Source organism: Rhodococcus sp. UNC23MFCrub1.1 (assembly GCF_000686025.1).
Lineage (GTDB): Bacteria > Actinomycetota > Actinomycetes > Mycobacteriales > Mycobacteriaceae > Rhodococcoides.
Window position 1 is genome coordinate 340,528 of record NZ_JMLQ01000004.1, and the last position, 57,671, is coordinate 398,198.

Annotated in this window: 48 protein-coding genes, 2 tRNA genes, 1 other RNA gene and 1 pseudogene (2 of these 52 only partly in view); 22 read left to right on the plus strand and 30 right to left on the minus strand. The window is 66.8% G+C overall.

Translation table 11 applies throughout. From position 1 onward, the window contains the following. A protein-coding gene (locus BR07_RS24415; RefSeq protein WP_051613356.1) for a sensor domain-containing protein crosses the window boundary here: on the minus strand, window positions 1-975 show its start. It extends 1,344 nt beyond the left edge of the window; 975 of the gene's 2,319 nt are visible here — the first part of the coding sequence; it begins with the start codon at window positions 973-975; its stop codon lies off the left edge, out of view. A 223-nt stretch (window positions 976-1,198) separates the two neighbouring features. Beyond that, window positions 1,199-1,272 (minus strand) — tRNA-Ile (locus tag BR07_RS0112580). 67 nt (window positions 1,273-1,339) lie between these two features. Here BR07_RS0112580 and BR07_RS27370 point away from each other — a divergent pair. Further along, complete coding sequence (locus BR07_RS27370) at window positions 1,340-1,486, plus strand: hypothetical protein (RefSeq protein ID WP_197027787.1); 147 nt, start codon at window positions 1,340-1,342, stop codon at window positions 1,484-1,486. A 3-nt stretch (window positions 1,487-1,489) separates the two neighbouring features. On the opposite strand, the gene BR07_RS0112590 is transcribed toward BR07_RS27370, so the two are convergent. The 4 genes from BR07_RS0112590 to BR07_RS0112605 all read right to left on the minus strand — a co-directional run bounded on the left by BR07_RS0112590 (window position 1,490) and on the right by BR07_RS0112605 (window position 6,719). Then, window positions 1,490-3,319, minus strand: a complete 1,830-nt coding sequence (locus tag BR07_RS0112590) for a putative bifunctional diguanylate cyclase/phosphodiesterase (RefSeq protein WP_027505748.1) — start codon at window positions 3,317-3,319, stop codon at window positions 1,490-1,492. 73 nt (window positions 3,320-3,392) lie between these two features. After that, window positions 3,393-5,498: an Rv1355c family protein gene (locus tag BR07_RS0112595; RefSeq protein ID WP_027505749.1), complete on the minus strand. Its 2,106-nt coding sequence runs from the start codon at window positions 5,496-5,498 to the stop codon at window positions 3,393-3,395. Between the two features lie 22 nt (window positions 5,499-5,520). Then, window positions 5,521-6,243, minus strand: a complete 723-nt coding sequence (locus BR07_RS24420) for a hypothetical protein (protein ID WP_051613357.1) — start codon at window positions 6,241-6,243, stop codon at window positions 5,521-5,523. Between the two features lie 68 nt (window positions 6,244-6,311). Next, entirely contained in the window at window positions 6,312-6,719 is a 408-nt protein-coding gene (locus tag BR07_RS0112605) for a PAS domain-containing protein (RefSeq protein WP_197027788.1), read from the minus strand. A 241-nt stretch (window positions 6,720-6,960) separates the two neighbouring features. Here BR07_RS0112605 and BR07_RS0112610 point away from each other — a divergent pair, with 241 nt between their 5' ends. Continuing rightward, a complete protein-coding gene (locus tag BR07_RS0112610) occupies window positions 6,961-8,805 on the plus strand; it encodes a putative bifunctional diguanylate cyclase/phosphodiesterase (protein WP_081821254.1) in 1,845 nt (614 codons plus the stop codon). On the opposite strand, the gene BR07_RS24425 is transcribed toward BR07_RS0112610, so the two are convergent. Then, a complete protein-coding gene (locus BR07_RS24425) occupies window positions 8,724-10,964 on the minus strand; it encodes a molybdopterin-dependent oxidoreductase (protein WP_081821255.1) in 2,241 nt (746 codons plus the stop codon). The two genes, BR07_RS0112610 and BR07_RS24425, sit on opposite strands and share 82 nt — an antisense overlap. A 71-nt stretch (window positions 10,965-11,035) precedes the next feature. Here BR07_RS24425 and BR07_RS0112620 point away from each other — a divergent pair, with 71 nt between their 5' ends. Then, a complete protein-coding gene (locus BR07_RS0112620) occupies window positions 11,036-11,863 on the plus strand; it encodes a serine hydrolase domain-containing protein (RefSeq protein ID WP_231476315.1) in 828 nt (275 codons plus the stop codon). 147 nt (window positions 11,864-12,010) lie between these two features. Then, window positions 12,011-12,514: a DUF3145 domain-containing protein gene (locus tag BR07_RS0112625; protein ID WP_027505753.1), complete on the plus strand. Its 504-nt coding sequence runs from the start codon at window positions 12,011-12,013 to the stop codon at window positions 12,512-12,514. A gap of 69 nt (window positions 12,515-12,583) precedes the next feature. Here the strand turns inward: BR07_RS0112625 and BR07_RS0112630 are convergent, their stop codons facing one another. From BR07_RS0112630 to aceE, 6 genes are all read right to left on the minus strand, one after another. Then, window positions 12,584-14,017, minus strand: a complete 1,434-nt coding sequence (locus BR07_RS0112630; protein ID WP_027505754.1) for an acyl-CoA carboxylase subunit beta — start codon at window positions 14,015-14,017, stop codon at window positions 12,584-12,586. Window positions 14,018-14,147: 130 nt separating this feature from the next. Next, window positions 14,148-15,398: a KasA/KasB family beta-ketoacyl-ACP synthase gene (locus tag BR07_RS0112635; protein ID WP_027505755.1), complete on the minus strand. Its 1,251-nt coding sequence runs from the start codon at window positions 15,396-15,398 to the stop codon at window positions 14,148-14,150. A gap of 8 nt (window positions 15,399-15,406) precedes the next feature. Next, window positions 15,407-15,718 (minus strand): meromycolate extension acyl carrier protein AcpM, encoded by a 312-nt coding sequence (gene acpM / locus BR07_RS0112640; protein WP_027505756.1) that lies wholly within the window; start codon window positions 15,716-15,718, stop codon window positions 15,407-15,409. A 191-nt stretch (window positions 15,719-15,909) separates the two neighbouring features. Then, window positions 15,910-16,827, minus strand: coding sequence for an ACP S-malonyltransferase (locus BR07_RS0112645; protein ID WP_027505757.1), 918 nt, complete (start codon window positions 16,825-16,827; stop codon window positions 15,910-15,912). Between the two features lie 128 nt (window positions 16,828-16,955). Next, the gene (locus tag BR07_RS0112650; protein WP_081821256.1) at window positions 16,956-18,320 is read right to left on the minus strand and encodes a PucR family transcriptional regulator; all 1,365 of its coding nucleotides are present in this window, start codon (window positions 18,318-18,320) and stop codon (window positions 16,956-16,958) included. A 35-nt stretch (window positions 18,321-18,355) separates the two neighbouring features. Beyond that, on the minus strand, window positions 18,356-21,142 hold the full coding sequence (gene aceE, locus BR07_RS0112655) for a pyruvate dehydrogenase (acetyl-transferring), homodimeric type (protein WP_027505759.1): 2,787 nt from the start codon (window positions 21,140-21,142) through the stop codon (window positions 18,356-18,358). A gap of 370 nt (window positions 21,143-21,512) precedes the next feature. On the opposite strand from aceE, the gene BR07_RS0112660 reads away from it, so the two are divergent. The 4 genes from BR07_RS0112660 to BR07_RS24430 all read left to right on the plus strand — a co-directional run bounded on the left by BR07_RS0112660 (window position 21,513) and on the right by BR07_RS24430 (window position 24,458). After that, window positions 21,513-21,935, plus strand: a complete 423-nt coding sequence (locus BR07_RS0112660) for a DUF3052 domain-containing protein (protein ID WP_027505760.1) — start codon at window positions 21,513-21,515, stop codon at window positions 21,933-21,935. Beyond that, entirely contained in the window at window positions 21,935-22,399 is a 465-nt protein-coding gene (locus BR07_RS0112665) for a peroxiredoxin (protein ID WP_027505761.1), read from the plus strand. Before BR07_RS0112660 ends, BR07_RS0112665 begins: the two co-directional genes overlap by 1 nt. A gap of 31 nt (window positions 22,400-22,430) precedes the next feature. Then, a tRNA-Val gene (locus BR07_RS0112670) sits at window positions 22,431-22,502 on the plus strand. Between the two features lie 1,080 nt (window positions 22,503-23,582). Then, complete coding sequence (locus tag BR07_RS24430) at window positions 23,583-24,458, plus strand: hypothetical protein (RefSeq protein WP_051613358.1); 876 nt, start codon at window positions 23,583-23,585, stop codon at window positions 24,456-24,458. A 1,282-nt stretch (window positions 24,459-25,740) separates the two neighbouring features. Here BR07_RS24430 and BR07_RS0112685 read toward each other — a convergent pair. From BR07_RS0112685 to BR07_RS0112690, 3 genes are all read right to left on the minus strand, one after another. Beyond that, window positions 25,741-25,962, minus strand: coding sequence for a hypothetical protein (locus BR07_RS0112685; protein ID WP_027505763.1), 222 nt, complete (start codon window positions 25,960-25,962; stop codon window positions 25,741-25,743). A 1,040-nt stretch (window positions 25,963-27,002) separates the two neighbouring features. After that, window positions 27,003-27,938, minus strand: coding sequence for a hypothetical protein (locus BR07_RS27000; RefSeq protein WP_155957022.1), 936 nt, complete (start codon window positions 27,936-27,938; stop codon window positions 27,003-27,005). Window positions 27,939-27,994: 56 nt separating this feature from the next. Beyond that, the gene (locus tag BR07_RS0112690) at window positions 27,995-28,723 is read right to left on the minus strand and encodes a hypothetical protein (protein ID WP_155957023.1); all 729 of its coding nucleotides are present in this window, start codon (window positions 28,721-28,723) and stop codon (window positions 27,995-27,997) included. Window positions 28,724-28,877: 154 nt separating this feature from the next. Here BR07_RS0112690 and BR07_RS27615 point away from each other — a divergent pair. From BR07_RS27615 to BR07_RS26275, 3 genes and pseudogenes are all read left to right on the plus strand, one after another. After that, window positions 28,878-29,138 (plus strand): annotated as a pseudogene (locus BR07_RS27615) (transposase); the annotation flags it as partial. Window positions 29,139-29,923: 785 nt separating this feature from the next. After that, complete coding sequence (locus BR07_RS0112695) at window positions 29,924-31,111, plus strand: hypothetical protein (protein ID WP_027505765.1); 1,188 nt, start codon at window positions 29,924-29,926, stop codon at window positions 31,109-31,111. Between the two features lie 39 nt (window positions 31,112-31,150). Then, window positions 31,151-31,666: a restriction endonuclease gene (locus BR07_RS26275; protein WP_051613359.1), complete on the plus strand. Its 516-nt coding sequence runs from the start codon at window positions 31,151-31,153 to the stop codon at window positions 31,664-31,666. A gap of 819 nt (window positions 31,667-32,485) precedes the next feature. Here BR07_RS26275 and BR07_RS0112710 read toward each other — a convergent pair. Both BR07_RS0112710 and BR07_RS0112715 read right to left on the minus strand, forming a co-directional pair. Next, entirely contained in the window at window positions 32,486-33,643 is a 1,158-nt protein-coding gene (locus BR07_RS0112710; protein ID WP_027505766.1) for an iron-containing alcohol dehydrogenase, read from the minus strand. 106 nt (window positions 33,644-33,749) lie between these two features. Beyond that, the gene (locus BR07_RS0112715) at window positions 33,750-35,240 is read right to left on the minus strand and encodes a CoA-acylating methylmalonate-semialdehyde dehydrogenase (protein WP_197027789.1); all 1,491 of its coding nucleotides are present in this window, start codon (window positions 35,238-35,240) and stop codon (window positions 33,750-33,752) included. 120 nt (window positions 35,241-35,360) lie between these two features. Between BR07_RS0112715 and BR07_RS0112720 the strand changes: the two genes are divergently transcribed. Continuing rightward, window positions 35,361-36,266, plus strand: a complete 906-nt coding sequence (locus BR07_RS0112720; RefSeq protein ID WP_027505768.1) for a LysR family transcriptional regulator — start codon at window positions 35,361-35,363, stop codon at window positions 36,264-36,266. On the opposite strand, the gene BR07_RS0112725 is transcribed toward BR07_RS0112720, so the two are convergent. Further along, window positions 36,260-37,729, minus strand: coding sequence for an MFS transporter (locus BR07_RS0112725; RefSeq protein ID WP_027505769.1), 1,470 nt, complete (start codon window positions 37,727-37,729; stop codon window positions 36,260-36,262). The two genes, BR07_RS0112720 and BR07_RS0112725, sit on opposite strands and share 7 nt — an antisense overlap. Before the next feature lie 189 nt (window positions 37,730-37,918). On the opposite strand from BR07_RS0112725, the gene BR07_RS0112730 reads away from it, so the two are divergent. After that, complete coding sequence (locus tag BR07_RS0112730) at window positions 37,919-39,298, plus strand: amidase (protein WP_027505770.1); 1,380 nt, start codon at window positions 37,919-37,921, stop codon at window positions 39,296-39,298. A 182-nt stretch (window positions 39,299-39,480) separates the two neighbouring features. Here the strand turns inward: BR07_RS0112730 and BR07_RS0112735 are convergent, their stop codons facing one another. Beyond that, complete coding sequence (locus BR07_RS0112735) at window positions 39,481-39,888, minus strand: PaaI family thioesterase (protein ID WP_027505771.1); 408 nt, start codon at window positions 39,886-39,888, stop codon at window positions 39,481-39,483. A 43-nt stretch (window positions 39,889-39,931) separates the two neighbouring features. Beyond that, window positions 39,932-40,627 (minus strand): acetoacetate decarboxylase family protein, encoded by a 696-nt coding sequence (locus BR07_RS0112740; protein WP_037185852.1) that lies wholly within the window; start codon window positions 40,625-40,627, stop codon window positions 39,932-39,934. A gap of 70 nt (window positions 40,628-40,697) precedes the next feature. Here BR07_RS0112740 and BR07_RS0112745 point away from each other — a divergent pair, with 70 nt between their 5' ends. Next, window positions 40,698-41,672 carry a cobalamin biosynthesis protein gene (locus BR07_RS0112745; protein ID WP_027505773.1) on the plus strand — a complete coding sequence of 325 codons (975 nt, stop codon included), beginning with the start codon at window positions 40,698-40,700 and terminating at the stop codon, window positions 41,670-41,672. Here the strand turns inward: BR07_RS0112745 and BR07_RS0112750 are convergent. The 3 genes from BR07_RS0112750 to BR07_RS0112760 are packed head-to-tail and all read right to left on the minus strand — an operon-like array spanning window position 41,601 to window position 43,697. Further along, window positions 41,601-42,515: an SURF1 family cytochrome oxidase biogenesis protein gene (locus BR07_RS0112750; protein WP_027505774.1), complete on the minus strand. Its 915-nt coding sequence runs from the start codon at window positions 42,513-42,515 to the stop codon at window positions 41,601-41,603. The two genes, BR07_RS0112745 and BR07_RS0112750, sit on opposite strands and share 72 nt — an antisense overlap. 37 nt (window positions 42,516-42,552) lie before the next feature. Next, a complete protein-coding gene (locus tag BR07_RS0112755; RefSeq protein WP_027505775.1) occupies window positions 42,553-43,011 on the minus strand; it encodes a low molecular weight protein-tyrosine-phosphatase in 459 nt (152 codons plus the stop codon). Further along, on the minus strand, window positions 43,008-43,697 hold the full coding sequence (locus BR07_RS0112760) for an HAD-IA family hydrolase (RefSeq protein WP_027505776.1): 690 nt from the start codon (window positions 43,695-43,697) through the stop codon (window positions 43,008-43,010). The genes BR07_RS0112755 and BR07_RS0112760 overlap by 4 nt, the downstream gene beginning before the upstream one ends. Window positions 43,698-43,732: 35 nt before the next feature. Between BR07_RS0112760 and cobC the strand changes: the two genes are divergently transcribed. From cobC to BR07_RS0112780, 4 genes are read left to right on the plus strand one after another with little or no spacing between them, the layout of a single operon-like run. Continuing rightward, complete coding sequence (cobC, locus tag BR07_RS0112765) at window positions 43,733-44,794, plus strand: Rv2231c family pyridoxal phosphate-dependent protein CobC (RefSeq protein WP_027505777.1); 1,062 nt, start codon at window positions 43,733-43,735, stop codon at window positions 44,792-44,794. Next, window positions 44,794-45,954, plus strand: a complete 1,161-nt coding sequence (locus BR07_RS0112770; RefSeq protein WP_027505778.1) for a Nif3-like dinuclear metal center hexameric protein — start codon at window positions 44,794-44,796, stop codon at window positions 45,952-45,954. The genes cobC and BR07_RS0112770 overlap by 1 nt, the downstream gene beginning before the upstream one ends. 13 nt (window positions 45,955-45,967) lie before the next feature. After that, the gene (locus BR07_RS0112775) at window positions 45,968-46,705 is read left to right on the plus strand and encodes a zinc ribbon domain-containing protein (RefSeq protein ID WP_027505779.1); all 738 of its coding nucleotides are present in this window, start codon (window positions 45,968-45,970) and stop codon (window positions 46,703-46,705) included. Next, window positions 46,702-47,814 (plus strand): bifunctional RNase H/acid phosphatase, encoded by a 1,113-nt coding sequence (locus tag BR07_RS0112780; RefSeq protein ID WP_027505780.1) that lies wholly within the window; start codon window positions 46,702-46,704, stop codon window positions 47,812-47,814. Before BR07_RS0112775 ends, BR07_RS0112780 begins: the two co-directional genes overlap by 4 nt. A 3-nt stretch (window positions 47,815-47,817) precedes the next feature. On the opposite strand, the gene BR07_RS0112785 is transcribed toward BR07_RS0112780, so the two are convergent. Then, a complete protein-coding gene (locus BR07_RS0112785) occupies window positions 47,818-49,083 on the minus strand; it encodes an SLC13 family permease (protein WP_037185856.1) in 1,266 nt (421 codons plus the stop codon). Then, the gene (locus BR07_RS0112790; RefSeq protein WP_027505782.1) at window positions 49,083-49,610 is read right to left on the minus strand and encodes a DUF1697 domain-containing protein; all 528 of its coding nucleotides are present in this window, start codon (window positions 49,608-49,610) and stop codon (window positions 49,083-49,085) included. Before BR07_RS0112790 ends, BR07_RS0112785 begins: the two co-directional genes overlap by 1 nt. 185 nt (window positions 49,611-49,795) lie before the next feature. On the opposite strand from BR07_RS0112790, the gene rnpB reads away from it, so the two are divergent. From rnpB to BR07_RS0112805, 3 genes are all read left to right on the plus strand, one after another. Beyond that, window positions 49,796-50,219, plus strand: an RNA gene (gene rnpB / locus BR07_RS26280) — RNase P RNA component class A. A gap of 470 nt (window positions 50,220-50,689) precedes the next feature. Beyond that, complete coding sequence (locus BR07_RS24440; RefSeq protein ID WP_037185713.1) at window positions 50,690-50,875, plus strand: hypothetical protein; 186 nt, start codon at window positions 50,690-50,692, stop codon at window positions 50,873-50,875. Window positions 50,876-50,891: 16 nt separating this feature from the next. Next, complete coding sequence (locus BR07_RS0112805; protein ID WP_037185714.1) at window positions 50,892-52,307, plus strand: RNB domain-containing ribonuclease; 1,416 nt, start codon at window positions 50,892-50,894, stop codon at window positions 52,305-52,307. Window positions 52,308-52,373: 66 nt separating this feature from the next. Here the strand turns inward: BR07_RS0112805 and BR07_RS0112810 are convergent, their stop codons facing one another. From BR07_RS0112810 to panB, 4 genes are all read right to left on the minus strand, one after another. Further along, a complete protein-coding gene (locus BR07_RS0112810; RefSeq protein ID WP_027505784.1) occupies window positions 52,374-53,909 on the minus strand; it encodes a CYTH and CHAD domain-containing protein in 1,536 nt (511 codons plus the stop codon). A gap of 39 nt (window positions 53,910-53,948) precedes the next feature. After that, window positions 53,949-54,914: a prolyl aminopeptidase gene (gene pip, locus BR07_RS0112815; RefSeq protein WP_027505785.1), complete on the minus strand. Its 966-nt coding sequence runs from the start codon at window positions 54,912-54,914 to the stop codon at window positions 53,949-53,951. A 2-nt stretch (window positions 54,915-54,916) separates the two neighbouring features. Then, entirely contained in the window at window positions 54,917-55,333 is a 417-nt protein-coding gene (locus BR07_RS0112820) for a hypothetical protein (RefSeq protein ID WP_027505786.1), read from the minus strand. A gap of 69 nt (window positions 55,334-55,402) precedes the next feature. Further along, complete coding sequence (gene panB / locus BR07_RS0112825) at window positions 55,403-56,239, minus strand: 3-methyl-2-oxobutanoate hydroxymethyltransferase (RefSeq protein ID WP_027505787.1); 837 nt, start codon at window positions 56,237-56,239, stop codon at window positions 55,403-55,405. Between the two features lie 134 nt (window positions 56,240-56,373). Between panB and BR07_RS0112830 the strand changes: the two genes are divergently transcribed. Continuing rightward, window positions 56,374-57,671, plus strand: the 5' portion of a protein-coding gene (locus BR07_RS0112830; RefSeq protein WP_027505788.1) for an alpha/beta hydrolase. It continues 292 nt past the right edge of the window; 1,298 of the gene's 1,590 nt are visible here — the first part of the coding sequence; it begins with the start codon at window positions 56,374-56,376; its stop codon lies off the right edge, out of view.

Consider the following 57,671-nt stretch of genomic DNA (forward strand, 5'->3'; position numbering starts at 1 on the left):
CGTGTCGAGGGCGCCGGTGTCGAGCATCGGATTGTCCGAGACCAGAATCGGCGGCCCCGCCGTCGTGATGTCGATGATCGGCACGGACGACCCGGTGGCGGACGAGAGATAGCGCGAGTCGACCCCGAGGACGGTCAACACACCCCACGGCTGGCCGGTGCCGTCGATCGGCACGGCGACCGCGTTGTCGACACCACCCGCGACGAGGGCGGCGACGTCGAACCTGGACTCGTGCGCGTCCCCGGACCACACGATCCGGGTGGCCGATCGGCTGGCGAACGCGGTGATCGAGGAGGGCCCGGTGGCGCACACATCGTGCGGTGCGTCGTCCCCCGTGGCGGCGACGATCTCGAGAGTGGCAGGCAGGTCGTGCGCGCGGGTGATGACGGCGCACCGCGCCCCGTACAGCGTCACGACGGCGTCGGTGGCCGCCGACAGAAGGTCGTCGAGCCGGCCGCGCAGAGCGAGCCTGCTCAGCTCGGCGACGACCCGCTGCTCGGACGCCCGGAAGGTCGACGCGTCCAGAGCCTTCTGCAGGAGATGGTCGTCGGCATTCTGTGCAGAGGCGTCGCGATGGATCGAGACGACCAGGGACGAGTCGTCGTCGTGGCCGCGTACGGCGAATGCTGAGGTGGACACCGCGAGCCTTTCTCCTGTGAGGTGATGCACCAGTTCTGTTCGGCCGAGCCAAGTTCCGTGGAGCTGGACAGCCGAGAGGATGTCCGTGAGCGTCGTGGGGGGAGTGGGGACGACGACGGCGTCCACGGTCGGTTCGTCCGGCGGCCCGTGCTCACCGCCGTCGAGTCCGAGAGTCCTCGACGCCTCGGGATTCGCGTGGACGATCCGGCCGTCGGACGTGGACACGAGCACCACGTCGGGGGAATGGTCGAACACCGTCGCGAGACCGAGTCGCGAGGACATGAAGGCCTCCGACAGCGTCGGGCGCGGGTCTGATCCATCCTCGTCGGGCATCATCGTCGTTCCTCACGGCTCTGCCGTCGGTCCTGCCTCTCTCGTCACCGTTCGGAGTCGACGAACAGACGGGTAGCCGGGTCGATCGCTTCGAAACAAACCTAGAGTTCAAAATATAGCAGACGAACAGCCGAAACGACGGTGTGTGCGTGTCGGGACAACGGTGTCCCGGCGAGGGGGACGTCCTGGCCTGACGACCGAGGTGCGGGAAGGCGAAGGGTCCGAGTGGGGCGGGCGGGGCTCGAACCCGCGACCAATGGATTATGAGTCCACGGCTCTAACCGACTGAGCTACCGCCCCCGGCGCTGACGCGCGCTCACGATACCTGGGCAGGATTAGCGACGGCGGCCGCGGGTACGCGTGCCGCATGACCGAACCGAACGGCGACTCGCCCGTGTCCGACGAACCCTCGACCTCCTCGGAGAGGCCCTACGACTCCTCGCGCGACCCCGACGCGGACCCTTCGGAACTGGACGACGCGGCCGGAACGCAGCCCGACCAGGCGGAGGGCTGACGTTCAGCTCGGTGTGAGCGTTCCGACTCGCAGCATCTCGAGGACGACGTCGGCGGGCTGGGGGCGGGCGTAGAGGTACCCCTGCGCGCGCGAGCACCCCAGTTCCAGCAACACGGCACGGGCGTCGACGTCCTCGAGCCCCTCCGCGATGAGGTCGAGGTCGTAGGCCCGAGCGAGGGCGGTGACGGCCTCGACGATCGCGCGGTCGTCCCTACTGGTCGCGAGGTGGGTGACGAACTCGCGATCGATCTTGACGGCGTCGACCGGCAGCGTCTTGAGATGCGAGAGCGAGCTGTACCCGGTGCCGAAGTCGTCGATGGCCACGCGTACCCCGAGTGCACGGATGTCGCGCAGAGCCCGTGCGGCCAGGACGATGTCGTGGACCACCGCCACCTCGGTGATCTCGATGCACAGGTACTGCGGCTCGAGGGAGTACCGGGACAACGCCTCTCGTACGGTGTGCACGAAGTCGAGCGAGACCAACTGTGCGGGTGACACATTGACCCGCAGTGCGATGTCCAGTGTTCCCAACGTCGAGCGCCACGACGCGTACGTTCTGCACGCGGTGTGGAGCACCCACCGTCCGAGGTCGGTGGCCAGGTTGACGGCCTCGGCGATGGCAATGAACTCGACGGGCGGCAGCATGCCCCGGGTGGGATGCTGCCACCGCACCAGGGCCTCGACCGCGGTGATGCGGTCGGTCGTGAGGTCGATCTCGGGTTGGAAGTACAGGAGCAGTGACTCGCCCTCGATCGCTGCGCGCAGATGCAGCTCGATGTCGTTCTGCAACTCGTTGCGTTCGCGGATCTCGGAACTGAACAGCGAGACCTGATTGCCCCCGGCCGTTTTGGCGGCCAGCGCAGCCTGGTCGGCGTCCGCGATCACCGAATCGACCGTACCGCTGCCGGGGATGCCCAGTGCGACACCGATACTGGCGGTACGTGAGACGTACTCGCCCGCCATGTCGACCCGTGCGGTCACCACGGTGAGAATGCGGCAGGCCTCGGCGTACGCGTCGTCCTCCGTCATCGGACCGGGAAGAACGACCACGAACTCGTCGCCGCCCCACCGTGCGAGAAGAGTGTCCGCGTCCGAATGCCGCTGCAGCCGTGCACCGACCGTGCGGAGGAACGTGTCACCGGCCGAGTGCCCCAGGAAATCGTTCAGGGCCTTGAGGCGATCGAGGTCGAAGTAGAGCACCGCGAATGCGTCACCGCCCCCGGCGAGTCGAGCGGACAGCAGCTCCGAGACACCCCGCCGGTTGAGCAACCCCGTCAACGCGTCGTGCGTGGCGGCCCACCGCAGGTGCTCCTCGGCGTCGATCCGAGCCTGCAGTTGGGAGAAGAGGGTGGCGATCGCTTTCAGCGCCTCGACCTCCTCGTCGGACCACTCGCGGTCGCCCGACGCGACCAACCCCAGGGTTCCGGTCGTCGTGTCGCGGGTGACGAGCGGGACCGATGCCATCGAGATGCTCTGGTAACCGGAGGCGCTCTCGACGCGTCGGCGGTAGTCCTCCATGGCGGGATCGGGGCGGAAGAGCAGCGGCTCCTTGAGGTGCTCCGTCGCGGCGAACACGGGGTCGGCGTCACGGAAGGTGACGGTCCCCAGTGGGTCGGGATCAGGGACGTCGGTACGAGCGGGCCACTCCGCCACCATCACGGTGGCACGGCGTTGCGCGTCGTGATGCCGGAGATAGGCGGCGTCCACGTCGAAGTAGTCGACGAGATTCGAGAGGACCTTCTCGTAGCCCGCACCGACCGTGGCGGCGTTGACGCCGATCAGATGGGTCGCCACCCGGGTCACCAGCACGTCGAAGCTCGGACGGCGCTCCAACGTCGGGTCTCCTCGCGTGGCTGCGGAGCGCTGGACTGCACTCGTTCAGCCGACTGTACCGCGAAGAGTGCCGTCAGCGAGGTCGACGCCGACTTCGAACGGCGGGAATTGCGCAGTGAGACAGTCGCAATACGAGGCCGACCGGTTTGTCTCGCGGCTGACCAGCGGTATCGAGGAAGCGGTGACGCAGTGCGCGTAGTCGCTCGGCGTAACGCGGGGACAGAGCGTCGAATTCGTACTCCTCCGAGGCGTAGAGGAACACGGGAGACACGGGATGGACTGCCAGACCGTGCAACTCGGCCGTGATCCACGCACGCTCCACTGCACCGCCGGCGACGACGTGATCGCGGCCGGTGGTTCCCGGCGCGAACACGACGAGTACCGCGGACGTGGTCGCCATCCGATCGCGCGTGTCGTCGCCCAACGCCGTGCCGGCGTCCCAGTCCGCGAGAAGACGCATCACGTCGGGTCGTCGGGCGACGTCGAGCTTGACCAGGTCGGTGGCGTCGAGGGCCAGAGTGGCGACATCGATACCGGTGTCCGGGTCGTCGTCTCCGGGCCACCGCAGTTCGGACATCATCTCGGCGTGCAGCGTGGTGGTGAGGTAGCGGAGTCGGTCCGATTCCGCCAGGATCTCGCCGATCTCGGACAGCGCCGCCCGATCCGTGATCACGACCGCTGAGCCGTCCTCCGCTGCAGCCGCCGCGCACAGGTCGCGCACGACCTCGTCGGCCAGTGCGGTCGGTGTGCCCGGGTGACGGTTCGTCGAACGCCGCATCATGGCGTCGTGGAGGGGAGCGAGGGCAGTGTCCGGCCTTCGCGCCAGTCTCAGTTCGACGCGTACGCGACCGTCCCCCTCGTCGACGACGGTCGGCACCGCCGTGAGTCCGGCTCGGGCCGCGGCGACCCGAGCGTTGAACACCGCGGCGCCCAGGGCGATTCGGCTCCCGCGGTGCGCGACATCGAGACCGGTGGTGCGCAGAGGATCGAGCGTGATCGTGACGACGTCGTCGGACGTGGTCACGATCCACGGCTGAACGTTGCCGCCGGACGGTGCGCGCCGAGCGGCCTCCACCATCGAGTCCACGACCGAGGTCGGTGTCGTGGGCGCCGTCGTCGGTGCCGGCTCGTCGATGGGGTCCCGGGCGCTCTCGGTCGTTCCGAGGGTGTCGAGAGCGCCGTCGACGTCGACACGGGTGCGACCGGACGGCATGGAAAGGCCCAACACGATGCGCCGCACCACCGCTGCGACCGTCGCCCCTCCCAGAGCGACGTCGCTCCCTAGCTGCGGCCACGTCGAGATCGTGCGGTCGACTTCGACCATGGACGCGGCGAACCGCGCGGACACGTCGGATGCACCGAGGATCGACATGACGTGGGGTGCCTTGTCGCGCGTGCTGAGACCGCTGAGGGCGCCCGACGAGAGAGTGCCGACGGCGCCGTGGAAGATCGGACGATCGGGCTCGAGATCGAACCGTTCCACGTCGAGAAGTCCGCGGTCGCTGGTCTCCATGATCACCGGGATGCGATGCCGCTTGGCGGCTTCACGCAGCAGGACCTTCACGTCGAGGGAATCGCATTCCTCGACGACGATGTCGAGGCCGTCCAGGAAGTCGTCGACCGTGTCGGCGGTGATGCCGCGTGCTTCGACGCGCACGGACAGGTAAGGGTCCAGCTCGGCGATGCGCCGGGAGACGATGTCGGTCTTGCTCTCGCCCAGGTCGAGAACGGTCGACGGGATCCGGTTGAGGTTGGAGAGCTCCAACTCGTCGAAGTCGGCGACCCGCAATTCCCCGCACAGTCCCTCGAGGGCCAGGGTGTGCGCGACCGCGTGCCCCACGCTCAGACCCACGACGCCGATCTTCGCCGCGCCGAACCGGTCCTGCTCCTCGGCGGTGATCTTGTTGCGGTTGCGGTCGAGCCGGAGCCGACGGAACCCGCGAGGCCCGAGAACGCGGACGAGCGTGCGGCGCCACGGATAGTGCACCCAGCGAGGGGATTCGTCCAGAACGTCGTCATCGGGCCGGGGGACCAGCGCGGACAGTCCCCGTGCCTGGGCGTCGAGTGTGTCGAGAACGACGGTCACACCGTCGCCGAGCAGAGACTCGACGACCGCTCGATCGTTCTCCGAGTGTGGATCGAGAACGAGTGCAGCAGAGCCTGTCAGCGCATCGGTCACGAGTCGCTCCTTCGTGTCGGGCCTATGTCGTTCCCGTGGACCAGGTGTGGACCAGTTGCGCTGCCGCGTCGTCGATCCGTCGAGCGTGATGCGCGTGAGCGGTCTCTCGGAACGTGTTCAGATCCCACCAGAGGGCCCTCGTGCTGTAGCGGTCGTCCGGATACGGCGTGGGGTCGATCGTATCGGCCACCACGGCCCCCGACTTCTGCCACATGGACACGGCATGGTCCGCAGCGGTGGAGAGTGCGAAACGCACCCCGAGCAACGAGCACGCCAGCGGTCCTGCGTGCGCGATCATGTCGACGAGACGTTTGTCGCGTGGAGCTGCACGATCCACCCAGCCCGATTTGAGCTCGATGACTCCCTCGCGGAGACGGTCGTTAACAGCGTCTCGCAAGACGTTCCGCGCCAACGGGTTCCGTTGCCACTCCAGGTCGGCGTGCGTCTGACGGGCGTGCTCGTACGGACCCTGGACGCGGATGCCGGCGAGCATGCGCCCGGACGCATCCAGGGCGCACAGAAAGATGGTCGTGTTCCGCCCGTCGCGGATGGTGTCGTACTCGAGGGCGACGGACACGTCGTGCCGCTCGTAACTGATGCGTGCACCTTCGAGGTAGCGACGCCACAGATCCGGGCGGGAGGTGGGGGAGGTGGCGACCACGGTGCACTCGAACACCGGATCGTCGTAGTACCCGAAGGCGTGTGTGGGGCGTGTGTGCGTGGTCGAGAGTGGCGGGGCCGTCATGGTCTGGCGCTCCTGTACTCGGGATGGTGTCCACCGGGGTTCAGCGGTCGTGCCTCCGGCCCGGCGAGTCAGGCCGCGGGGGCGACCGGCGTCGACTCGACGAGCAGGTATCGACGGTCCCCGACCTGTACCCGGGAGAGTTCGAGATCCACCTCGACGGCCCCACCGTCCTTGCGGACCAGCCGGAGCCGAGCGTCGGCCGAGCCGTCGAGGGCGGCAAACGCCCGCGCGGTCGCATCGGCGAGGGCCTCGGTGTCGGCAGGATGGAGCACTGCGGACGATCCGAGCAGCGCGAGCTCACCCGAGTCGTAGCCGAGCAGGTTGCTGCACGCGGAGTTGTAGAACGCGAGAGCGCCGGAGCCGTCGTGCACCGTCGTCGCCCGGTCGGACCGCACGACTCGGTAGTACAGGGACGAGAGGTCAGGGGCAGCCGTGACCGAGCTCGCTGACGTATTCATCGATACCAGGTCCGACATGGGACCGATAGTGGCACAGTGACTTACGGTTCTGCCACGGTGCAACTGAGGCAAAACCGGTAAAGAGTCGGTTTTTATGTGTGATGTCATGAGTTGCAGGTCACTGCATTTTCGGATCAGATGTTGATCAGAATGCGCGGAAGATGCCTCGAGCTGCGAGTACGACACGCTGCATCGACCGGGTGGGGTGGTGACGGCCGTGCGGGGGCATCGGGCCGATCAGGGGATTTCAGGAGAAGTCATGGATCGGATGGAAGGTCGGACGAGTGTCCGGCGGCCCCTCAACACGCTCGTGTCCGAGTTGGCGACGCGGTTGCTCGGTGCCGACTCCGCGAACGTCGTCGAGGCGTACCGGGCGCTGCTCCGAGACCTGTCCACCGATTTCGGGATGGACACGTGCTTTCTCCGGCACAACGACGAGCGCATCGACGCGTCGATTCTCGCCGCGGAGTGGCCCCCGCGGCCCGTCGTTCCCGACCCGGATCCGTTGGGCGTCGTGTACTTCGACAGAGCGGATCCCGTGTTCGCCCGGTCGCGCAGCCAGACCGAGGTCGAGATCTACAGGCCGAGCGATCAGCCCGAGAACTACCGCGACCGGGTGAAGGACGCATCAGGGGTTCCGGCGACCACGATGGTCGCGGTACCCCTGGTCGGCGACGGCCGCACCCTGGGCGTCCTGGGTTTCGTTCGATTCGCCGACCGCGAGTGGACCGCGGAGGAGCTCGAGGCCGTCACTGCGGTCGGAGCGATGCTCGCCCAGGTGCAGAGGCGCGTGGCCGCGGAGAACGAACTGCGCCACACCGCGATGATCGACGAACTGACCGGGCTGATGAACCGTCACGGGCTGACCGAGCTGCTCGACGGGCGCGCCGGCGACGGCACCGCGGTGGGCGTGCTGTTCGTGGACATCGACCGGCTGGCCGCTCTCAACGACTTCCTCGGCCATCGCATGGGTGACGAGTTCCTGCGCACCGTCGCGGACCGCATCCGCCGCCGACTGCCGGACGGGGACGTGGTGGCGAGGCTCGGCGGGGACGAGTTCGTCGTCGTCCTCGGTGGTGCGCCCACGGCCGAGGACGGTGCGGAGCGTGCGGAGATGGTCCGGTCGGTGGTCGCCGAGCCGATGGTGGTGGGGGACGACAGGGTGACCCGCACCGCGAGTATCGGCGTGGCCGTGGGAACCGCGGATCCGTCGGAGATGCTGCGCCGGGCGGATCAGGCGGCGCTGCACGTGAAGTCGTCGGGTGGCAACGGCGTCGTCCTCTACTCGGACGAGATCGCGGCGACCAACGACCTGCGGACCGACGTCGAGCTGACGCTGGGCCATGCCATCTCCCACGACCGGTTGGTGCTGCACTTCCAACCCGAGGTGGACCTGCGTTCCGGTGAGATCACCGCAGTGGAAGCTCTCGTCCGCTGGCCGCATCCGACCCGCGGCATGCTCGGGCCCGACGTCTTCGTGCCCATCGCCGACGCGGCGAACCTCGCCCCGGAACTCGGGCGCTGGGTCATCGATGCGGCGTGCCGGGCGTATGTGAGCTGGCGGGACGCCACGGGTCGCACCGACCTGGTTCTGCGCGTGAACATCTCACCGGTCCACCTCGCCGTGCGCGACTTCGCGCAGGAGGTGGCGGACGTCCTGCGGACCCACGGGATCGACCCGGCCTGCTTCTGCCTGGAGCTGTCCGAGGTCGCGGTGGTGGATTCGGTGGCGCGATCGGGCGCAGCCCTCACCTCCCTGCGCGACAGGGGAATCAGGACGGCCATCGACCACTTCGGTGTCGGCTACTCGTCACTGCTGCATCTCAAGAGGTTGCCGCTCGACGTGCTCAAGATCGACAGGCACTTCACCGACGGGCTCGGCGTGGACGGCGACGATCGTGCGCTCGTCTCGGTCATGATCGGACTTGCTCGGTCACTCCGGCTCGACGTCGTCGCCAACGGAGTCGAGACGTCCGCGGCGGCGCGCACTCTGGTCGAGCTGGGCTGCCACCGCGCGCAGGGTCACGCCATCTGTCCGCCCGTCGACGAACCCACCCTCCGCTCGCTGCTCGTCGACGGGACCCGGCTGCTCGACGTGTCCTGATCGTCGGTCCCGACGAGCCGGAGCGTCACCGGGACACCGTTGAGGACGGCATTTCCCGCGACGCCCTCGACGCGGTCCGGATCGGTGAGGTCGTTGACGCTCGGTCCGCGGACGTCGCGGGCCACCGTCAGTCGCACACCGTCGCGGTCATGCCCGAAACCGTGCGGGATGCTCACGACGCCGGGCATCACCGAGTCGCTCGCCGTCACCTCGATGCGCACGGAGCCGGCGGCGGACACGACCTCGACGGTGTCCCCGTCGGCGATGCCGAGACGGTCGAGATCGGCGGGATGTGCCAGCAGACCGTGGCGCGGCTTGCCCTTCACGAGACGCGGCGCGTTGTGCATCCACGAGTTGTTGCTGCGAACGTGGCGGCGCCCGATCAGGAGCAGTTCGCCGTCCGCGGACGGCGTCGCGGCGAGTAGAGCGCTCCGCAGTCTGTCGATGTCCGGGGTGATCACGTCGTGCATCAGACCGATACGCCGATCGCGGGTGAGCAGCTTGCCCGGCAGACCGGGACGCAGCGGACCGAGGTCGGTGCCGTGCGGGTTCTTGCGAAGTGTCCGCAGAGTGACCCCGCGAGCGCGCAGCAGCAGGAGTTCGACCGTTCGGGCGGGGGACAGCCGAGTGCGCACCTCACGGACCACGGCCGCGGCGTTCACCCGACCCAGGGTCCGCGCACGCGTTCCGCGGCGGCGGACGGCGGCGTAGCGCAGACTCAGATCGCGGAAGATCTCCCAGTCGTGGCGCGCGTCGGCTTCTTTCGGCAGGACGGCCGGATTGAACTTGGCGGTGTTCCGCACCGCGAACGTCGAGAAGATCAGGTCGTAGTGGTCCCGCTCGAGGGCCACCGTGGACGGCAGGATGATGTCGGCGTGGCGTGAGGTCTCGTTGACGTAGATGTCGAAGGACACCATGAAATCGAGCCCGGCGAACGCGTCGTCGAGCCGGGGGCCGCCCGGCATCGACAGCACCGGGTTGCCCGACGCCACCACCATGGCGCGGACGCGCCCGGGCCCGTCGGTGGTCATCTCGTCCACGAGGGTCGACGCCGGGAGCTCGCCACTGAACTCGGGCAGATCCCGCACCCGGCTGCGCCACTTGTCGAAATGACCGCGGCCGGTGATCTTGTTCGCGATCAGGTCGACGGCCGGATCGGTGAACAGCACGCCGCCGACCCGGTCGAGATTGCCGGTCAGGATGTTCAGGACGTGCACTGCCCACTGGCACACGGTGCCGAACTCCTGGGTGGAGACACCCATCCGGCCATAGACCGCGGCCGATCCGGCGCTCGCGAGATCGCGTGCCAGCGTGCGGATCACGTCGGCGTCGATACCGGTGAGAGGTGCCACGGCCTCGGGCGTGAACGCCGCCACCGCCTCGGTCACACCCTCGACGCCGTCGACGTACGGGGCGGGGGTAGCGGCGCCGTCGGCCAGGACGACGTGAACGAGCGCCAGCAGCAGATGAGCATCCGTGCCGGGACGGATGAAGTGGTGGGTGTCGGCGACGTCCGCCGTCTCGGTGCGCCTCGGGTCGATCACCACCATGCGCCCGCCACGTGCGTGCAGTTCCTTCACCCGCTTCCCGAAATCGGGCACCGTCATCATGGATCCGTTCGACGCCATCGGGTTGGCGCCCAGGACGAGGAAGAAGTCGGTGTTGTCGATGTCGGCGATCGGCTGACGGAGCTGATGCCCGTAGAACAACATGTTGGTCAGCTGGTGCGGCAACTGGTCCAGCGACGTGGCGGAGTACCGGTTGCGGGTGCGCAGCATCGACAGGAACGGGATGCCGTGGGTCATGGCGCCGAGACTGTGCACGTTGGGGTTGCCCGCGTAGACACCCACGGCGTCGGCGCCGTGCTCGTCACGGATGGCGGACAGGCGTCGGGCCACGAGGTCCACCGCCTCGTCCCACCCGATCTCGCGCCACCCCGACTCGGTGCGCTGCAGCGGTCGGCGGACACGGTCGGGGTCGTTCAGGATGTCGACGAGCGCGGTCGCCTTGGGGCAGATGTGTCCGCGGGACAACGGATCCTTCTTGTCCCCGCGGACGGACTGCACACCCTCGTCGGTCACCGTGTACTCGAGTCCGCACATGGCCTCGCAGAGGGTGCAGGTGCCGTGGGCGGTGCGGGTGGTTCCAGCCGAGGTCATTCCACGCACGCTAGTCGCGTGTACCCGGACGCATCGAGATTCTGTGACGAGTGTGAATTACAGTCGGGCTCGTGGTCACCGGCAACGCATCCGAGATTCTGTCCTCACTCACCGACTGGCCGGTCCCGGCGGTGTCGGCCGCGGTGATCACCGACGGTCCCGACGTGGCCGCGCGGCACGGTGATCGGGACCGCGTGCAGGAACTGGCCTCGGTCACCAAGCTCCTCGTCGCCTACGCGGCGCTCGTCGCGGTGGAGGAGGGAGCCGTCGAGCTCGACGAGGCGGCGGGACCCGAAGGATCCACCGTCCGACACCTTCTCGCCCACACCTCGGGAGTCGCGTTCGACGACCGACGGCCCACCACGGCGCCGGGGACGAAACGCATCTACTCGAGCGCCGGCTTCGAGATCCTGGCGGAGCACGTGACCGAGCGTTCCGGCATCGAGTTCGGGGAGTACCTGTCCGCCGCCGTGCTCGAACCGTTGGGTATGACCTCGACCGAGCTGCACGGGTCGGCCGGCCACGGAGCCCGGTCCAATCTTCGCGACATGGAGGCGTTCGCGGCGGAACTGCTCGCACCGACGCTCGTCTCCGGCCAGACCGTCGACGAGGCGACGAGCGTGCAGTTCGAGGGACTCGGAGGCATCCTCCCCGGGTACGGGTCGCAGCGACCCAACGACTGGGGTCTGGGCTTCGAACTCCGTGATCACAAGTCGCCGCACTGGACGGGGGAGACGAACTCGGCGCGCACGTTCGGGCACTTCGGGCAGTCGGGAACGTTCCTCTGGGTGGACCCCGAAGCCCGCGTCTCGTGCGTCGTGCTCGCCGACCGCGCCTTCGGGGACTGGGCCAAGCCGCTGTGGACCGCGTTGGGTGACACGGTGCTCGCGGGCGTGTGACCCGCCGCGACACGCCGCCGGAACCCACCCGACACACCGAACGACTGGTGTAACAGGGGTAACTCGAGGCACACTGGTAGAAGCCGTACATCAGCAGACGCGTCAGGCCGTTGGGGAAGACGTCCCTCGTCGAAGCTGGAGGCAACGGTGAACGCACTGAACCAATTCGCGGACTCGACCACGGGTGTCGTCTACATTCACTCGTCGCCGGCCGCGCTGTGCCCGCATGTCGAATGGGCGCTGTCCGATGCGCTCGACTGCCGAGCAAATCTCAAGTGGACCGCGCAGCCCGCGTTCGACGGTCAACTGCGGGCCACCACCAACTGGACCGGCCCCGTGGGCACCGGCGCCCGGTTGGCCAGCGTGCTGCGCTCATGGCAGATGCTGCGTTTCGAGGTCACCGAGGACCCCAGTGAGGGTGTCGACGGTGAACGTTTCGCGCACGTGCCCGGCCTCGGCCTGTGGCACGGCGCCACCAGTGCCAACGGCGACGTCATGGTGGGCGAGCAGCGACTGCGGTCGATCCTGGAACAGGGCCGCGGCGACGTGTACGCGCAGCTGGATCACGTTCTCGGTACCGCCTGGGACGCGGAGCTCGAACAGTTCCGTCTCGGTGGAGTCGGCGGCGAGGTCACCTGGCTCGCGAGTTAGTGGGCCTCCGGCCCCCGTGAGCCTTTTGCGCATCCCTGGATGCGCAAAAGGCTCACGGGGCGACGCCACTCAGAGCGGGATGTTCTTGTGGCGACCACGGCGCGCCGGGGCGTCCGCCAGCGCGCGGGTGAGAGTGCTGCGGGTGGCGGCCGGATCGATGATCGCGTCCACGACGCCGATGCCCACGGCCCGCTCGACACCACCGGCGATGGCCTCGTGCTCGGCCGTCAGACGGTCGTGCAGCGCCTCGCGCTCGTGATCGGGCGCCGCTGCCAGTGCCTTCTTGTGCAGGATGCCCACGGCCGCCTTGGCGCCCATGACCGCGACCTCGGACTCCGGCCAGGCGTAGACGGCCGTTGCTCCGAGAGCCCGTGAGTTCATCGCGATGTATGCGCCGCCGTAGATCTTGCGGGTCACCAGTGTCACGCGGGGCACGGTGGCCTCCGCAAACGCGTGCAGCAGTTTGGCGCCGCGGCGGACCACGCCCTCCCACTCCATGCTGACGCCCGGGAGGTATCCCGGGACGTCCACGACGACGACGAGCGGTATGCCGAAGGCATCGCACAGGCGGACGAAGCGGGCGGCCTTCTCGGCGGACTCGGAGTTGAGGCACCCACCGAGGCGGATCGGGTTGTTGGCGATGACACCGACCGAGCGACCACCGAGGCGGCCGAGCCCGGTGACGATGCTGCGCGCCCAACCACCCTGGAACTCCTCGAAGGACGACTCGCCCTCGACGTTGTCGAGCAGCTCGTTGATGACCGGGTGCACGTCGTACGCGCGGCGGTTCGACGCGGGCAGGAGTGCCTTGAGATCGGTGTCGCCGTGCTGGGCGGCGGCCAGGTCGAACTCGCCCTGCTCACTGAACATCGACACGAGCCGACGTCCCCGTGCGAGGGCGTCGAGTTCGTCGTCGGCGACGATGTGGCAGACGCCGGACTTGCGGAAGTGGGTGTCGGGCCCACCGAGCGAGGCCATGTCGACCTGCTCGCCGGTGACGCTGCGCACCACGTCGGGACCGGTCACGAAGACCCGGCCCTCGGGGGCCATGATCACGACGTCGGTGAGCGCGGGGCCGTACGCGGCGCCGCCGGCGGCGAATCCGAGCACGACCGAGATCTGCGGAACGGTGCCCGACGCACGCACCATGGCCTCGAAGACCAGCCCGACGGCGTGCAGAGCCTCGACGCCCTCGGCGAGACGGGCCCCACCGGAGTGCCAGATGCCGACGATGGGCGCTCCGGAGTCCAGGGCCTCGTCGATGGCGGAGACGATGTGCTTGCAGCCGTCGACTCCCATGGCGCCGCCCATGACGGTGGCGTCGGAGCAGTAGGCGATGGTGTGGACTCCGTCGATCTCACCCGAGGCGGCCAGCACACCGGACTTGTCACGGTCGTGCAGCGGGGTGGTCGTACCGGAGTCGAAGAGCTTCTCGAGACGAGCGAGGGGGTCGCGCGGGTCACGCGACGAGGAGTGGCGGGTGTGCGGAGCGAGGACGGTCATCGTGTTCTCCCCTTCATACTGCCGCTCCCGGCAGGGGAGTGGTGGTGAGGGCGAAGATCCGGCGACCGCGGTCGCCGGACCTCCGCCCTCGTGCGCGTACGACTGTCACGCCGTGACGGCTGCGGAGCCGTCAGTGGCGTCCGAAGGCGAGCGCAACATTGTGCCCACCGAATCCGAACGAGTTGTTCAGTGCGTACTCGATCTCGCCGCGACGGGCCTCGCCCGACACGACGTCGAGGTCGATCTCCGGATCCTGGTTGTCCAGGTTCAGCGTGGGCGGAACGATCCCGTCCCGGATGCTGAGCACTGTCAGGATCGACTCCAGGGCGCCGACAGCGCCGATGGAGTGCCCGAGGGCCGACTTCGGTGCGTACACCGATGCGTGGTTGCCCACCGCAGCGTTGATCGCGGTGGCCTCGGCCGTGTCCCCGATGGGAGTGGCCGTGGCGTGGGCGTTGACGTGCGAGATGTCCTGCGCCGTCAGTCCCGCCGTCTCGATGGCCCGGCGCATCGCACGCGCCGCACCGGTTCCGGCCGGATCGGGAGCCACCAGGTGGTACCCGTCCGAGGTGATGCCGGCGCCGAGAAGGCGAGCATGGATCGTCGCGCCGCGAGCCTTGGCGTGCTCCTCGCTCTCGATCACCATGAGCGCACCGGACTCGCCGAAGACGAAGCCGTCACGATCCTTGTCGAACGGCCGCGAGGCCGCCTGCGGATCGTCGTTGCGTGTGCTCATGGCACGCATCATCGAGAAGGCCGCGATCGGCACCGCGTCGATGTGTCCCTCGACCCCACCCGTGACCATGATGTCCGCGTCGCCCATGACGATCATCCGCCATGCGTGAGCGATCGCTTCCGATCCCGACGAGCATGCCGACACCGGTGTGATGACACCGGCGCGTGCACCCAGGTCGAGCCCCACGACAGCCGACGGTCCATTCGGCATGATCATCTGCACGGCGAGCGGGGACACCTTGCGGTACCCGCCCTCGCGCATCTTCTTGTCGGCGTCGAGCAGTGCGTCTCCGCCGCCCAGGCCGGTGCCGATCGAGACGCCGAACCGCTCCGAGTCGACCTCGGGGCTGCCGGCGTTCTTCCACACCTCCTTGCCCAGGACGTATGCCATCTGCTCGACGTAGCTCATGCGTCGTTGCTCGACGCGAGAGAGAAGAGTCGATGGATTGACGGCCAGATGGCCGCCGATGCGAACCGGAAGATCGAACTCGGTGACGAAATCGTCCTCGAGCACGTCGATGCCGCTCTCCCCGTTCAGCAGTCCCTTCCACGTCGCGTCGACGTCACCGGCGATGGAGGTGGTCACCGCCAGGCTGGTCACGACGACGTTGCGGAAGCCCCCGTTGGCTGTGCTGGGCGTGGTCACGGTCGTGCTCACTCGCCTGCGGAGTCGCTCTGGTTGTCGAGCTTCGCCTTGATGGCCTCGGCGGCCTCGGGGTTCTCGGCTTCGAGCTTCTGGATGTAGTTCACGGCGTCGCCGACGGTGCGGAGGCTGGCGAGATCCTCGTCGGGGATCTTGACGCCGTACTTGTCCTCGGTCTGCACTGCGATCTCGACCATGGAGAGGGAGTCGATGTCCAGGTCGTCGACGAACGACTTCTCGACGGTCACCTCGGACGGCTCGATGCCGGTGACCTCTTCGATGATCTCGGCGAGTCCGGCGATGAGTTCTTCCTGCGTGGCCACGGAGTGGCTCCCTTCGTGTAAGGAACTGTGCACACGGCGCGACTGTGCGCCGGTGCGGATGCTGTCTCGACGAACGCTCGTTCTCGAGTCGGGCCGGCTACGTACCGGCCCCGCTCACCTCACGACGTGCGGTGAGCGATGCGCATCCCCGGCCCGGTCCGTGACGGACCGGCGGGGTTGCGCGCAGTAACCTAACCGACCGATACCGGGGCGGTGAGGCCGGAGACGTCCTCCGGAGTCTTGAGGGCGACCGTCGGGGTGCCGCGCATCTCGCGCTTGGCGATCCCGACGAGGGTACCGGCCGGCGGGAGCTCGACGATCGAGGCGACCTCGGCCGCGCGCAGCGTCGCTGTGCACAGATCCCACCGGACGGGCCGGGTGACCTGGCCGGCGAGCTTGGCCAGTGCGTCCGCGCCGGAGGTGACCTCGCGGCCGTCGAGGTTGGAGAGCAGGCGACGCGTCGGATCGGACGGCGTGATGGAGGCAGCTGCGGCGACCACGGCGTCCTGCGCGGGTGCCATGAAGCGCGTGTGGAACGCGCCGGCGACGGGCAGCGGGCGAATGCGTGCCTTCTCGGGCGGGTTCGCGGCGAGCTCGGCGAGGTCGGTGAGGAGACCGGCGGCCACGATCTGGCCGGCGGCGTTCCGGTTGGCGGCCTCGAGGCCGAGCTCGGTCAGACGCTCGAGCACCGCGTCCTCGTCGCCACCGAGCACGGCGGACATGCCGGTCGGAGCCAGTGCGCAGGCCTTGGCCATCTCGGCGCCGCGGATCGCGGCGAGAGCGACCGCGTCGTCGGCGGAGATGACGCCCGCGACGGCGGCTGCGGCGAGTTCACCGACGGAGTGGCCGGCGACGACCATGTTCTCCGGCAGTCCGTGCGTGCGCTCGATCTCCTCGAAGGCGAGGAGCGCAGCGGCCACGACGAGCGGCTGGGTCACGGCGGTGTCGGTGATCTCCTCCGCCGTGGCGGTGGTTCCGAGCCGCGTCAGGTCGAGGCCCGACGCCTGCGACCAGAGGGCGAGACGATCCGCGGCCCCGGGGAGTCCGAGCCACGGCACGAGCATGCCGGGTGTCTGAGAGCCCTGTCCGGGCGAAAGCACTGCAATCACGGAACTAAGAAAACACTGTGAAGGCCGTTTCAGGAGATGTTCTACGCGATGAACCTTGTCGGTCGTATTTGTCAGAACCCTACAAACGCCCTGCAGGATGGGTCGCATCGTTCCTGGCGCAAGATCCGTTACTGTATGAGATTCCCAAATGTTCCGGCTGTGACTGTTGTTATCGGTGATGGGCTTTCGTTATGGGATTGCGACAGGCGACCCACTGTTGCCGCGATTCTCAGGACGTACGCATCACGGGCATTGGTCGGATCCCGACCAGTCACCTCCGCGATTCGCTTGAGCCGATATCGCACAGTATTTGGATGAACAAACAGTGACCTGGCACACGTCTCGACCGCTCCGCCGCAATCGAGATACGCATCGAGCGTGTCCGAGAGTGCCGATCCGGCAGCCTGGAGCGGCTGGACGATGAGCTCGTTGAGCGACGTGACCGCCGCCTGATCGCCCAGCAACGCTCGTTCCGGCAGTAGTTCACCCGCGTGCACCGGCCGCGGTGCTCCCCGCCATCCGACCACCGCCTGCATCCCCGCGAACGCCTCCACGGCACTCGAGTGCGCGGCGCCGAGGGTGCGGGTCGTCGGGCCGATGACCACCGGGGTGTCGGAGAAGTTGCGCATGAGGTCGTCGAGGAAGGCGGCACTGGTCGGGTCGCCGGAAAGATGACCGGAGACCACCATGACCAGACGCGTGCCCTGCACGACGGCGAGCGCGGCGCGATGGTGGCGCTGCGCCACCGTGTGCACGGTCCCGACGACGGAGACGCCCTGATCCGGTGGAGGCGATCCGACGAGCACGGTGGCCGGCGCCGTCGCGTCCCAGTTGAGGGTCGCGGCACGCGAGAGCATGTCCGAGCCGGTGTCGCCGCGGACGACGGCGTCCACCACGAGGGCCTCGAGCCGGGTGTCCCACGCGCCACGCGACTCGGCCGCGCTCGCGTACACCGACGCGGCGGCGAATCCGAGCTCGCGCCCGTAGCGCAGCACTGCTTCCGTGAGCGCGACGAGTTGCTGATCGTTGCGCGCCAGGGCCGGGAGCCACTGCTCGAAGAACTCCATGGCGACCCGCACCATGTCGACGGTCTGCCGCAGAGTCAGGCGCCGCGCCAGATCCTGCGGGATGACCTGGAACGCGTCGAGGCTGAAGCGGATGTCGCTGTCGGGGTTCTGCAACCACTCGAGGAAGTTGACGACGGCCGTCTGCACGAGCATCTGCACACTCGCGCGCTGCGACGCATCGAGGTCGCTCACGAACGGCAGCTGATCCTGCATCTGGGTCAGCGCCTCGGTGGAGAGCCTGCTGGAGAACTGTTTCACCCGTCGCAGCAGTGCATCGGGAAGCGGGACTCGTTGTTGTCTCGCGCGGATCGCGCCACCGGGTCGGTGGGCCTCCGCGGCGGCGCGGCGGAGCTCGCGGCGTTCCCGGACACGCTCCGATTCCCCCTCCGGCGAACCGTCGGGGGAATCGGGAGCGATGTCGGCCATGGCCACGAACTTACGCGGCGTGCCTGGTGCAACTGTCAGGCGACGCCCGGATCGGCCGTGGAGATCGGAGCGGCCAGGACGTCGTCGATCTGGTAGCGCTCGGCTGCCTCGACGGCCTTGTCCTTGTCCACCTCACCGGAGCGGGCGAGCGCGGACAGCACGGCGACGACGATCGACTCCGCGTCGACGTTGAACTGCCGCCGTGCCGCGGTGCGGGTGTCGGAGAAGCCGAACCCGTCGGTGCCCAGCGTCGTGTAGTGGCCGGGAACCCACTGACGGATCTGATCCGGAACAGCACGCATCCAGTCCGACGCGGCGACGAAGGGTCCCTCCGCCTCCTGCAGCTTGCTGGTGACGTACGGGACGCGCGGCTCGTCGCCGGGGTTGCGCAGGGCCTCGGTCTCGGCGTCGACACCGTCGCGGCGGAGTTCGCCCCAGCTGGTCACCGACCAGACGTCCGCGGACACGCCGTAGTCCTCGGCGAGGAGTTCCTGCGCACGCAGCCCGGACGGCATGCCCACACCGGAGACCAGGATCTGCGCCTTCGGGCCGTCGGCCTCGCCCTTCTGGAACAGGTAGATGCCCTTCAGCAGACCCTCGACGTCGAGGTTCTCCGGCTCCGCCGGCTGGCGGTACGGCTCGTTGTACAGAGTGATGTAGTAGAAGATGTTCTCTCCACCGAATCCCTCCACACCCTCGGTGCCGCCGTACATCCGGCGCAGACCGTCCTTGATGATGTGCGCGATCTCGAACGAGAACGCCGGGTCGTACGCGACGGCCGCCGGGTTGGTCGCCGCGAGCAACAGCGAGTGTCCGTCGGCATGCTGCAGGCCCTCACCGGTGAGGGTGGTGCGGCCGGCGGTGGCGCCGAGCACGAAGCCGCGGGCCATCTGGTCGGCAGCGGCCCAGAGGCCGTCGCCGGTCCGCTGGAAACCGAACATCGAGTAGAAGATGTACAGCGGGATCATCGGTTCGCCGTGAGTGGCGTACGACGTGCCGACGGCCGTGAAGGACGACGTCGAGCCGGCCTCGTTGATGCCCTCGTGCAGGATCTGGCCGGTGACGTTCTCCTTGTAGGCGAGCATCAGTTCCGAGTCGACCGAGGTGTAGAGCTGGCCGTTGCGGTTGTAGATCTTGAGCGACGGGAACCACGAGTCCATACCGAAGGTGCGGGCCTCGTCGGGGATGATCGGCACGACGCGATGGCCGATCTCCTTGTCGCGAAGAAGTTCCTTCATGACGCGGACGAGCGCCATGGTCGTCGCGACCTCCTGCTTGCCGGAACCCTTCATGATCGACTTGTAGGTCGAGTCGGGCGGCATGGGCAGCGGCTTCGCCGAAGTGCGACGCTCCGGGACGTATCCGCCCAGGGCCTTGCGGCGATCGAGCATGTACTGGATCTCGGGGGAGTCCTCGCCCGGGTGGTAGTACGGGGGCAGGTACGGATCCTTCTCGAGCTCCTCGTCGGAGATCGGGATGTGCTGGATGTCGCGGAACGCCTTGAGGTCGTCCAGCGTCAGCTTCTTCATCTGGTGGGTCGCGTTGCGGCCCTCGAAGTGCTTGCCCAGCGTGTAGCCCTTGATGGTGTGCGCCAGGATCACCGTCGGCTGGCCCTTGTGCTCCATCGCGGCGGCGTACGCGGCGTGGACCTTGCGGTAGTCGTGGCCACCGCGCTTGAGGTTCCAGATCTCGGCGTCGCTCAGATCCTTGACCAGTTCCTTGGTCCGCGGATCGCGACCGAAGAAGTTGTCGCGGACGTAACTGCCGTCGTTGGCCTTGTACGTCTGGAAGTCGCCGTCGGGCGTGGTGTTCATCAGGTTCACCAGCGCGCCGTCGCGGTCCTTGTGCAGGAGCGTGTCCCACTCGCGGCCCCACACGACCTTGATGACGTTCCAGCCGGCGCCACGGAAGAACGACTCCAGTTCCTGGATGATCTTGCCGTTGCCGCGCACCGGGCCGTCGAGGCGCTGCAGGTTGCAGTTGACGACGAAGGTCAGGTTGTCCAGACCCTCGGTGGCAGCCACGTGAGCGAGGCCTCGCGACTCCGGCTCGTCCATCTCGCCGTCGCCGAGGAACGCCCACACGTGCTGATCGGTGGTGTCCTTGATGCCGCGGTCGGCGAGGTAGTGGTTGAAGCGCGCCTGGTAGATGGCGTTCATCGGGCCGAGGCCCATCGACACCGTCGGGAACTCCCAGAAGTCCTGCATCAGACGCGGGTGCGGGTACGACGGCAGGCCGCCACCCTGATCCGCGTGGCTGTATTCCTGCCGGAAGCCGTCCATGCGCTCGGCCGGAATGCGACCCTCGAGGAACGCGCGGGCATAGATGCCGGGGGAGGCGTGGCCCTGGATGAAGATGTGGTCACCGCCGCCCGGGTGGTCCTTGCCGCGGAAGAAGTGGTTGAAGCCCACCTCGTACAGAGCAGCGGACGAGGCGTACGTGGAGATGTGGCCACCGACGCCGACGCCGGGGCGCTGCGCGCGGTGCACCATGATCGCGGCGTTCCAGCGGATCCAGGCGCGGTAGCGGCGTTCCATGGACTCGTCGCCGGGGAACCACGGCTCGTTCTCGGTGGGGATGGTGTTGACGTAGTCGGTCGACGTCAGCGCGGGAATGGACACACGCTTCTCACCGGCACGCTCGAGCATGCGCAGCATCAGGTAGCGGGCGCGCTGCGGCCCGGAGCGCTCGAGGAGCTGGTCGAAGGATTCCATCCACTCGTCGGTCTCGTCACTGTCGATGTCCGGAAGGTACGACGCCACCCCCTCTCGGATGACGCGAACACGGCCGTCCGTGCTCGCCTTCCTGGCGACAGCGCCCATCGCGGCGTCTGCCGCGTCGGTGCGCTCTTCCTTCGTCGATTCCGACAACGTGTGTTCTCCTCGATGTGGCGGGAGCATGGTGTGCTCCCGGTCCAGTGCGAGCCGGTCCTGTGACGCCGGCCCGCTGTGCAGCTTCACGGTGATCTGGGTCAATCTCGGGTGATCGAGGTCAATCCTGCCCCATCGGACCCCGCTTGGTGCAGGTGGTTCCCGATTGGGTAAGCGTGAAATCAATGCAACGGAAAAACGCGCAGATCGCCGCGTCGGCTTGCGCCGGGGCGCCCGACCCTGTTCGCTTTGACTACTGCACACTTTGCTGTATCGCCCGGTCGGTCTCGATCGGGTTCACGACTCGAAGGAGGACACGACCGTGGTCGCCGCGGCGGACGCCCAGAACTATGCCCAGAAGCTCGGAGTCACCCGCGACATGGTCGTGCAAGAGTTGGGTTGGGACGAGGACACCGACGACGACTTGCGGGCCGACGTCGAGGAGATGATCGGCGGCGAGACCGTCGACGAGGATTCCGACGAGGTGGTCGACGTCGTGCTGCTGTGGTGGCGCGACGGGGACGGAGACCTGGTCGACGCCCTCATGGACGCCATCACCCCCCTCTCCGACGACGGTTTCGTGTGGGTCCTCACTCCCAAGACAGGCCAGTCCGGCCATGTCGAGCCCAGCGAGATCGCCGAGTCCGCACCCACCGCGGGCCTCACCCAGACCTCCACCACGAACCTCGGTGCGTGGATCGGCAGTCGGCTGGTGCAGCCCAAGGCTCAGCCCACGAAGCGCTGATGACGCTCGAGGTGGGAGTCGAGGCTCCCGACTTCACGTTGAAGGACCAGAACAACCAGCCCGTCACGCTGTCGGACTATCGCGGCACCAAGAACGTGCTGCTGATCTTCTTCCCGCTCGCGTTCACCGGCACGTGCCAGGGTGAACTCTGCCGGGTGCGCGACGAGCTGCCGAAGTTCGAGAACGACGACACCGCGGTGCTCGCCGTCTCGGTCGGTCCGCCTCCCACGCACAAGATCTGGTCCGCCGAGCAGGGATACACGTTCCCGCTCCTGTCGGACTTCTGGCCGCACGGCGCCGTGGCGCAGCAGTACGGCGTGTTCAACGAGGACCTCGGGTTCGCCAACCGCGGCACCTTCCTCATCGACACGTCCGGAGTGGTGCGGTTCGCCGAGATGATGGGTCCGGGCGAGGCCCGTGACCAGGGGGCTTGGGAGAACGCTCTCGCCACGCTAGATTCTTGAGCGCGTTCCCCGGCTCGGTCGGGGAACGACGGGGCGTATAGCTCAGCGGTAGAGCTCTGGTTTTACACACCAGCGGTCGGGGGTTCGAACCCCTCTGCGCCCACGCTGGTCAAAGGGGTTATGGCCCCGATCTGGCCTCACAGACACCGGATTCTCATCACGTTTTGTCACAAGCGCTCCGTAACTCGCCGCCGCCACCACCAATGCGTACGGCTGGTTGTGCCAGTACCGAGCCATCGTGAATGCTGCCGTCGCGTGTCATTACCAGGTAGAAACCGTCGGAATGGATACGCCATCGAGGATCATCAGCGTGGCGCACGTATGCCGTTCGTCGAGCAGGTTGATGACTGGCACGCCAGCTCGTCCGCACGCGGCCTTCCATCGATCCCTCAGTTAGTCGGGTTACACAGGCACTCCCAGCTCGTTAACGAACAAGTATCCGCTGTCATGGAATTTGTCACCGGCCCGTGACATCTTCTGGCGCTGCACAGCACGAGCGTGAATGAGCGACGTGTATACCGGGTCGGGGATCGGGAGATCTTGCTTCGATCGATCCGTCTTCGGCTCACCCGTTTCGACCTCGCCGTCGACGATGGTGCGCGCGTCCGAACGATGCGGATGGTGTGAGCTTCCATGTCGATGTGCTCCCATCCGAGGCCGGAGGTTCAGCATTCCACTCAAGCGGTCCCTCGAGCGTCTCGACCCAGATACTCGCCCAACCCTCAACTGGTCCGGAGTCTTCTGTAGTACTCGCAAACAAGGCGACTGCCTCGATGAGCGAACGTGCTCTGTCATCTGGTGCCTGGTTCATCGCCACGCCCAGGTCATCGAACAGCTCCGCGATAACAGCGCCGGTCGTGACGAAGGAGTGCAGTGCTCGTGCGGCTGGGGAGTCCCACTGTGCTGCGATCGCTCGTGCAGTCCCTGCGTCAACCGTCGTCTCATTGTAGTTGGCTCGCTCCACCTGGAAGGAGATGCTGTCGTTGTCTGACCAGCGGTCAGGTGGTTATGTTGTCATTCACTCATATCACTTCATTTCATTAGCTTTGCGCACTGCCAGAGAAACCTACGATGGTCAAAACGAGAACGGGAGGTTTTGTTGTTTCACAGTCACACTCAGCCGTGGGGGACAGGCAACGCACAAGCCTGGATCGACGAAAAGTACGGACCGGGCTATGAACCGGTGCCTTACGGGACCACTTTCGCGAGCTTTGACTACGGCGAGTTCGCGATCATGCACCGAATAGTTGCGCGTCGGCTCGACCCGTATACGGGGAAGTACACGTTGAAGTCCCTGCCGCTGCATGATGCTGTGCTGCCGGAAGACCTCCTCTTCCCAATCCCCCTGCGGGAAGAAGCAAGTAACCTTGACGCCTTCAGCTATCACTGGCAGCAGTTGACTTACGCGTTCAAGCTCCCAAGCCCCGCAGGCTTCCCGAAGCTGGCGTTGTCTGATGAAGAGCGTGAACTCTTAGAGCAGTACGTCACTTACTGCCGTCGTCTCGCAAAGTACTCTGTTTTCAATGACAAGCTGGGCTCACTTTCCATGACAACCCAAAACGAAGAGACGTCTGTATCCGCCGTCTTGCCTAGTGAAGAAGCGTTCACGGCAGCCTCTGCGACTTTCAGGCTGATCAACAACGAAAGTGACGAGGCTTCGTTTGACAAAGCGTTCAAGATCCTGAACAAAAAACTGCAGAATGAGACCAGCTCACGTGCGAAGCGGGGTCAGGTTGTACTTGACGGTTGGAAAATAGCCCGTAAAGAGATAAGCAAGCAGATGTTGGAAACTTATATATCTAGGAAGTTGGTGGCTCACAAAGAAGTCGACGAACGTCGACCCTTAACGTTCGCGAACGTAAACCCGAGCAATCTGATCCTGGATTTCAACTACGGGGACACACTTCACTGGGGCAAGAGAAGAGATGCGCTTGCCGAGCTGACGGCGGACGGTCAGATGGAACAGTTCTACAAGCACTGTGTCCTCAGCTCGATGCTGAGTCTGGGTCACTTGTACTTCGGTTTCACGGTTGCGGTGGAGTCCGCTCTAGGCGTCTAAAGGTAACCAGCGGATTCACCCCGGCACGACGGGAGGTCGGATGCCGGGGTGGACACGCTGAACTAGTACCAGCGCACGTGTGTATGAACCAGAACGCGCCGGCCGCAGCGAGGGCGATGGTCACGCCACAGATGAAGAGGTAGAACATCATGTCAGCGAGGAAGTCGACGATGATCAGTCGCTTCTTTCGCCGGGGTACGGACATCATGATTCGACCTCGAATGTCTCAATAAGCTCGACGTCGTAACCAGCGGGCTTGCAGCGCTAAATTGGCTACTCGGGTGACCACCATTCCTAGTGCTGCTAGACGAGCCTAATTCGTGTGAACCATCTTTCCTATGCCAGGTGCAGTCGTTTTCTCGGTACCATACCGAGTCTTTGACAGCCACGGACTGATTTCATAGTTCAAACGCCAATACTTTTGATCTTCCATAATTTCTCCTTTATAGTGTTACTAACTATGCCACGTCGTCACTATCACCTTGATGAAGTCCTGGCCTACGCTGAGGCCGGCAAGACTGCGTGTGAGATCGTGGAGTTTCTCGGGTTGCCTGTGGGGAGCGAGCGCCGCAGAAGGCGATCAACAGATCTCGGCCCTCTGCCTAAACGCCCACCGGCCCGTGCAGACAAGATCCGTGGCCGCGTCATTGCGTGGATGGTCGCCAACGGGCTAAACGACAAGGTCTGCAGTGTGTTGCCTGAAGATGTCGCTCTTCCCGATGCACATCCGTGAACTGAAGCAGGACGACGACTTAGGATCGTTGATCTTCGTCTGTCGCTCTTGCAAGCGGCCTGGTGATGTCTAGGTACGATGCCCGCATGCTAGGTCAAGCGATCATGTGGTTCGTGGCTCCGATTCTGGGGTTCCTCTACATCTGGAACGTCGTCGGACTCGTGATCATGCGTAGGGATCGCTCGTGGCCGGTCAAGCTTGCGAAGCGCAACTGGCGTGGTCCGCTGATCCTGGTTGTGACACTAGGGGTCGCCGCGGCATCAGTCTCACGAGGCATCCAGCTTTTCATCGCATTCTCATCCAGCTGATTCCGTCTCAGGACTCGATTGCGCCCTTCTTCGATGGTCGTTTATTTAACCGGCCACCGACCGCTCCTGCGACAAGCGCTCGCTGTCGTTCCAGTCATACCGTCCGGCCCTACCTTCGTAAATGCGAACTTGCCTGTCTTCCCAGCTCGACCTCCAAGAGCGCCGATGCGTTTATAGAAGTCTGGGCCGTGCTTGGCTTTGTTTTTCTCAGCGGCCTTAGCTCCGCCGGCGGCAGTGCCGCTCACGACTTGAACCTCCGAGTTACACGGTCAACAAACGTTGGGTTGTCCGTGCGCTGGCGAGCCTTAGCTGCTGCGCGTTCCTCAGCCTTCTGTTGCTCCGACACGCACTCCTTAAGCTCGGCGTTCTCCCGTCGCACGTCAGCGGTCTCGCGGTGCAGGAACTCAAGTGCTTCGTTGTACCTCGCGATGTACTTGTCGAACCTCTGCTTCTGCCCGGCCACGATACTAATGACGCCATCTAGCGGGTTGGGCGTTTGGTCTGTCCTACGCCCTGCTGCTTCCGTACATCCTTCGTCACAGTGACGTTGTGACTCGTAGGTCGCTGCGCTGGGTGCATTGCTCGTTCTGCCGACTCCTGCCGCTTCTGATACAGCCGTCTGCTCTCAAACCTGTCCCAGCTACCGGCCCGTCGGATGTTGCCGACAGTTGATACAGACACGCCCACGCGCTCTGCAATTGACTCGACGCTTCCGTTCCGCTTTTCGAGGTGTCTCTGCACCTCGTCGAACCGCTGTCTAATTATTGGTCTCCTCGCCATAAGTCTTTCTGGTGCTGAGCACCGCTTTTGTTTACTACCCGCACGCATCTTCTTCTTCCATGACGATGAGCGTTTCTGCCCCCATCTTCTGATCCTTCACCTCGGATGAGTCACTGGGAACGAACATCAGGCTGTCTCCACTGGGGGAGCGATACCTTCGTCTACCCACTCAGGGGGAGGTTGTAGGTCCGGACTTTGATGTCCTCGACCGCCTCTACGACTGCGGTGGTCTCTTCGTCCGTGCAGTTCTTGAGGAGCGGCTTAGCTGTTGCAAAATTCAACCCCGTGACGTGAGCGACCAGGCCGCGGCGACCCTGATCAGTGATCGGTAGGGGGTATGGGGGAATTTGAATCAGCCGCTTCAGATGCGACTGCTGTGTTTGTGTTAGTTAATAGCTAACCTAGACACCCTTAGTTTAACAAATTTGATAACTTATGCAAACACCCTGCAAAGAATCAATAGGTGGTTTGATCAAAACCGCACCGCGCACTACTAGCCCCTCCCCATTGTGGACGCAAAATGAAGTGAACATGCGCAAGAGTACATGTATGTGACGTTGCGTCCAGGCGCTGATACATCGCCCCCTGTTACGTCAACCTGGCTAATGCGACGCATATACAGATCGGGAGACTTTCACCTAGTACTCGGAGATGGAACGGTCATAGAAAGTGTTTGTATTGGATTCGTATTCACGTGTTCCGTATAGCTGCGGAAGGGGGGCGCTATGTCTCGCTACCACCTTCTCTCGTTGCTATACCTTCGTCCTTCTTCTCATCGGTTCCTTGGTTTCTGATTGTTGGGTAAATCTTCTGGGCTGTATCTAGAGCTTCTTGCACGGACTGAGTCATTATCCCGGCAGCGCGCAAGAACGATATGCCTGCAACTGTGAATAGGATGGAGAGTACAGGTGCAGCGACACCGAGATTCGATGCAAAAACGATGACCGTCACAAGTCCCCCGAAGAAGAGAACTGATAGCGTGGCGTAAAAGATGCGCCTTAGTAGGGTAACCTTCGCTTCTACTGAAATATATTCGGCCTCCGGGAGGGTCACCCAAGCTCCTGCGTTGAATTTAACAACTGCGATAGCGATTTGATTGTGAAGCTCCCGTTTTTCTGCCGGCGTGTGCATTGACATGATCTCGACTTGCAGATTGAGCAAACCTTGCACACGTGTTGCGATCGCGCTGTTGAGTGCGGGATGCTCAACATCAGCCATGTTGGGTATTGATTCAACAGCCTTAGCAACTCTACGAATTTCGCGGTTTATGTCTCTTCGAAGCTTGACGTTTTCAGCTGAGAAGTCGGTAGCATCAAGTTTATTGAACATTGCGTGAACGGCTCTGCTACTCAAATGGCCGTTATCTTCGTCTTGACGTCGTCGAACTTTGGTCTGAACGCCGGTGGCGACGCCAGCGATAGTTCCGATAACGACGCTCACGCTTAGTGCTACTAACGGGGGACCGAACGCATCTGCTTCTATCAGGCTCAGCACTAGAAGGGACGAAACTAGCACGACTACTAAGCCTGTCAGCATGCCTGCGATCCGCAGGATCAGCTCGAAGCGTTCCCTCTGCCGTCTTCCCTGTAGTACCTGTTCGATCACCGCACGCATTTGCGGGTCAGCGTCTTGGTACGACTCAAGCGGTTCTTCACTCACCCGAGCATTCAACCAGGTGTTCGATCCTCAGAGGCCGCCTGCACTAGTCCAATCATTCAAACGGATGACTCAAAGTTGTCCTCGTCCAACTGCTTGCGAATGTATCGCAGGTAGACAGGGTTGAGCGCTGCGTTCAAGTAGGTGGTGATGATCCTGACCGACTCGCCAACCTCCTCGTAGCTGTTGTCATAGGAATCCCAGTTCACTAGCTGAGCGAGCCCCACACCAACTATCTCACCGCGCAGTTTGCGCGCCCGCTTCAGTCCAGTCTCGACATTTCCCAGGAGGGTCTCGTCGAAGATGCCCAAGCGTGCGAGTTCGATCGAGTGCTCCGTGGATGAGAAGACGTCCGAGTAGTCCGTAACACCATCGAGGTAGGTGTCGTTGGCTATGTCGCTCTCTGACTCTAGTCTGAACGACCAGGTGAAGTTGTCAGTGAGTCGCCATATCTGGCGCAGTGACGCGGCGATCTCTTTGCCAGCCTCGATCTGCTCGCGTCTCATGACTGCCACACGTTGGGCTTGCAACTGCTCCTTGTGTCGCTTGCGCTCTTCATCCAAGCGCTCCTCCGCCTTGCGTGCATCCTCGACCGCACGTTGGTTGGTCCTCTGAGCCTGCCACAACGCGATAGTCACAGCGGCTAACGTTCCTGCACCTGACACCCAGGCCGCTAGTGGACCGAATTGACCCGAGCCCCAGTGATGAATGAGACCTAGCACGCCGAACACAACGACACCGGTTGCGCTTGCGGTACCGATCGTCCAAGCGATCGTCTTCTTCCACATGGGCATGAGCTTAGTGGACCCCACCGACATCGATTGAAGAACTGTGAATAACCAGTGTCGTCAACAAAAAATAGTATTGACTTTCTAACCCAAATGGCTCATTGAACCGTCCTGGGTCTGGTGGAGACTTTGATCTCACCAGGAGAATGCCGGTATGGCTGCACCGAAGAAGTTCGACGAGGAGACCCGCCACCGCGCGGTGAGGATGTATCAGGAGCGGATTGCCGAGCGCGGTGACACGAAGCTCGCCGCCCGGAAGCATGTGGGTGGATTGTTGGATGTGAATCCGGCGACGCTGCGGAACTGGGTCGAGAAAACCGGCGCCGCTGACGAATCCGACGGAGGATCAGGGGGCGCCGATCGTGATGCGGAGTTTAGAGCTCTCCGTCGCGAGAATGCCGAATTACGCAGAGCCACTTACTACGGACTAGATATTGCTCTTCAACTGGAAGCCGTAGCAGCACCCCAGTGTCACTCAATACGCCGCAACAAGAGTGCAGTTTCGGTAGGCTTTGGCAAAACTCGGACGGAGGTACTGCAAACGTGGGTGACATGCAGGGTGACTACAATGCGATGGCAAAGGCTGATCAGATAATCAGATCGCGTCATGAGAGGCCCAGCGTAAGTCCAGGACTGTACTAGACGACTTTGTTCAGTTTCTATCCTCAAACGGTGTTCCGGGTCGCCCTTCTGCAGCGAGACATCGGAATTATTCCCTGAGAAGACGTTCGCTGGTTTCACTACTAGAAAACGCGAGCGTATTGGCACGCTCACCTTCGTTGGATACGGGTATGTAGTCGACGAGAGCGACATGACTACAAGTAATTATTTCTATGTCCAAGGGTCGGGGATTATCAACGGATTTATTTCGGATCTAGCTCGGTTGAAAACGAGTACTAGTAGTAGTTCCGTAGTCACCGTGGGTGGCTCGAGTCCCATTTCAAGGGACGACACTTTCGCTTACGTCTCTCGGTGGAGAGGTCCATCAGACACCAGCCTTTTTGGCTGGGACTCCGAACCAAGAAGACGCTCGCTTCTGATCCGAGCTCGTCAATACATTGAATTGAAGCGCGCTTACTGAACACCGGTTGGCTGACCAAAACAGTGTAGAAGACAGAGCTTCTCTTGAGTTCTGAAGTTGGCACCTCACGGGAAAACGCCGACCATGGTCGTGTCGGTGCGGGGTGAGAAGATCGCCCCATGATCAAGCAGACGCGAGCGTCCCGGTGGTTGCAGGTTCTTGAAACTGGCCGGGTGCTGATAAGTCAGTCGGCGAACTCTGCTGAGATGTACCGCGCCAACGGTAGGCCGCTGCCGTTGCAAGCGCAGAACATGATGATCGGCGTGAGTACCGACCCCATCAAGATGATGATCGAGTCCAACCCTCCGATAGAGGGAACAGCCTTGGCTGGGCAGCTGAACGGAGTGATCCAGCAGGCGAAGTCACTCACAGCTGGAGCCGGGTTCCACACTGGCTTGACGAGGTTGGTCGAAGCCGTTGACGAAGTGCTGCCGGTTCTACGCTCGACCACAGACGACGAGATTGACTCAGCTACAACCCTGGTGGGGGAGCTCGAACGTGGCTTCATGTTGTCCCTCATTCTTTCCATGTCCGCGCACAACGCGATACTGCAACGTGTCTCGGACTGGGAAGAGGAACACACCAGGTTCGTCCAGGGTCGGTCTCGTAAGGACGTCGGGCACTACTTCTCGATGCACGCGACCAACGCCGAGGAGATCCGGAACCAGTCTGAGCACGCGTTCCCTGTAGAAAGCTCGTTCTACTCTGACACCCCCGGACCCGGGAAGATCCACATGCAGCACATGGTCCATGCGATCAACTCGGGCGCTAACGTCATGGTCTTCGGCGGCGGTGGCATGGGAAGCACTGAGTACTACCCCGAAGCTATGGGCATCGAGTACGCCCAGTGGTTCACCTACATACACGCTCTCTGGGACGAGCAGTTCAGGCCGCGCTTCGCGGCTTTGTACAACCGTGGCAAGGACCCCGAGGACAAGCTGCAGAAGAACGACATCAAGTCAGAGTTCTTCAACGACATACGCAAGATCCGAACGGACTTCGTTCATCATCAGGGGATCGTCGAGGATGCGGCCAACCTGGAGTTCTTCGATTGGAATTTCGAGGCCGGCTCTCGTCTAGAGGTCAGCATGGAACAGATGATCGAGGTCATGGACAAGTTCCCACGTGATCAGCTCCTAGAGGAGCCGAAGCCGCACAAGCAGAAGCGCCGGTCGTTGCGTGGCTCCTTCGACGTCAACCTGCTCGACAAGTACTTGGAGCACATCGAGGGGTCACCGACGCTAGGGATCAACCAGGCGAACGATGAGATGATGCGAGACTGGCTGGTCAAGAAGGGTCTGCTGTAGATGACGACGTGCGCCTCTTAGTGCAGTTGGGAGCAACCAGTGGGAGCTAAGCCGAAGACAATCCAGTCCTACCGCGAGGCTGAGTTGAACGCGGTACGTCAGCTTGTCGAGCTAGGTCGAGCTGATGTCAAAGCGACTCCGATCGGCGCTGACTACGGGATCGATTTCGTCGGCGACAACCTGATCGGTCAGGTGAAGTGGCATGTTGCGAAGATCAGCCGACCAGCTCTACAGCGGCTGTTCGGTTCGCGAGGCGCGCACACACACCTCATGTTGTTCTTCAGCAAGTCGGAGTACACGCTTCAGGCCGTGGCCTATGCGGACAGCGTTGGCATGTGCCTATTCCTGTACGACAAGGTCGGGACGCTCAGGCCAGCAAATCCACTCGCTGCAGAGTTCTTCACCGGACTGAAGAAAGCTAAGAGGGATGAGCGCCGTGCAGCCGACGAACGCAGGGCGGCAAAGCTGGAGAAGCACCGGCAGAAAATGTTAGCGCAGCATCGTGCGGAGGATGAGCATCAGTTGAAGAGTCAGTCAGGTGAGCTTGACACCTAGTCGGCTATTGATTAAATGAAGGCATTAGTTGTGTCTAGATTAGAGACAACTATGACAACGATTTAAGAATAGACTTTCAATGTGCCGCAGGCTGAGCGGTGAGCGGGGGGTTCATGGTCGCCGCGGGGCGCTGCGGTCGGGTCGCAGCGCGATGACGTAGTGCGAACGACCGATAGGCGGCACAGGTCATCGCTGCCACGATGGGCTTCAGGCGGAGGTACCGCTCCATCGCGTGGAGGAAATATATTGAGCAGCAGAAACTTTCGACGTCGACAGGTAGCCACTGTTGCGGTGGTCGCGGCCGGGTTGGCCTTCGTCGCACCGGCAGTCGCCAGTGCGCAACCGTCCACATTCCGTAGCAGCACGGGCAGCAGCCTGATCGACGATCCGATCGGAACCTCGAGCGAGGGGCACGCATCCTCGGCGAGGCCATCGGCGGATTCGGTGGAAGAGACCTCGGTAGTAGCGGCCCCGGCACACCGACGCAGAACTGCAACGAGCAGACAGTGTCGGGCGGCGAGGGCGTGACCGATACCAATCACCAGCTCGGCCGAACGGGTCCGACGTCCTTCGTGCTCGACTACGAGACGGAGAACGTACCGGACAACATCGAGGTGTTCTACCAGGGCGGCAAGGTGTACGAATCCGGGTACATCGGCGACGACCTGAACGAGGGAACCGGGTCCGCAGTCGTCTCGCCTCCGCCGGGTGCCGCCACGACGGTGCTGGTGCGGGTCACCGGGCCGAGCGGTACCTCCTGGGCGTACACCGTCCGCCGCCCGGCGCAACAAACAACCGGGCGCAGCGCCGCGGGCTGCGTCAGAACACCTGCCGGTACAGCTCCTCGATCTGCTGGGCGGTGGGGACGACCGGGTTGTTGTTCGGCGAACCCGAGGCCAACGCCTGCTCGGCCATCAGCGGTACCAGCGATTCCCACTTCTCGGCGTCGATGCCGTGCGAGCTGGGGGACGGTACTTCGACCGTCGCGCAGAGCTTCTCGATGTAGCTGACCAGTGCTGCCGAGGCCACGTCGTCGCTGTCGCCTTCATGCGCGGCACCGAGTTGACGCCCGCACTCGGCGTACCGCTCGGGGGCGCCGGGGATGGAGAAGGCGGTGATTGCGGGGAGCAGCATCGCATTCGACAAGCCGTGTGCGACATGGAAATGCCCGCCGATGGGCCGGCTCATGCCGTGCACCAGGCACACACTGGCGTTGGAGAACGCCATGCCGGCCTGGGTGGATGCGGCCATCATTGCGGCGCGGGCCTCCGCGTCGTTCCCGTCGGTGTACGCGCGAACGAGGAACTTCCCGATGGTGCGCATCGCGTTCAGGGCCAGGGCGTCGGAAATCGGGTTGGCCTTCTTGCTGACGTACGCCTCGATCGCGTGGGTCAACGCGTCGACACCGGTGTCCGCGGTGAGGCGAGGGGGCATCGACATCGTCAATTCGGGGTCGACGACGGAGGCGATGGGAAGGAACGACAGGCCGGGACACAGCATCTTCTCGTCCGACTCGCTGTCGGTGATGACCGTGAATTGCGTTGCCTCGGAGCCACTTCCGGCGGTGGTCGGGATGGCAATGATGGGCAGCGCAGGTCCGGTGTACGGGCCGGGCGCCTTGTAGTCGCGCATGATGCCGCCACCCTTGCTGAGCACCGACAGTGCCTTCGCGGTGTCCATGGGGCTGCCGCCGCCGAAGCCGATGACGGCGTCCGCGTCGTGCGCTGCGACCGCGGCGACGCCGGCGGTGAGGGAGTCGGTGGTGGGGTCGGGAACCGTCTCGGCGAACAGCGCACCGGTCTTGCCGGCAGCCGCGATGATGCTCATGACGCGGTCCGCTGCGCCCGTGCTGACCATGAACTTGTCGGTCACGAGAAGGGGGCGCTCGACGCCGAGGTCGGTGAGCACCTGCCCGAGGTCCTCGACGGCACCGGGTCCCATGCGCAGGAATCGGGGAAAGGAAATGGATGTCGACATCGTCGTCGTGCTCCTTCTCGTGGTCGGTCGTGCGTGATGCGGAAATGCCGATGCCGCACCGACCCCCATGCTGCGGGACGTCGGTGCGGCTCGGATGGATAGGTGGTCAGTCGTTCTCGGGGAACCCGAGGTTGATGCCGCCGTGGCTCGGGTCGAGCCAGCGGGAGGTGACGGCCTTGGCGCGGGTGAAGAAGTGCACGCCCTCGGTGCCGTGGGCGTGGGTGTCGCCGAAGAGGCTGTTCTTCCAGCCACCGAAGCTGTAGTAGGCCATGGGAACCGGGATCGGCACGTTGATGCCGATCATGCCGACCTCGACCTCGTTCTGGAAGCGTCGGGCGGCGCCACCGTCGTTGGTGAAGATGGCGGTGCCGTTGCCGTAGGGGTTGTCGTTGATGAGCTGCAGCGCCTCGTCGTAGGTGTCGACGCGGACGACGGAGAGGACGGGTCCGAAGATCTCGTCGGTGTAGATGCTCATCTCGGGGGTGACGTGGTCGATGAGGGTCGGTCCGAGCCAGAAGCCCTCGTCCCCGCCGTCGGCCTTCACGGTGCGGCCGTCGACGACGATGGTGGCGCCGGATTCCTCGCCCGCGTCGACGTAGGAGGCGACCTTGTCGCGGTGCGCCTTGGTCACCAGCGGGCCCATGTCTGCGCCGCGGGTGCCGTCGCCGGTCTTGAGCGGGGTGGTGCGCTCGCCGATCTTGGCGACCAGCTCGTCAGCGATGTCGCCGACCGCGACGAGGGCGGAGATGGCCATGCAGCGCTCACCGGCGGAGCCGAAGCCGGCGTTGACCATGGCGTCGGCAGCGAGGTCGAGGTCGGCATCGGGGAGCACGATGGCGTGGTTCTTGGCGCCGCCGAGGGCCTGGACGCGCTTGCCGTGCGAGGTGCCCGTGGCGTAGACGTACTGCGCGATGGGGGTGGAGCCGACGAAGCTGATGGACTTGATGTTGCGGTTCTCGAGCAGCTCGTCGACGGCCGTCTTGTCGCCCTGGAGGACGTTGAAGACGCCGTCGGGCAGGCCCGCTTCCTTCCACAGTTCGGCGATCCAGATGCTCGCCGTCGGGTCCTTCTCGGACGGCTTGAGCACGACGGTGTTGCCGGCGGCGATGGCGATGGGGAAGAACCACATCGGCACCATGGCCGGGAAGTTGAACGGGCTGATGATGCCGACGGGTCCGAGCGGCTGGCGCAGGGAGAAGACGTCGACTCCGGTCGAGGCGTTCTCGGTGAAGCCGCCCTTGAGCAGATGCGGGATACCGCAGGCGAATTCGACGACTTCCTGGCCGCGGCTGATCTCGCCGAGCGCGTCGGAGAGGACCTTGCCGTGCTCGGCGGTGATGATCTCGGCGAGTTCGCCCTTCTTCGCGTTGAGCAGCTCGCGGAAGTTGAAGAGGATCGCGGTGCGCTTGGACAGCGAGGTGTCGCGCCAGGCGGGGAAGGCGGCGGTGGCCGAGTCGATGACGACGCGGGCATCCTCGACGGTGGCGAGAGCGAGCTCGCCGGTGACCTGACCGGTGGCCGGGTTGGTGACCGGGGAGGTCTTGTCGGAGGTGCCGGCGAACGGCTTGCCGTCCACCCAGTGCGTGATCGTGTTCACGGAGATTCCTTCGGTCGAGTGCTGGCCTGTGACCTGAGTCTCCCTAGCAGAATTGCGTCTGTCAAAGGCCAAAGGCGCACTCTCGCGTGCAGATCTGCACGTCGTGGGTACGCTCACGGCATGTTCTCCGCCGATCACCTCCGCTTCTTCCTGGAGGTCTCGCGCCACGGGCGCCTCAACGACGCCTCGCGAGTGCTGGGTGTCGACCACACGACGGTGGGCCGCCGCATCACCAGTCTGGAGAAGGCGGCGGGCCATCGACTCTTCGATCGCACGCCGTCGGGCTGGCGGCTGACGGAGGCGGGTCGGCGCCTCGTGGGCTACGCGGAGACGGTGGAGTCGACGCTGATCGCGGCGTTCGAGGACCAGACGACGTCCGTGGGCTCGCTGACCGGCTCCGTGCGGATCGCCGCCCCGGACGGTTTCGGTGCCTTCGTGCTCACGCCGCAGCTGACGCGGCTGCGCCGGGACCACCCCCGACTCGACGTCGAGCTGGTCACCGCCACGGAGCACGACGCGCTGAGCACCCGCGGCTTCGACGTCGCCGTGAGCCTGGAGCGGCCGTCGCCGCGATTCATGTCATCGCGGAAGCTGGCGTCGTACGAGCTCAAGCTGTACGCGTCACCGTCGTACCTCCGCGCCGCGCCCACACTGGAGAGCCTCGACGACCTGCGTCGGCACGTCCTGATCTGGTACGTCGACGCGCTGTTGGACGTGGTGCCGCTGCGCATCCTCGACGCCATGCATCTCGACGGTCGACCGCAGTTCCAGACCAACAACATCACCGGGCACTGGCTCGCGGCCCGCCACGGGCTCGGGATCGCACCGTTGCCCAACTACATCGGCGAGCCGGACGACCAGCTGGTCTGCGTGTTGCCCGACGAGTTCGCCGTGCGCCGCGACTACTGGACCGCGATGCCTCGCGATCTCACGCGACTGGCGCGGGTGAAGGCCGTCGACGAACTACTGCGATCGATCGTCGCCGACGACGTGCACCTTCTGGCACCGGATGCGGACGATCAGTGAGCCCGTCGCGGTAGTGCGAAGACCAGGACGAACGCGAGCACGGCGAATCCGGCGCTGACTCCCATGGCGTGCGCCGCGCTGTCGGTGAACGCCGTCGCGACGGCGTCCTCACCGGGGCCCATGACGTTCAGCGAGCCGAAGAGGACGCTGCCGATGATGGCGATGCCGATCGCGCTGCCGACCCGCTGCATCGTCGAGATGACACCGCTGGCGGCGCCCGCGTCGGGCCGATCGACCGTCGCGACGATGAACTGCGCATTGGGAGCGATGAAGGCGCCGTTGCCCAGGCCTGCGATGAACAGGGGCAGCAGCAGCTTCCAGTTGGTCAGGGCCGACGCATCGGTGAACAGCAGGACCAACCAGGCCCACACGAGTCCCAGGGTGACGAGGGCCGTGCCGAGCACCAGGACATTGCGGCCGAGACGTTCGGCCAGCCTGTTGGACTGCGACGACGAGATGATGCTGCCGATCGCGAACGGGATCGACACCACGCCCGAGGCGAGGGCCGAGTTGCCGAGACCGGTCTGCCACAGGATCGAGATGGTGAAGAAGATCGACGTGAAGGCAGCGAAGTAGACGAGGGCGAGAATGACCCCGCCGGTGAACGCGGGCCGGGTGAACAGTCGCGGCGGGACAAGAGGGGTGCGGCCGGCACGCGAGTAGCGCACCTCCCACGCGCCGAACAGCCCGATGAGCACGATGCCGGCGCCGAGTGTCACATACGTCCAGGTCGGCCATCCGGTGTCCTGGCCCTCGATGAGGGGGACCAGGATCGCGACGAGACCTGCCGTGACGAGTGCGAGACCCACCCAGTCGATACCGCGCGCGGGGGCGTCGGGGGAGTCGATCTCGGAGCGGGTCGGCAAGATCTTCGCGGCCAGGATCAAGCCGATGAGTCCGAACGGCAGGTTGACCCAGAAGACCAACCGCCACCCGCTCTCGCTGCCGGCGGCCTCGATGATCAGACCGCCGATGATGGGGCCCAGTGCGGACGAGACGCCGATGACGGCGCCCATGATGGCGAAGGCCTTGCCCCGCATCTGCGGCGGGAACAGCAACTGGATGTAGGCGGTGACGGCGGGGACGAAGATGCCGCCCGCGAGTCCCTGCACGATGCGCGCCGCGACGAGCTGCAGATCGTTCTGCGCGAGTCCACACGCGAGGCTGGCCACCGTGAAGAGGGCGAGTCCGGTGAAGAACACCCACTTGTGGCCGATGCGGTCGCCCACCCGACCCGCCGGGATCAGTGCCAGGCCGAACGCGAGCGCGTATCCGGAGATGATCCAGGACAGGGTGGCCTCGGACGCGTCGAGGCTCGTGCGGATGGTGGGGAGCGCGACGTTGACGATGGTCGTGTCGAGCAGGGCGATGAACATGCCCATGAGCAGGACGATCAACGACTGCCAGGCGCGTCGGGAGACCGCGGGGGCCGCGTTGTCGGCCGAGGTGGAAGTGGTGGACACCCGAGAAACCTTTCGCACAGGACAGGAACTGACGACCGTATTCGGTGAAGACGTGAGTCTCGGACCGGTCGCGGCCGCATTCTCTAGAGTTGCGTGCACCACGGACCGCGGCGCACGGGGTGCAGCGTTCCCCGCGGGACGCGCACGCAATCACCGCGGCGCCGGTGACGGAAGCGAGGGGGATCTTCGATGACACATGCGTTCACGGACGATGCGTTGGGGCGCGACGATGCGGTGGGGCTCGCGCTGCGAGTGCGCAGGCGCGAGGTCTCCGCCGCGGAACTGGCGTCGGCGGCACTGTCGCGCATCGAGAAGATGGCCGAGTTGGACGCGCTGGTGGGGCCACCACTGACGACTCCCGTCGTCGGCGACCAGGCGGGGCCGTTCGCGGGTGTGCCGACGCTGATCAAGGACAACAGCGACGTCCGAGGGCTGCCGACGGGCCAGGGCTCCGAGATCATCCGTGCTCGTCCCGCGGACCGGCACGGTCCCGTGGCCCGCGAGATGCTCTCGATGGGGTTCGGTGTCATGGCCAAGACGACGCTGCCGGAGTTCGGACTCAGCGCGTCGACCGAGTTCCCGACCCGGCCGCCCACCCGGAACCCCTGGAACACCGAGTACTCGACGGGCGCGTCCTCGGGCGGATCCGCGGCGCTGGTGGCGGCGGGGGCGGTTCCCCTCGCACACGGCAACGACGGCGGCGGCTCGATCCGGATCCCAGCGGCCTGCACGGGGCTCGTGGGCCTCAAGCCGTCGCGCGGCAGGTTCGTGCTGCCGGCGCTGGAGAAGCTGCTGCCCGTCGCGATCGTCTCCGAGGGCGTGCTGACGCGCAGTGTCCGTGACACCGCCGCGTTCTGGGCCGCGGCCGATCACGCGAGTGCACGACGCCTGCGACCGATCGGCACCGTGACGGGCCCGTCGGCGCGGCGACTGCGGGTCGGTGTGATCCGGCAGTCGCCCGCGGGCGGCCCCACCGACGTCGAGACGCTCGCCGCGCTGGACGACGCCGCCGCGCTCCTCGAGCGCCTCGGTCACACGGTGGACGAGATGACCACCGTGCCGATCGACCCACGCTTTCCCGAGGACTTCGTCGAGTACTGGTCGTTCCTCGCCTACGTTCTGCAGAAGACGACGCCGCGTCTCGAGGGCCGCACGGAACGCGACTTCGACACGCTCACCGTGGGACTCGCGGACCGCTTCCGTCGTACGCGGTACCGATTGCCGTCGGTGGTGCGTCGACTACGCAGGGCCGGTGCCGACTACGCCTCGATGTTCGCGAGCGTCGACCTGGTGCTGTCCCCGGTGCTCGGGCACACCACGCCGCGGCTGGGGCATCTGTCGCCGCACGTGCCGTTCGACGAGTACCTCGAGAGGCTCACGTCCTACGCCGCGTTCACTCCGCTGCACAACGTGGCGGGCGCGCCGGCGATGTCGCTGCCGCTGGGGCGCTCGAGCGCCGGACTGCCGGTGGGGGTCATGTTCTCCGGTGTGCAGGGCGACGAGCGAACGCTGCTCGAGGTGGCCTTCGAGATCGAAGGCGCGGCACCGTGGCGTTCCCTCGCCGACTGACACGAGAACGTCGCCCGTTCTCCGTGTTGCGACCCCCGACGGGCCGGCGGGTGCCTAGTGTTCTGGGACAGGGGGCGACCCGAGCCCGCTGACAGGCACGAACGTCGGAGGAACACATGTCCGCAGGGCTCGTCGACATCCTGATCCGCATCAGCTACCTGTTCCGCGGCTGGAGCTTCTAGTCAGGCGTTCGGGTTCGCCACGTTCTGCAGTCGCACCTGACCGCGGGCGATCTCCTTACCTGAGTCGGCGCTGGTGATGATCACCTGCCAGAGCTGCTGTACCCGACCCTGTTGCAGCGGGGTGGCGACCACGTCGACCCGCCCCTCGGTCATCGACCGGAGGAAGTCCGTTCCGTTGTGGACGCCGACCGCGAACTGTCCGCGGTCCGAGACCGCCACGCTCGCACCGATACTCGCGGCCGATTCGACGGCCGAGGCGTAGACGCCGCCGTGCACGACGCCCCACGGGGTGTGATGATCGCCCGTCAGATCGATGTGTCCGCGTACCTCGGTGCCGGTGGCCGTGGTGACCTGCAGCCCGGCTGCGGCGGTGAAGACGGTGTCGGCGAAGTTCTGTAGGTCGGTCATGGGGTCTCCTGTGTAGGCGGACCCACAGTCAACCCCAACGAGCTCAGCGTCGGTCGACGTGTCCACCGAACACGATGGAGGCGTCGGCGAGTGCCACGCTCACGGTCGGCGTGCGTCCGTGCAGGTGACCCAGCGGACCGTCCGATGCGAACGTCCACGTCGTCGACAGCGCGCGGGTGGTCGCGTAGATCGTGTTGCGGGACACGACGGTGCGACCGCCGAGGTGCTGTGCGGTGGTGAGCGGAATGCGCGGCGTGCCCGGTGTGAGTCGGCGCCCGACCCGCGCGTCGAGCGCCGCGACGGGGGCACCGTCGAACGTCATCGACGCGGTGACATGCGGCCCGCTCGTCTCGCTGCGGAATTCGCCCAGATGCTTCGGTATGGACCACAGTTCGCGCCCACCGGTGCGGGACTGCGGACTGTCGACCCAGATGTGCGGGATGGTGGCCATGACGGTGACGCCGCGCCGGACGAGTACCGAGCCGATCAACTCGTCGTAGGACAGGACGCCGCCCGAGGTGTAGCGCACGAAGGCCGCGGAGACGACAGCGTGCCCGCCGACCGTCACCAGCCGGGCATCGGCGTCGGACACGGCGGACACCACGTCCTGCGGGAGCTCGTGGACGGGAACGCGGTAGACCGACACCAGCAGGGTGCCGCCGAGGTACCAGGGCTCCGGCGGATACAGCTCGCCGTCCGCGCCGGTGTGCCAGTCCTGCGTCCGCGCCGACTCCGTCATGCGCACAGGGTATCCGAATACGTGGACGTCCGACTATCTGACCGTGACGCGGCGGATAGGATCGCAGACGATGATCACCGCACCCGCCGTCGGAATCGTGTCCGGATACCTCGCCGACCTGATGCTGGGGGATCCACGACGCCGTCATCCCGTGGCCGCCTTCGGATCTCTCGCCGCCGCCCTCGAGACGCGGACGTACCGGGACGACCGACTCGCCGGAACCGTCCACACCGCACTGCTCGTCGGTGGAGCCATCGGCGCGACGGCCGCGGCGGATCGACTCGTGCGCGATCACCCGGTTCCGCGTGCGACGCTGACGGCCGCCGCGGTCTGGGCGTGTCTCGGCGGAACGACGCTGGCCCGCACGGGTCTCGCGCTGGCCGACGCCCTGGACGCCAACGATCTTCCGGCCGCGCGGGCGATTCTGCCGTCGCTCTGCGGGCGTGATCCCGCTCTGCTGGACGACGCGGGCGCGGCGCGGGCGGCGCTCGAATCGGTGGCCGAGAACACCTCGGACGCGACGACGGGCGTGCTCTTCTGGGCCGCGGTGGCAGGGGCTCCTGGCGCCGTCGGCTACCGCGCCGTCAACACCCTCGACGCGATGATCGGCTACCACTCGCCGCGCTACGAACGGTTCGGATGGTGTGCCGCCCGGCTCGACGACGTGGTCAACCTGATCCCCGCCCGACTCACCGGACTCCTCACGGCAGCATCGGCGCCGACGGTGGGTGGGACGCCGCGGGACGCCCTGGCCGCGTGGCGCGCGAGCGCGTCCGACCATCCGAGCCCGAATGCCGGAGTGACCGAGTCGACCGCCGCGGGCGCCCTCGGAGTACGGCTCGGCGGCGAGACGGCCTACGCGCACGGTGTCGAACAGCGGCCCGTCCTGGGCCGGGGAAGCGTCCCCACGACGAACGATCTGCGGCGTGCGGTGCGCCTGTCGGCCGCGGTGCAGGCGAGCGCCGCGGCGGTGTCAGCGCTTCTTGCCGTAGCGATCGGTCAGCAGCGTCGTCGACTCGGCCGCGGGCGCCGACTTCCTTCGTAGGCCTCGCCGCGGCTTCAGCAGCGCGTCCAGTCCGTCGTCGTACTCGTCGGGAGCGGCGGTGGGCTCGAGATCGTCGCTCGGTTCGAGATCGTCACTCGACTCGGCGTTGCCACGCCGCCGTTCCTTGATCTCGGCGCGCACGAAGTACGCCAGACCCAGCGGAGCCATGATGCCGAACGCCAGCCACTGCAACCCGTAGGACAGGTAAGGCCCGGCGTCGAGCTGCGGCAGCGCGAGAACACCGAGACCGCCGGGCTGCGCGTCGGCGAGCTGCACGTACCCGTCGACCGGATCGGTGCCGGTCAACTCACCGACCTGGGCGGGCGTGATCGTGTAGACCTGCGGGACCCCGGGGCCGGCGACGGCGGGCTTGTCCGGAACCGACGGTTCCGAGACGCGCAGGCGGCCCTCCAGCGTGACGGTGCCGGCCGGCGGGGGATCGAAGGTCGGGACGTCGATACCCGTGGTGGGCAGCACGTAGCCGCGGTTCACCAGGATCGTGGGCCCGGCGTCGGTGACGAACGGGGTGAGGACCTCGAAGGCCGGGGTGTCGTCGACGCTGCGCAGGCGGACCACCACATCGCTGTCGGCGTCGTACGTCCCGGTGACCACGACCCGTCGCCAGTCGTCCTCGGGGGCGACGACCTGCTCGGTCAACAGGTCGGCAGCATCGACCGGTTCCGCGTCGAAGGAGCGGCTGATCTGCTCGTTCCGCGCCGACGTGGTGGTGTTCTTGCCCAGTTGCCAGGGCGCGAGAACGGAGAAGCAGAGGTACGCGAAGAGGATGACGACAGCCGCGAGTGCCAACCACCCGGGACGGAGAAGGAACGACAGTCGGCGCACGACTACACAGCGTAGTCGTCGCGTCGCGACGGGGGTGTCAGTGCTGCGTGAGGGCCTCGAGTAGACCGGGGACGGCCGCCTCGATCTGCTCGCGCACCGTCCGGAAGTCGCCGTCGTCGCCGTAGTACGGATCGGCCACCGAGTCGGAATCGGCGTCCGGGTCGAACGAGCGCAGCAGTGCCAGCCGGTCCGCGGGGACGCCGAGGCGACGGAGGTCGCGCTCGTGAGTTCGATCCAGCGCGACGACGAGGTCCGCACCCAGGATCTCGGCATCGACGGTGCGGGCGCGATGGGCCGACGGGTAGCCGTGCGACTCCAGCTCGGCAGCGGCGCGCGGGTCGGCGGCGTCGCCGACGTGCCAGTCGCCCGTGCCGGCGCTGGTGACGCGCACCCGGTCGTCCATCCCGGCATCCGCGAGGGCCTGCGTCACGATCTTCTCGGCCATCGGCGACCGACAGATGTTGCCCGTGCAGACGAAGGTCACGTGCACCGTCATGCCGCGTCCGTCGTGAGCGAGGAGAGCAGCGTGGTGAGTTCCGCCGCCGATCCGACGGACCACGAGGCCGCGTCGTGCTCGGACTCGAATCCGTATCCCCACCGGACCAGGACGACGGGGATGCCCCAGTGCCCGGCGCCGAACACGTCGTGGTCGCGGTCGCCGACCATCACCACCGACGCGGTACCGCCCTCGGCCGTGGACCGAGCCGGGCGCCCCACCTGCTCGAGTGCGCGCGCGACGACGTCCGCCTTGGACCGGCGGCTGCCGTCGTCGCTGGCGCCCGCGATGAAGCGGAAGTAGTCGGCCAGGCCGAAGTGTTCGAGAATGCGCCGTGCGAATCGTTCGTTCTTCGACGTCGCGACCGCCATCGGGACACCGGCGGCCACGAGCGCGTCCAGCACGTCGACGATGCCCTCGTACACCCGGTTCTCGGACCAGCCGCGGCTGTCGTAGTACTCCGTGTAGGCGGCGCGGGCGCGCTCGACCCTGTCCTCGTCGAGACCGAGGGACCGGAACGTGTCGATCATCGGCGGACCGATGACGTGCGCCCGGACGTCGTCGCCGGGCGGCGGGCTCCCCACCGTCGCGAGCGCGTGATCGAAACCGGCGAGAATGCCGGGTGCGGAATCGGTGAGCGTGCCGTCGAGGTCGAAGAGGACGAGGTCGACGGCTGTGGTGGACATGGGGGTCAGTATATGGAGCGCCTACAGTCACCCGAGTGACAGGCGACGCCCGTATCGATCCGCTGCTTCGCCACCACGGCGACGTGGAGGTCGAGGCGGGCATGCTCGACTTCGCGGTGAACGTTCGTGGGTCCCGGCCCCCCGAGTGGTTGCGGCGCAGACTGATCGAGGCCGTCGACCGACTCGCGGCGTATCCGTCCGAGGCCGAGGACCGGCGGGTTCGCGACCGAGTGGCGTTGCGCCACGGTCGATCTCCGGACGAGGTGCTGTTGCTCGCCGGAGCGGCCGAAGGATTCGCGATGCTGCCCCGGCTGCGCCCGCGCCTCGCCGCGGTCGTCCACCCGTCCTTCACCGAGCCGGAGTTCGCCCTGCGCAGTGCCGACGTCCCGGTGCATCGGGTCGTCCTGCCCGCGCCGTACCGGCTCGTCGACGCCGCCGTTCCGCACGACGCCGACCTGGTGGTGCTGGGCAATCCCACCAACCCGACGTCCATCGGCCATCCCCGCGCGGACGTGCTCGCACTCCGGGCGGAGGGACGCGTGCTCGTCGTGGACGAGGCATTCGCCGACACCGTGCCCGGCGAGCCCGAGTCCCTGGCGTCGCAGTCTCGTCCCGACGTGGTGGTGCTGCGCAGCCTCACCAAGTCGTTCGCCCTCGCGGGGCTGCGGTGCGGGTACGCGCTGGGAGCGCCGGACGTCCTCGCCACACTGAACCGGGGCCGACCCCACTGGCCGCTGGGCACCCTGCAGCTGGCCGCGATCGAGGCGTGCTGCGAACCCGACGCCGTCGCGTCCGTGGACGCCGACGCGCTCGTGCTCGCCCGCGAGCGGCAGTACCTCGTCGAACGGCTCCGCGTACTCGGGGTGGAGGTGACGGCACCGGCGACGGCGTCGTTCGTGCTCGTCCGCGCGGAGAACGGCGCAGCGATCCGGGCCGCGTTGCGGGACCGCGGTGTCGCGGTCCGCCGAGGCGACACCTTTCCCGGCCTCGGCCCGGATCACCTGCGGATCGCGGTGCGGGGCGCGGACTCCGTCGACCGACTCGCCGACGCGTGGGGTGACGTGGTGCGCGAGATGGGCACACCTAGGGTCGAGTGATGGCATCGACGGGAACCGCAGCGCCCACCCTGGCCGAGATCATCGACGTGCTCGACGCGGCGTACCCGCCCCGGCTCGCCGAGAGCTGGGACTCGGTCGGTCTGGTGTGCGGCGATCCCGCGAACTCCGTGACCACCGTGATGTTCGCCGTCGACGCCACGGCCGCCGTCGTGGACGAGGCGATCACCGCCGGTGCCGATCTGCTCGTGGTGCACCACCCACTGCTGCTGCGCGGTGTCGACACAGTCGGTGCCCACACGCCCAAGGGCGCGTTGGTGCATCGCCTGATCACGGCGGGGTGCGCTCTGTTCACCGCCCACACCAACGCGGACTCGGCGCAGCCCGGGGTGTCCGACGCGCTGGCGACACTGCTGGGCCTCACCGATCTGCGCCCGCTCGACGAGAAGTCGGACGGGGGCCTCGACAAGTGGGGTGTGTACGTCCCGGTGGCCGACGCCCCCGCTGTGCGGCAGGCCATGTTCGACGCGGGCGGCGGGTCGATCGGCGACTACCGCGAGTGCAGCTGGAGCGTCGTGGGCGACGGCCAGTTCCGTCCCGTCGACGACGCGCGGCCGGCGATCGGCACCGTCGGCACCGTCGAGTCGGTCGAGGAACGGCGCGTCGAGATGGTCGCTCCGCGCTCTGCACGCGCTGCCGTTCTCACCGCGCTGCGCTCGGCGCACCCCTACGAGGAAGTGGCGTTCGACGTCGTCGAGACGGCCGGGTTGCCGACCGACTGCGGGCTGGGCCGGATCGGGACGCTGGCCGAGCCGATGTCGTTGCGCGCCTTCGCCGACCGCGTCGGCAGCCGGCTCCCGTCCACTGCCTGGGGAGTGCGCGCCGCCGGCGACCCGGACGCGACGATCCGGCGGGTGGCCGTGTGCGGTGGATCCGGGGACTCGATGCTCGGCGCCGTCACCGCAGCGGGTGTCGATGCCTACGTGACCTCCGACCTGCGACACCACGTGGCGGACGAACACCTGCGGGCCGGCGGACCCGCGCTGATCGACGTCGCGCACTGGGCGGGGGAGTTCCCGTGGTGCGCCCAGGCGCGCGACCTGCTGGACAGCGCGTTCGGTGATCGCGACGGCTGGACCACCCGGACACTGACGATCAGAACGGATCCGTGGAGCATCGGCGTCCGTCCCCCGCAGGACTAGTACCGTGACACGCGTGAACGTCGACCCGAAGATCCAGCTCTCCCTCCTCGACCTGGCCGCCATGGACACCGAACTGGCCCAGCTCGCACACCGTCGACGCACTCTTCCCGAGCAGGTCGAGCTCGATGCACTCGAACGCGAGCGGATCGACCGCAAGGACGCAGCCGTGGGCGTGCAGATCTCGCTCGACGATCTGGACCGGGACATTCGCAAGCTCGAGGGCGAGGTCGACGCCGTGCGCCGCCGCGAGGAGAAGGACCGCGCTGCGCTGGCCTCCGGCGCGGCTCCCGCGAAGCAGCTCAGCGAACTCCAGCACGAGCTGGGCAGCCTCGAGCGCCGCCGCGGCATCCTCGAGGACGAGTTGCTCGAGGTCATGGAGCAGCGCGAGGCGTCGCAGAGCGACTACGAGCACGCCGGTGCCAATCTGACACAGGTCGAGGACACGATCGTCGACGCCACCCGTCGACGCGACGACGCGCTCGCCGACGTCGAGAACGCCGAGCGCACTCGGTCGGCGCAGCGCGAGGAGCTCGCCGCGCAGCTGCCCGCCGAGGTGTCCGCGATGTACGAGAAGCAGCGTGAGAGGTCGGGCATCGGTGCGGCCCTGCTGCGTGGTCGGCGCTGCGGTGCGTGCCGGATCGAGCTGGATCGCGGCGAGATCGCGCGCATCGCCGGCACCGCGCCCGACGTGGTCGTGCGGTGCTCGGAGTGCAACGCGATCCTGGTGCGCACCAACGAGTCCGGTCTGTGAGTCCCCATCCCGACTCCGTCCTGGTGGAGGCCGACGGGGGATCGCGAGGCAACCCCGGGCCCGCCGGCTACGGAGCCGTCGTGTGGGACGCGGCGCGAGCCACGGTGTTGGCCGAGCGCCGCGAACACCTGGGAGTGGTGACGAACAACGTCGCCGAGTACCGCGGACTGATCGCCGGTCTCGAGGCGGCCCGCGAACTCGGGGCCTCGCGCGTCTCGGTGCGGATGGACTCCAAGCTGGTGGTCGAGCAGATGTCCGGCCGCTGGAAGGTCAAGCACCCGGACATGATTCCGCTGCGCGCGCGAGCAGCCGCTGTCGCGGACACGTTCGACGACGTGCAGTACGCGTGGATTCCGCGTGCCGAGAACTCGCATGCCGACCGGCTGGCCAACCAGGCGATGGACGGTGAGGACGCGCTGCTCACCGGTGCGGCCGAGGTCGCGAGCGCGCCGACGCCGGTGTCGGAACGGCCTGCCTGGCAGTCCGTCTCGGGTGCCGCGACCCGCACGATCCTGCTGCGGCACGGCCAGACCGCCCTGTCGGTGGATCGTCGGTACTCCGGCCGAGGCAACCCGGAGCTCACCGAGCTCGGGCGAGCGCAGGCGGCGGCCGCGGCGCAGCGTGTCGCACTGCTGGGCGGCGTCGACGTCGTCCTGAGCTCACCGCTGGGCCGGGCGTTCGACACCGCGTCGGCCGTCTCCCGCGCGATCGACGTCCCCGTCACCGTCGTCGAGGATCTGACGGAGACGGACTTCGGCGAGTGGGAGGGCCTCACCTTCCTCGAGGCCACCGAGCGCGATCCCGAGCTGCATCGGCGGTGGATGGGCGACACGTCCGTCGCGCCTCCCGGCGGCGAGAGCTTCGATGCCGTCCTCGAACGGGTGCGTCGGGTCCGCGAACACATCGCGACCGAGTACGCGGGGAAGACCGTCGTCGTGGTCTCGCACGTGACGCCCATCAAGACGCTCCTGCAGCTCGGCCTGGACGTCGGCCCGTCGATCCTCTACCGGATGCACCTCGACCTGGCGTCCATCAGCATCGTCGACTGGTTCGACGACGACGCGGCCTCCGTACGCCTGGTGAACGACACGTCATTCCTCTGGACCTGACCCCTACACCTGCAGGGCGAGCCACAGGGCGACGGTCGCCGCGACCACGGTGATCGGTGTGGTCACCAGACCCACCACGGTGAACGTCCGCAGGCTCGGCGGCTCGCCCTCCGCGCGAGCCACGCGGCGCCACAACATGATCGCGAGCGACCCGACGTAGGTGAGGTTGGGCCCGAGGTTGACGCCGATCAGCATGGCGAGCAGCGCGCCCACCGGTGCAGCGCCTGTCGTCGACGTCAGTGCGGCGAGCAGCAGCAGCGTCGCGGGCAGGTTGTTGAGCACGTTGGAGGCGACCGCGGCCACCGCGGCGACGGTCAGGAGCGCGAGCAGCGTGGACGACGTCGGCAGGATCTCGGTGACGGCCTCGCCCACCGGACCCCCGGCGAGTCCCGCGACCACCACTCCGAGCGCGAAGACGAACACGCAGAACCAGAGATCGAGTGCACGCACGATCGCGACGGGAGTCGTCTCGGACCGGCGCAGCGCAGGAACGGCGAGCACGATCGCGGCCGCCGCGGCCACCCACACCGGTTCGAGGCCGAGCGACCCACTGATCGCGAAACCCACCAGAGCGCAGCCGATCACGACGAGGGCGAGCGTCGGCGCCGCCACGGACGGACCGTCGTCCTGCGGCGGGTTCTCCACCTCGCGCAGGTCGCCGCGGAACAACCAACGGAACGCCGCGTACTCGAGCGCGATCGCGACGAGCCACGGCGCTGCCATCAACGCGGTGAAGTGCAGGAACGACAGACCGGTGGCCGAGAACACCAGCAGGTTGGTCAGATTCGAGACCGGCAGCAGCGTGGAGGCCGAGTTCGACAGGTGTGCCACCGCATACGACGCCGGCCGTGGCGACATCCCGGCGCGGCGGGCGGCGGCGATGACGACCGGGGTGAGCAGGACGACCGTCGCGTCGAGACTGAGCACTGCCGTGGTGAGGGACGCGGTGACGAACACGAGCATCAGGAGCCGCGTGGGGGAGGATCGCGACCGGGCGTGCAGGACGGACGCGATCCACGTGAACACACCGTGCGCGTCGGCGAGGTGAGCGAGAGCCAGGATCGCCGCGAGGAACGCCACCGTGGGGGCGAGCTCCGCCGTCTCCTCGAGTGCGTCGCTCGTCGACACGACTCCGAGCAGGATCGCCAGTGCCGCGGCCGGAACGGCGATGGTGGCCTCGGGGAGTCCGCGAGGGCGAGCGATGGCGAAGACCAGGACGGCAGCCACCAGCAGCGCGGCCACGACGGTCCGCGCGGTGGAATCGGTGATCACGCGAGGATCTTGCGCAGCGTGCGGAGGTTTCGCGTGGTCGTCGTCGACTTGTAGGACGCGCGCGCACTGGCCTTGCCGACGACGCTGGACAGGGTGTCACCGCGCACGACCTCCCAGAACAGGACGCGATGGGGCCCGAGTGTAGACCTCTCGACGGCAGGGTCGGCCGTCTCGCCGATCGCCGCGAGATCGGTGGTGGACACACCATCCGTCGAGAAGATCACGTAAGGGTGGCGTACCGCCTCGTCGGTCTCCCACGGGAAGGCGGCGACGATCTCGGCGAGCTGCTCCACGGTCACGACCACCACCCACGCCTCGTAGCCGAAGGCCTGCCGCAGGACGCCCTCCACGTCGGAGCGCACCACGGCCGGGTCCTGCGTCGTCGCGGTGAGCACCACGTTGCCCGACGCGAGAACGGTGCGCACCGCGGTGTATCCGGCGTCCTCCAGCGACGACCGCAGGGCCGCCATGGAGATGCGGATGCCGCCGACGTTGATGCCGCGCAGGAGGACGACGAAGGTCATGCGCGTGACTCTAGATCCCCGGTCCGACCGTCCGTCCGCTCGGCACACCCACCCCCCGCGAGTACGTCCGAACTGTCGTGATCGCGGCTCGCCCAGCGACGGTTCGGACGTACTCGCGTGGGTCGACGAGGGGGTCGGGCGTGGGTGGGACGGGGGTGGCGGAGCGGCTACCATGACGGGGCGGACGAGTTGGCCGGGCGGCCGCGGCACGGAGAACTGACGACCGGCGTCGTCAAGCTTCGAGCCGAGGAAAGTCCGGACTCCACAGAGCAGGGCGGTTGCCAACAGCAACCCGAGGCGACTCGCGGGACAGTGCCACAGAGAAGAGACCGCCGACCGGTCCTCGGATCGGTCGGTCAGGGTGAAACGGTGCGGTAAGAGCGCACCAGCACCCCGGGTGACCGGGGTGGCTCGGTAAACCCCGCCCGGAGCAAGATCGAAGGTCGCACCGCCGTTCGCGGTGGTGCGTCTGCGCAGGTGTTCGAGGGCTGCTCGCCCGAGCCTGCGGGTTGATCGCTCGAGGTACCCGGCGACGGTGTGCCCAGATGGATGGTCGCCACCCGGGATTCGTCCCGGGGACAGGATCCGGCTTACACGCCGACTCGTCCGCGCACACGACCAGCACGGACCGCTACGTCGGAGGGCGGACTAGAACATACGTTCGATGTCCTCTACAGTGAGTCTCGGCGGGCCGGCGGTAGGAAACTACGGGAAGCGTCGGCCCGCCGCCACGTATCGAGTCCTCCTGAACGACGAAAGGCCCCGTCCTCGATGAGGGCGGAGCCGTTCGTGAGCAGAGTGGATCAGATGGGGTCGACCACCAGCAGGGTGGCCCAGTACGTCGCGGCGTCATGGCCCATCAGCGGCAACAGTTGATCGAAGAGAAGGGTCGACATGTCGTACTCCTATCGGGTGCGTGGTCCGGCTCCGGTCCGGCGTGTGTACCCGGACATGCGAGAAGTGTAACGCGGCCGCTGGTCCCGCGGTGTGTGCGGTCGGCGCGTCGCCGACCGTGAATCACGAGGCCGCAGAACGCGAAGTCTGTTCCGTCGGGGCGGATCTGGGGCACACTGTCGATCATGAGTGACGACGACGATCAGTGGTACTTCCGTATCAGCGACAAGGCTGTCGTGCAGGGCAAGGAGGCCGGTGCGATGGACCGCATGGGCCCCTACCCCGACAGGGCCACCGCCGAGCGCGCCCTCGAGATCGCCGCGGAGCGTAACAAGGCCGCGGACGACGCCGACGACACCTGGTCTTCGTGACCGCATCGGCGCGCTCGTGACCGCGTCGGTATCGAGGCGGGCCGTTGCGCCTCGGGTCGACGGTGTCGACTTCTCGGCTGTGCGCGCCGAGTTCGACCTGCCGACCGGGTACCCGCCCGACGCGGTCCCGGTGGCGGACTCTCGTCCGCCGCGGCGCGACGCGACCGACCTGGAGTTCGTGACCATCGACCCGCCCGGGTCGATGGATCTGGACCAGGCTCTCGTCGTCCACCGCACCGACGCGGGTTTCCGCCTGTACTACGCCATCGCCGACGTCGGTGCGGTCGTCGCGCCGGGAAGCGTGCTGGACGAGGAGGTGCGCCGCCGTGGACAGACGCTCTACCTCCCGGACGACAGCGTGCCGCTGCACCCTCGGCAGATGTCCGAGGACGCGTCGTCCCTCCTGCCGGACCGGGTACGGCCGGCCGCGCTGTGGACCATCGACACCGACCCCGCGGGGACGGCGACGTCCTGGCACGTCGAGCCGGCGACGGTGCGCTCACGGCAACGGTTCACCTACGCCGAGGTGCAGTCGGCTGTCGACTCCGGCACCGTGCATCCGTCGCTGACGGCGCTGCAGGATCTCGGTCGGGCGCGGCGGGCCCTCGCGGTCGAGCGTGGAGCCATCGAACTCGCGTTGCCCGAGCAGGAGGTCGTCGCCAACGGTTCCGACCGCGGCGGATGGCGCCTCGAGATCGCGCCGCGCACCGAGGCCGACGCGTGGAACGCCGAGATGTCCCTGCTCACCGGGATGTGCGCTGCCGCGATCATGCTCGAGGCGAGGGTCGGCATCCTGCGCACTCTCCCGCCGCCGGGCGCGTCGGACGTCGAGGCATTGCGGGCGGTGGTGCGGGCACTGGGCCTGCAGTGGCCGACCGGTGCCTCGCCCGGCCAGGTTCTCGCCGGCCTGGATCCGGCGGCTCCCACGACTCTCGCCGTGATGACCGAGGCGACCACGCTGTTGCGCGGCGCCGCGTACGTCGCCTTCGACGGTGAGACACCCGAGCAGCCGGATCATTCCGGGATCGGTGGTCCGTACGCCCACGTCACCGCGCCGCTGCGTCGGCGCGTCGACAGGTACGCCACCGAGGTGTGTCTCGCCCACTGCGCCGGAACCGCTGTCCCCGACTGGGTGCTCGCCGAATTCGCGGACCTGCCCGACGCGATGCGGCGCAGCGACTCGCTGGCGTCGAAGGTGGACCGTGCGTGCATCGACCTCGTCGAGGCCAGAGTGCTGGCCGACAGCGTCGGCGACACCGTCTCGGCCATCGTGCTGCGCGGACGAACCGACAAGCGGCCCGCCGAGGTCTTCGTTCCCGAGTACACCGTCGTCGGCCCGTGTTCGGGAGACCCGGCCGAGGGCACGACCGTCACCGTGCGGGTGGGGCCGGTGGACGTCGCGACCCGGCGAGTGGAGTTCTCGGTCGGGTAGGCCGGAGGCCGGTCGTCGGGTAGGCCGGAGGCCGGTCGTCGGTGGTCGGGTAGGCCGCTCAGGTTGTCAGCCGAGGGAGGCTGCGCGGCGCCGCAGCTTCGTCCACGCGCGGGGGAGCGGCTCCAGCGCGTCCGCGCTGTCGTGTCCCTCGTTCGCGTACAGGACACCGAAGGTGAAGGTGTCCTCGCCTCGCTCGGCCGCGGAGGCGGCCTCGGTCAGGATCGTGGCGCGCGACACCGCACTGTCCTGGACGTCGCCGAGGACGGACTGCACCTTCTTCGCGGCCTTCGCGACGTCGGCGGCCGTCGTTCGTACTGTTCCGTCCGAGAGTGCGCCCGCCGCTGCCTCGGCCGCGTAGCGCAGCTTCTTGGCGTTCTTGCGCACGTCGTGCAGAGCCTCGGCACGCTCGTCGCCGGTGAGCGCGGCCGCGTGAGCCTCGGCTCGGGCGATCGTGCGGTACTGGCCACGGAGCACCTTCCGGAAGACCTTGTCCGCGCGGCCGTCCGACGGACCGACGGTGGGTGCTGCCAGGAGTGCATCGAGCGCGTCGAGCAGGGCGAAGTAGCGCTCGCCGCTCAACTCCCGCACGATCTCCTCGTGCGCGAGCGTGTACAACCGTCGCTGGGTGCCGACGAGGGTCTCGACCACGGGACCGCGCACAGCGTCGGACGGCAGCGCCGAGAGCGACGCGTCGTAGCGGGCCGCCAGCACCTCTGCGTCGCGAGCGGTGCCGAGAATGTCGGCGAGCCAGGACAGTTCGCCACGGACCGCGTCGACGGACGTTCGGTCGAGCAGGTCGCGGTAGGACCGCAGCACGCTGCGCAGTCGCCGCGTGGCGACGCGCATGGCGTGCACCGCGTCGTCGTCGTTCTCCCGCACGCGCGGATCCGCCGCGAGGAGAGCGGACACGTCAGTGGCCAGGGCGGCGAGCAGCGCGGACCCGGCGGTGCCGTCGGGCGTGGCATCGCCGGTCCGGAGATCCGCCAGGCGGGATCCGAGCGCCCGTGCGAGCTTCGACGGTGAGGAACCGGGGTCGGCGCCGTGGGAGAGCAGGTAGGTGCTCACCTTCTCCAGGGTGCGGCGGTCACCGTCGATCAGCTCCACCTCCCATTCGCGCCAGCGAACAGTGGTGTCGTCCAACAAATTCCGGGCGGTGACGGTGTCGTCGCACAGCTCCGCGGCGGTCTGGTGCCGCTTCGTGGCCACGACGGTGACGATGCGGCGGGTCTCGATGCTCGCGACGGGCACGAGCGGTTTGCCTCGCACGTGCGCCGTCACACCATCGGCGACCTCGGCCGGCACGCGAGCGGTGTTGCCGCCCGCGGACAGCGGGCTCCGCAGCTCGAGACGCTCGTCGGACGAGACGGGCATCTTGATGTGCCAGCCCGCGTCGGAGCTTCCGGTCCGTCGACGCACCGTGATGCGTCGACGCGCCAGGTCGAGATCCGGGGTGTCGAAGTACGTGGAGACCGGGTGTGTCAGCTCCGGCGCGGACGCGGACACGATCGACTTCGCCCCCGTGAGCTCGGGAACCGGCGTGTCCATGCCGACGTCGAACTTGGCCTCGATCTCCGTGTGCGCATCCGCACCACCTGAACTCATGGTGACATCTTTACCACCTGCAGGTGAACGGCCGGTTCGTCAGCGGCGGAAGGAGTCCGTCGCTTCGACGAGGTGATGGATGATTCCCGGTTCCGCGGCGGAGTGCCCGGCGTCGTCGACGATGTGGAGTGTCGACGACGGCCAGGATCGATGCAGATCCCAGGCGCTCGTGGCCGGGCACACCACGTCGTAACGGCCCTGCACGATGACACCGGGGATGTGGGCGATGGAGTCCATGTTCGCCAGCAACTGATTCTGTTCCAGGAACCCCTGGTGCACGAAGTAGTGATTCTCGATGCGCGAGAACGCGAGTGCGAACCGTGCCTCGGAGTTCTGCTCCACGCGTTCCGGTTTCGGGAGCAGGGTGCTGGTGGCGCCCTCCCACGTGGACCACGCGACCGCCGCGTTCAGCGCGGTCTCCGGGTCGGACGAGTGAAGGAGTCGGTGGTAGATCTCCACGGGGTCGCCGTCGCGCTCCGCCGCCGGGATCGGGGCGAGAAACTTCTCCCACAGTTCTGGGAAGAGGTGTCCCGCGCCGCCGCGGTAGTACCAGTCGATCTCCGACTCACGCAGCAGGAAGATGCCGCGCAGCACCAGTGACGTGACGCGGTGCGGGTGCGCCTGGGCGTACGCGAGCGACAACGTCGATCCCCACGACCCGCCGAACACCGACCACGTGTCGATGCCGAGATGCTCACGCAGGACCTCCATGTCGGCGATGGAGTGTCCGGTGGTGTTGACGGAGAGATCGGCGCCGTCGGCGACGTGCGGCGTGGACCGACCGCACCCGCGCTGGTCGAACAGCACGATCCTGTAGGCCTCGGGATCGAAGTAGCGACGCTGATCGGGACCCGTGCCGCCGCCCGGTCCGCCGTGCACGAACACCACCGGAGTGCCGTCGGGGTTGCCGCTGACCTCGAAATGGAGGTGCTGCCCGTCGCCGACGTCGAGCATCCCCGAGTCGTGCGGGTCGAGTTCGGGGTAGAGGGACCGGCGCGCCGTCATCGTCACAGCCCCACGAGGCCCGACGCGAGATCGGGAATCTCGAGGATGTCGACGACCTGGCTCCGGACGTCGGAGCACGCGTCGGTCGCGGCCGTGTCGACGATCCCGCGGTTCTGGATCACTGCGGCGTTCAGTCCGAAGCGTGCCGCCCACGTCTGCACCAGGATGTTCAGGCCGCCGCGGCCCACGGTCGGGCCCTGCACGCGCCAGTTCGACAGCTGCGCCTCGAGGTCGGTGCACAGCGACTGAGCCTGATCCTCGGACACCGTCGGGGTGGCCGCAGCCGCCGACGTGGTCGTCGTGGGAGCGGCCGTCGTCGTCGACGCAGTGGTGGTGTCCGTCCCGCCTGCGCACGACGTCAGGGTCACGGTCGCTGCTGCCAAGACACCCGCCGCGGCGAGTCCATGTCGCATCATCATGGCCCCGAGTGTGCCACCCGGGTGCTTTCCCGACCGGCCCGCCCGCGTCGCTCGCCAGGGGTCGCAGTCCTAGAAGCTGTGCTCCTGCGCGGGGAAGGCCCCCGACCGCACCTCGGCGGCGTAGGTCGACGCCGCGGCGCGCAGCTGGTCGCCGACGTCGCCGAAACGCTTGACGAACTTGGCGGTGCGACCGCTGGTGAAACCGGCCATGTCCTGCCAGACGAGAACCTGGGCGTCGCACTCCGGACCGGCACCGATGCCGACGGTGGGGATCGTCAGCTTGCGCGTCACCTGGCCGGCGAGATCGGCGGGCACCATCTCCATGACGACGGCGAAGGCGCCGGCCTCCTGGACGGCGATGGCGTCGGCCACGAGCTGCTCGGACGCGTCGCCGCGGCCCTGCACGCGAAAGCCACCGAGTCCGTTGACGCTCTGCGGGGTGAAGCCGATGTGCGCCATCACGGGGATACCGGCGGCGGTGATGGCGGCGATCTGCGGGGCGACACGCTCGCCGCCCTCGAGCTTGACCGCGTTGGCCTGGCCCTCGCGCATGAAGCGGACAGCGGTCTCGACGGCCTGCTGCGGAGAGATCTCGTAGGTGCCGAACGGCAGGTCGGCGACCACGAGTGCGTTGGGGGCACCACGGACCACGCCGCGGACCAGGGGGATGAGCTCCGCGATGTCGATGTGCACCGTGGTGTCGTAGCCGTAGACGACGTTGGCGGCCGAGTCGCCCACGAGCAGGACGGGGATGCCGGCCTCCTCGAAGATGCGCGCGCTCGAGTAGTCGTAGGCGGTGAGCATGCTCCAGCGGTCGCCGGAGGCCTTCATCGCCTGCAGGTGGTGGGTGCGGGTCTTGCGGCCCGTGGGTGCGGATCCGTACAGCGGGGTCTCAGCAGCAGACATCGAGCGTCCCTTTCGTCCTCGAGGCCCGCTCGGCGGGTCCCCGGGTAGAGGTGATGACGCGTTCAGTCTGCCACCGCCGGGTTCCGCGGCACGAGTGCGCTTGGTCACACACCACGCCGTGCCACCATCGAGACGTGTCCTCCCGTCGCGTGTCCGTCCGTCTCGCCGTCTCCCTCTCGGTTCTCGCAGTGCTGGCCGCGGCGTGCGGCTCCGATGTCGGCGGCACTCCCACCGACGACGAGGGTGGGTCCGTGCCCGTCACGACGACGGAGACGCGTGCCGATCAACCGTCGACGCTGGACGCCTTTCGGGCGCAGCGTGTCACGTGGGGATCGTGCGAGGGATTCGTGACCGACGGGTCCGAGCTGGACCCGAGCCTGCAGTGCGGCCGGGTGACCGTGCCGATCGACTACGACGATCCGGCCGGGCCCACCGCCTCACTGGCGCTGTCCCGGTCGGCGGCGACGGGGGAGAAGGTGGGCTCGATGCTCGTCAACCCCGGCGGACCCGGCGCGTCGGGCCTCTCGACTGCGACGGTGGCGCGGGGTACCGCCGTCGAATCGTCCTTCGACGTCATCGGATTCGACCCTCGGGGCATCGGTGCGTCGGTGCCGGCGGTGCGCTGCGACACTCCGCGGGAGTTCGACACCGAGCGTGCGGACAACGACGTGGACACCTCGCCCGCCGGCATCGCCGAGACCGAGAAGGAGAATCAGGACTACGCCGCGCGGTGCGCCGAGCGCAACGATCCGGTGTTGCTCGAACACCTCACGTCGGCCGACGTCGCGCGGGACATGGACGTCGTCCGGTCGGTGCTCGGCGATGATCAGCTGACGTATCTCGGATTTTCGTACGGGACGCGGCTGGGCTACACCTACGCCGAACTCTTCCCCGAGAACGTGCGCGCGATGGTGCTCGACGGCGCTCTCGACCCCGCTGCGAACGCGGCCGACGAGGTGGTCGCGCAGGGCGCAGGCTTCCAGTCGGTGTTCGACGCCTTCGCGGCCGACTGCGCGGGACGGTCCGACTGTCCACTCGGTACCGACACGGCGGGAGCCGTCCGTTCCTTCCGGGCCCTGGTCGATCCGTTGGTGGACCGGCCCGCGAGCACCGAGCTCACCGGGCCGGAGGGTGCCCGCTCGCTGAGCTACGACGACGCCGTGACCGGAGTGCAGCAGGCGCTCTACAGCACCGAACTGTGGGGACCGTTGCGGCGCGGACTGACTCAGCTGGAGAACGGTCAGGGCGACATCCTGCTCTCGCTCGCCGATCTCTACAACGGGCGCCTGAGCGACGGCACGTACAGCAACACCAACGACGCGTTCACCGCCGTGCGGTGCGTCGACGATCCGCGGGTGACCGACCGGGCGGAGGAGGGCGCGCTCGACGCCCGGTTCCGCGCCGCCGCGCCGTTCCTGGACGACGGCCGGGG

Coding starts and splice junctions, on each gene's coding strand:
- BR07_RS27370 (WP_197027787.1), top strand. CDS start 1,340: ATGACCGAACCGAACGGCGACTCGCCCGTGTCCGACGAACCCTCGACC.
- BR07_RS24420 (WP_051613357.1), bottom strand. CDS start 6,243: ATGACGGCCCCGCCACTCTCGACCACGCACACACGCCCCACACACGCC.
- BR07_RS0112605 (WP_197027788.1), bottom strand. CDS start 6,719: ATGTCGGACCTGGTATCGATGAATACGTCAGCGAGCTCGGTCACGGCT.
- BR07_RS0112610 (WP_081821254.1), top strand. CDS start 6,961: ATGGATCGGATGGAAGGTCGGACGAGTGTCCGGCGGCCCCTCAACACG.
- BR07_RS24425 (WP_081821255.1), bottom strand. CDS start 10,964: ATGACCTCGGCTGGAACCACCCGCACCGCCCACGGCACCTGCACCCTC.
- BR07_RS0112630 (WP_027505754.1), bottom strand. CDS start 14,017: ATGACCGTCCTCGCTCCGCACACCCGCCACTCCTCGTCGCGTGACCCG.
- BR07_RS0112650 (WP_081821256.1), bottom strand. CDS start 18,320: ATGGCCGACATCGCTCCCGATTCCCCCGACGGTTCGCCGGAGGGGGAA.
- aceE (WP_027505759.1), bottom strand. CDS start 21,142: ATGGGCGCTGTCGCCAGGAAGGCGAGCACGGACGGCCGTGTTCGCGTC.
- BR07_RS0112665 (WP_027505761.1), top strand. CDS start 21,935: ATGACGCTCGAGGTGGGAGTCGAGGCTCCCGACTTCACGTTGAAGGAC.
- BR07_RS0112690 (WP_155957023.1), bottom strand. CDS start 28,723: ATGTGGAAGAAGACGATCGCTTGGACGATCGGTACCGCAAGCGCAACC.
- BR07_RS0112695 (WP_027505765.1), top strand. CDS start 29,924: ATGATCAAGCAGACGCGAGCGTCCCGGTGGTTGCAGGTTCTTGAAACT.
- BR07_RS0112710 (WP_027505766.1), bottom strand. CDS start 33,643: ATGTCGACATCCATTTCCTTTCCCCGATTCCTGCGCATGGGACCCGGT.
- BR07_RS0112720 (WP_027505768.1), top strand. CDS start 35,361: ATGTTCTCCGCCGATCACCTCCGCTTCTTCCTGGAGGTCTCGCGCCAC.
- BR07_RS0112730 (WP_027505770.1), top strand. CDS start 37,919: ATGACACATGCGTTCACGGACGATGCGTTGGGGCGCGACGATGCGGTG.
- BR07_RS0112735 (WP_027505771.1), bottom strand. CDS start 39,888: ATGACCGACCTACAGAACTTCGCCGACACCGTCTTCACCGCCGCAGCC.
- BR07_RS0112740 (WP_037185852.1), bottom strand. CDS start 40,627: ATGACGGAGTCGGCGCGGACGCAGGACTGGCACACCGGCGCGGACGGC.
- BR07_RS0112745 (WP_027505773.1), top strand. CDS start 40,698: ATGATCACCGCACCCGCCGTCGGAATCGTGTCCGGATACCTCGCCGAC.
- BR07_RS0112755 (WP_027505775.1), bottom strand. CDS start 43,011: ATGACGGTGCACGTGACCTTCGTCTGCACGGGCAACATCTGTCGGTCG.
- BR07_RS0112760 (WP_027505776.1), bottom strand. CDS start 43,697: ATGTCCACCACAGCCGTCGACCTCGTCCTCTTCGACCTCGACGGCACG.
- BR07_RS0112770 (WP_027505778.1), top strand. CDS start 44,794: ATGGCATCGACGGGAACCGCAGCGCCCACCCTGGCCGAGATCATCGAC.
- BR07_RS0112790 (WP_027505782.1), bottom strand. CDS start 49,610: ATGACCTTCGTCGTCCTCCTGCGCGGCATCAACGTCGGCGGCATCCGC.
- BR07_RS24440 (WP_037185713.1), top strand. CDS start 50,690: ATGAGTGACGACGACGATCAGTGGTACTTCCGTATCAGCGACAAGGCT.
- BR07_RS0112810 (WP_027505784.1), bottom strand. CDS start 53,909: ATGAGTTCAGGTGGTGCGGATGCGCACACGGAGATCGAGGCCAAGTTC.
- pip (WP_027505785.1), bottom strand. CDS start 54,914: ATGACGGCGCGCCGGTCCCTCTACCCCGAACTCGACCCGCACGACTCG.
- BR07_RS0112820 (WP_027505786.1), bottom strand. CDS start 55,333: ATGATGATGCGACATGGACTCGCCGCGGCGGGTGTCTTGGCAGCAGCG.
- panB (WP_027505787.1), bottom strand. CDS start 56,239: ATGTCTGCTGCTGAGACCCCGCTGTACGGATCCGCACCCACGGGCCGC.